Origin of the sequence: Marisediminitalea oceani (assembly GCF_003731635.1) — a bacterium.
Taxonomy (GTDB): domain Bacteria; phylum Pseudomonadota; class Gammaproteobacteria; order Enterobacterales; family Alteromonadaceae; genus Alteromonas; species Alteromonas oceani.
In genome coordinates, this window is record NZ_RCUA01000017.1 from 1 (window position 1) to 57,671 (window position 57,671).

The following is a 57,671-nucleotide window of genomic DNA, read 5'->3' on the forward strand; positions in this document are numbered from 1 at the left end:
AACTCACAGCAAAACAGGTTATTGCATACAGCAAAGCCGACCCAAAAAAATATTCAGATGGTGAAGGTCTATACTTTTGCGTCCGCAAACAAGGCTCGCCTTACTGGATGATCCGCTACACCACAGCCAAAGGAAGACGAGAAGCAACCTTGGGGCAATTTCCTTTAATGTCGTTGGCAGACGCCAGAATTGCCGCCGCATACTTTCGAAAGGAAGTACGTGACGGCATAGATCCTCTTCTAGAAAAACAGAAAATCGAGTTACCTGACATTGAAACCGTGGATCAACTGTTCCATGACTGGTATCGAACCGATCTGAGTAGACGACTAAAGCATCCCATGATTCCGTATCGGGTTTACACCAAAGACATAAGCCCTGTCATTGGCATTAAGTGTATTGCTGAGGTGACCGCACGAGACGTGCGCGAAGTATTAGAGCGTATTCGAGAAAGTAACCGCCCTACCATTGCCAACGATACCTTGATGTACATGAAGCAGCTGTTTCGGCATGCGATAAAGCTCGACTTAACGCTGAACAACCCAGCCGCAGCATTTACCGTAGACGATGCCGGTGGCGTGGAGTCTAGTAAAGACAGGATGCTCAGCAAAGAGGAAATTCACTACGCCTTTAGCGTGTTTCATACCCATATCAATAGCTTTGGCCGCGACAACTACCTCGCTTGCTGCCTGTTTTTGGTGTTGGGTGTACGCAAAAGCGAACTGTGCGAAGCCATGTGGCGTGAAATGGATTTAACCACAGGCGTGTGGGATCTACCCAAAGAACGCAGCAAAACCGGCGTACCCATTAGCATCCCCTTACCGCGCCAAGCCATTGCCTGGTTTAACGAGCTGCAAGTCCGCGCTTGTGGCTCGCCTTATGTTTTCCCAGCCAGACGAGCAAGCCATCGCCCACATATGGGGCCAGATACACTCAACCGTGCCATATCTAAACTCTTTGGTCGCGAGCCTGGGCGCAAAAAGCAGCCTCCCAATAAAATGGGCAAACTTGAACACTTCACCGTACACGATTTGCGCCGCACCTTTCGCAGCCTTGCCGCCTCTTTGGGCATTGCAGGCAACGTAGCCGAACGCTGTCTTAACCATAAGCTAAAAGGTGTTGAGGGTATTTACGACCGCCACGATTACTTTGAAGAGCGCCGAATTGCCCATCAAATCGTGGCTGATGTGGTTGAACCACTGGTGAACTTTGAGCCCGCTTCACAAAACCACACAGGAGGGTGCTAACATGCAGTTTATGATGCGACTTGCCCCCATTACCTTTCCAATCACCATGTTGGCAGGGCTTGGTTGGTGTATTGGCATTGCCTTACTCGAACAACCTCATGGTATAGGCTACGCACTTACTCGGCATTGCCTGATGGTATTCGTGGTACTCGCTCCTTGGCTGATGCTAAAGCTCATGTTCTACGTGATTGTCAGTTTAGGACGCAAACTGGGGCTCATCCCGCCTGCACGCCCAACGCATAGCCTAGGTTATGAAGAATCACTCTATTGGTTCAGAGTATTGGCCTTCTTCGATGGCAAACGCAGCCGCATGCCGAAAAGGCCCATCAGGCGAAACTAACAAGACAGCCAATTGCGCACTTACCGTGGGCAGTTGGGACAATGGGGCAACACTTGATATGCCGAGCTTCAGAGGGTGAATAAGAGGGATGTGAACCGCCCCAAGGAATGGGGCAATTGGGGATGCGGTAAAAACTCCTAACCGCATCAAAAATACCAAACTTGCAAAAGTCCCAATATGGGACTACCATCTGTTTATGAGAATTATCGCACTATCAACCTTAAAAACATTTTGGGAAGACAGCCCAGAATACATTGACGCGAAAGAGCCAACTTTAGCGTGGTATAGGCATGCATTAAACGCTGATTGGGGATCACCGTCGGATGTGAAACAGGACTTTAGAAATGCCAGCATCCTCAAAGATGGGCGTGTCGTGTTTAACATTGCCGGTAATAAATACCGGTTAGTTGTTTGGATCAATTATGCCTACAAGGTGGTTTACATACGGTTTATCGGCAGCCATGCGCAATACGAAAAATTCGTCGGGAACGAATTTTCATGAGCAACGCGAGCCCGAAGGGTGAGGCTCATGGACGAGCCGAATAAAAAATTGATGTGCAAACGATTTGAAGCCAAACGGTAGTAACAAGAGGTAAATATAATGGACATCAGACCTATTAAAACAGATGCCGACTACCGCGCGGCATTAAACGACATCGAAAACCTAATGATGGCGGAGCCTGATACCGTCGAAGGCGAAAAGCTGGACATTTTGGTTACGTTAGTTGAAGCCTACGAAGCAAAGCATTTTCCAATGGATTTGCCAGACCCTGTTGAGGCAATAAAGTTTGAGATGGAGCGCAAAGGCTTAACGGTTAAAGATCTTGAACCCATGATAGGTAAAAGCAATCGTGTTTATGAAATCCTAAACCATAAGCGATCACTCACGCTAAAAATGATTTGGAAACTTCATGAAGGGCTAGGTATTCCAGCAGAGTCGCTCATCAAACCGCCGCAAGTTCGCGCTTCATAGCGCTGCGCATAAAAATTATGTTGTCATGAATGACGCTCGCTACCCAAATATTTCAGCTATTGATAACAGGCTAGCTGAGCTTGAAAACGAAAAGCAGCAGCTTCTCGCATTAAGAGAGGCTTTGCGTAGCGCTCAAAACAAGCGTTCAGTACAGACATTCACGCCAGAACAAAAAGTCGCCCTATTCAGACAACGATTTCGTGGAAGAGGATATCTTCGCCAATAGTTGGCAAAATCAACAGGGGCGCAGTGGCTATTCCGTAGCCTGTGATAATGAATGGGTAAACGGGGTTTGTAACAAGCCCCGCATTAAATGCCAAGACTGTTCACACCGAAAGTTTAGCGAACTAAACGAGCGCATTATTTACAGGCACCTTGCCGGTCATCAAGTGGTGGGGCTGTATCCCTTACTGAAAGATAATACGTGCTATTTGTTGGCAGCCGATTTTGACAAAGGCTGTTGGCAAGAAGAAGTCAAAGCAATGTCTAAAGCGTGCCAAGCGTTTGATATTCCCCACGCGATAGAAATCTCGCGATCTGGCAACGGGGCGCACTTATGGATCTTTTTTGACACCAATATCCCAGCTAACCAAGCTCGGGCACTTGGTTTCGCTTTACTTGATAAAGCCATGGAAATATTTCCAAATCTATCGTTTGACTCCTATGACAGGCTCTTTCCTAACCAAGATGTCCTTCCTGAGGGCGGTTTTGGTAATCTCATTGCGTTACCACTTCAAAAGGAGGCTCGCCTTTCAGGCCGTAGTTGCTTTGTTGACAGTGACCTGAATGCGATTGACGATAAATGGCAGTACCTAGCTGAGCTTAAAACACTCACTCAGGCGAGTATTGATCAACTCATAACAACCATTTCACCCAATACCCTATTACTGTCCGAACAAGGGCTAACAGATAACCGCCCACCTTGGGAAATCACAGCCAAAACCACACCAATAAAATTAGAGTCTTTGCCGAAAACCGTGACCATTACCTTGGCTAACCATATCTACTTTTTGATGAGCGAGTTACCTGGGCCACTACTGGCAGGACTCAAGCGATTAGCGAGTTTTTCTAATCCTGTGTTTTTTAAAACACAAGCGTTGCGCTTTTCAACCCATGGCATTCCGAGGTTTATTTCCTGTGCTCGTATTGAAAACGGTTATCTAGCACTACCGCGTGGCTGTCTCGATGACGCGATTGCTTTGCTACAAGAGCACAATATTTCGCCACTGTTCGACGATAAGCGCGAAACCGGCAAACCATTTTTAAAACTTACCCCCGAGTTCACTTTGCGAAAGAACCAGCGTGACGCAGTGGCCGCAATATCTAAACACGACTTCGGTATTTTGCATGCGCCGACCGCATTTGGAAAAACGGTTACTGCCATCGGCATGATCGTAAAACGCAAAGTAAATACCCTCATACTGGTTCATAGCCGACAACTGCTTGAACAGTGGCAAGAGCGATTACGCACGTTCCTACCCGACGTAAACATTGGCAGTATAGGCGGGGGTAAAAGAAAGCCGAGTGGCATTATCGACATTGCCACCTACCAAAGCTTGGTTAATAAAAAAGACAACTCCATCACGCCTCTCATCCAAGACTACGGCCACATTATTGTTGATGAATGCCACCATCTGTCTGCGCCAAGGTTTGAAATGGTACTCAACGAGGTAAGAGCAAAATATGTATTGGGCCTAACAGCAACGCCAGAGCGACAAGATGGCCATCAGAAGATCATTTTTATGGCGGCAGGGCCCATTCGCTACAAAGTGAAACAAAGCCCTGATGAGCAATTTACTCAAACCGTGATGATTCATCAGCTCTACGATATACCGCCAGCTGAGCTAATAAAAACAGATGAGCGCCCCAAAATAAGCGATGCCTACCGCTGGCTCGTCGATAACCAACAGCGCACTTCAAAAATTGTCTCAGACGCCTCTCAGTGTGTTCAAAATGGGGGACACCCCTTAGTCCTTACTGAGCGTAGAGAGCACGCAGAGTACATATATTTACGACTTACCGAGATGGGTATAAGCACTGTCGTACTCAAAGGCGCCATGAATGCTGCGGAACGCAAGAATGCTGATAATCATCTACAATCGGCTCAAGCCATCGTCGCAACAGGAAAATATGTGGGCGAAGGATTTGACCTACCAAGACTGGATACGTTGTTTTTGGCCATGCCCATCGCATGGAAAGGTACATTGGCTCAATATGCCGGTCGTATTCATCGTGAATCGGAAGGAAAAACACAAGTCACCATTCACGACTATGTGGACTGCGCCCTCCCTATGCTGCAACGCATGTTTAAAAAACGCGAGAAAAGCTACAAGGCAATGGGGTACGCCCTTGAATACTTTGAGGGTAACAGTGACAAGCAACCTTCACTCAAGTTGGAAGACACCTCTCCATCAAATCCCAAGTTAAATTAGCAAGCCGCTCTTCGTTGAACACTTCCTCATACTTTTATACCCATACGCCAAAACCACTATCCGTTTGGCTTTTGGATCGAAACGCCAAACAGGGAAATTAGACCACTTACTGTTTGGCTTCTCGATTGAAATCCAACGCTGCTAAGCCTTGCCGGTACTGGCACAAAGCAAGGTTTGGCACTTTTTGCACCCTAAACCAATCTCGACACCAAAGTACAAACCGTTTGGTTTTTCAAACCCAGAATGCAAACGATCGTTTGGCGTCTCGATTTTTTTGCATTTGGCGAACGCAGCCAAACAGCACCGTATTGGACTATGTATATCAAATAGTTAGCCGCGCACAGGTCATCATAAAAAACCGATTTGACTGGTTAGTTTGATGGCCATTTCTTTCATCTATTTCACCACCGAGTCTGCACCCGACGACTGAAAATAGACGGCAAGACGAACCAACAAGGTGATAAGTGACGTGTTATGGGCAAGTGACAACGATTGGGATAGAGAATGGATACAGCAGGTGGTCGCTTTACTGGTTGGGCATGGCGCGTTTACTCTCTACCCAGCATTAAGCCAGTGCGATAATGCGGCCGAACGCTTAACCCGCTGGTTGACCTATCAGTTACCGCGGGTTAAACAAGCGCACCCAGGCTGCCCGATTCACCAATGGCTAAATAGCATTGGCGCACAAGTGATCGTAGAAAAATGGCAAAGCCCCGAGCAATGGCCAAACCTGTATTGGCTACCTTTACCTGAGGTTGATGGCCACGCGCAAGGCGGGTTGGTTTTGTTACCGGCACATTTTTTACCGGTATATATGAACGGCACAATACAAACCAGAACATTGCAAGCAAACACGCCCGCCAACGCCTGCATCTTTTGGTGCATAACGCCTTTATCTAAAACAGGAAAGCGCGCTACCTTGCACCCCAAACAGCAAAACCGCGCCTTTTGCCTGCCCAGTTCGCCAGAGCAAATGGGCAAATCATGTACGGGGTTATTACTGAGAGGTTTTAGAAAGGAGAGCCAAAAACGAAACAGCAACGTGATCAGCCACCAGATCAACCTAGCGCTGCTGCACCACCTTTGTGGGCCGGAGAATGATGTGTGGATGAAAGCTAATTTTGGTGCCGTAACTGATTACGGTAGCAAAAATTAGAAGCCTTAAAAACGAGTAACCCCTCGCGGGGCGCTGATCTAACGGGTAGCGGGAGGGGTGTTGTTGATGCGATTTTAATATCAAAAGCGCCAAATAGCTCGATATTTTTTGATGTCGATTTTACTTAGCAGTTGTTCGGAATAACCGAACAACTGCCATTTTGATCAATGAGTCACACACCCGCCATCACTCATACCTTTTTAAGTATCAGACTTTTTTAAGCACCTGCTTTTTAAAGGCATTCATGGCGAGCTGATTAAATCGAGCTTCATCTTCGCCTGCCTGTACACTATTACAGTAATCACACATTGAATACTGGCTTTCAATTTGGCCTTGTTGACCCAAATGCTCAACCGTAATCTTTTCAGTATGCAGGATGAGTTGGCCCATCTCGCAAATTGAACAGGTTCGAGTATTCATAACAAATCATCCCCACTGCTTTGACTAACAGCTAGAAAACAGAAATCACTCTGAATAACATGTTGCTACCGACATTCATGTCGGTAGCAATACCCAGCGGCTCACAGCCAAAAAACAAACTCGAACTGTCAAAGTACTGCTCTTAGAATTAACAGAAAAAAGGAACCAGACAAAGTAAAAATAAACTATCTGGAATTTCCTAATAGTTGCGTTATGTATTAACTACGCAGTTATCCAGCTTTGATCTGTTAACACCTGCTCTGCAATCGCAATTTGCCTTGCAGTAAACATTTGTTTGCGTGCATTCCATGAGTGCACCTTTTGTACAAGCGCTTCGGTGCTTTGTACTCGCTCATATTTACTTAACCAATGCACCGTTGCCAAAAGTTCTAAGCCTTGCGGGGACTCAAAACCTTCGACTAGCTGCGACACTTTCTCAAATCGTGTTTGAGTGTCAGGGTGTTGAGTAAGAAATTCCTGCGCATCTTCTATAGCGCCTGGCACCAGCTGTAACTCTTTTTCAGGTGCATCTCCACCATCGGCATAACCAGAGATAAAGTGCCCTTCAATCGCATTGAGCACATGCCGCAAATTTTGTGCATAAGGGCCATAATGCGCTTTTTCGTATTTTAATCTTAATGGCTCACCTGCTTCTTGCATGAAATACAAAAGCTTATGAACTTCAAGTAACGAAACGGTTGGGTCAAGCAAACCTCTTAGATAGCGTTGCATTAGCACAATTATTAAGGCGCTACCAAGTGTCATCTCACATCACCTGGTTAACTGCCGAAAGGAAATACAGGCCGTTCTTGAAGAGTTAGCCACCACACTTTCAACTTTGTAATTACCAATCTGTGCCGTATCAGCATTTGGCTGGTATGTGGTTCTTTTGCGTACATTTCTGGCATTGGTGGTCACGATGGCTTTATCAATTTCAATACCGTTGGCATCTATTTCGTAATGGACTTCTGCCATGCTCAGTAGGTATTTTAAGAACAACTCTGAATTATCCAGTTGCTTCTGATTATCCTTAGGCTTCAGCCTATCGGATTTTAGATCGAATACTAATGCACGTTTTTGTTCGGTATCTTGCCATAAAATAATCAGGTCACAGCCTTGATTCACGCCTACGCCGTTAGTCGATTTTACATAGAGTGAAAGCTGTTTATATTTCTGCTTATCTTTTTTAGGCTGATAATCCAAAGTAAAGGCGAGGGCATTGTCGGGTATATGCTCGATATACAGCGTCGCTACCTTGCTATCTGCCCCATCTTCTTTCAGTTTTAACTGTTTCTTGGCGGTATCGTAATGGATAACCACATCAGGGTTGATGATCTCCTTCATCGCTGCCAGCATGCATCACTCCTTGATACCGTAGTAAATTTTATCGGCCAGCTCGTTGGCATCGGCGATTAAATTATCAAACACTTCCATATTGATGCCGTACTTGTCCACGTCAACGGTATGTATCTGGTGATCATCTTTTAGGCTGTAGGCTTTGATTTTTTCAGGTTTCAGCAGGTCTAAACCGGTCATTTTTGCCGATTTCATAATCTGCTCTTTGTTTTCGACATCAAGGTTAAGCATCACGCGGTTGTTGAGCTCGCGGATCAAATAATCGCTATGGGTTGTCACCAGCACTTTCACGCCAGAGTTCACTAAACGCGCCAATAGCCCAGCCATTTTTCGCTGGTTATCTGGGTGCAGGTTCAGCTCTGGCTCGTCGATGATCAACATGCCGTTTTTCTCGGCTAACGAGTTGATGTAGAGGTCAATTAAAAACAACGACTTAATGGAAGAGGATGCCACATAAACAGGCACAGCAACCTTATCGCGGCCGCGTTCTTTTTTCGGCATATACATCACTTGTTTATCGACCGCTTTGTAAGAGCCGCCCATTAAGTCTTGCAGCGCATCTCGAATCGGTTTGCAGTCGCTCTCTTCACGGATAAAACTCTTACGCTTACACAGATTTTCGTATTCGCGTACCACGTTAATATTGTCGTGGATTGGCTGGGCATAACGCGAACGCATACTGTTTAGCAGATCAATCGGGTTTACCTTATCGCCACTGGTAATGTGCTCGATAATGGCGTTTTTACTGATATCCAGCTCTTTGTAAAACAAGGCAATGCCGGTGCGTTCTGATGTGACTACAAAGGGGCGCGGCAATAAATCCGCAAATAGGCAGTCGGTAATATGATCGCTAATCACATCATCTAAAATTCGGTCCGGTACTCGCCCCCCGCTCTTCGTTTGGAAAGTGACCGATAACACGGTTTCATTTTCGGCCTTGTAAAAGCTTAACTGTTCTGACTGCCCAAAACTCACGGCTTGTTTAAACTCATTAGTAAAGTCAAACACTAGCTGGTCATGGCTAAACTCCGCTTTAGCACCGTTAAAAAAATCTTCCGGTACATTGAAGTAACGTGGCAAGTTTTCAGAAAATTCTGAAGAGGCGTTTTTAAGGTAATCTGCTAATTTCGCTTGATAGTCAGTCAACTCAATCAATAACGTGCCTTCGTCGCGCAGCTGTGCAAGGCGCTCACGGGAGACCGACAAATCAATCCACTGTTTAAAATGACGTAACAAGCCATAGATGGCATAGCTAATATAGGTTTTACCCATATTATTGGGGCCACAAATCACGGTTAAATCGCCCAGTTCAACGGTGCCTTTATCAATACCGCCTAAGTGTGCAAAGTTAAATTTCATGCGCCCTCCTAATTAAGCGGTGTGGTGTTAGGTTCAACATTTAGCTCGCCTCCCCAACGGTGACCTGGCCGTTCATTAGCATGGGGAGTAGCCAGTCGCGGAGCTTTTCCAGTTCTGCATTTTGTTGACTGTTACTAATTATCTTACTGAGAATCGGTGAAAGCTTTGCATCCATAGCCTTGATTAAGTCTTTAGGTGGCAGGCAAATTCGGCTTGTAACAAGGTGATCTTTGGTTATATGCCCCATAGTGGTTTTTCTAAGCTCTGCGACCATTTTGAAATACTCCAAATATTTCAAAACTTCGAAGTAATAGAAAGTTTTTGGATAACTTTCCGATGTAACTTTGAAAATGTGCTGATTTAACGCCCCTGTGCCACCTGCCCACAACTTAACTTCCAAAGTTGCTGACCACGAGAAAAGAATGTCGCCATCATTTACTACCACTTTTTCAGGTACACCTTGATGAACGGATTCCGAACTATCATCGAAGCCAGAGCTAAATTCTCTTATTTTGATTACTTTGTAAGTAGGTTCATCGCCCGTGGGGTAATATTTCTGACAAGCGATACCATTAGTAAACGTAGCAATATCAACTAGCGATGCATCATCCCACCCCTCCGGTATTTCCCGCTTGAGGGTTGGGTTGTAGACCATTTCTCCGCCGGAGGATTTGTAGGGTTTGCCCTGACCTTGTGGCGAGTCGTCGGGGAAGTCGAACTGTACAAACCAGTAGTCGTACAGGGTTTTGGCCATAGCTTCCAGTTCGGCGTTGATGCGGTTATTCACTCGTATTTTTGTATCTATGGCATCTAAAATAGCAACTATTTTTTCCTTAACGTCATCTTCCTTAGGGACGAGAATTGGAAGGTTCCTAAGCGCACCTAACGCTATATATGGTTGTGTTGATCCACTTTTAACAGCATCAAGATGGGCTCTTCCTATTGGTGAGTTGAGATAGTAGTAGAGCCACTTGGCATTAACTTCAGTGCCAGCTTTAAATAAACCAACATTTTTTACGGCATATTCTATTTCTTCATTGCTTTCAATAAAACAGAAACCACAATACGCACCTATCATGCTAATAATGACATCCCACTGATCAACCTTGCTTCTTTTGTTGATCTCATTGAAGTCGTGTTCACTTATTAGATAAGCAGTATCAAAATCAATCACATCACCCTTTATGTGTTTAGAGGTGATAAGTGGTTTTCCACACTCAGCTTGTTTTGGTGAGTCATGTGTGCCATCCGTGACTTTTACACAATACTCATTACCAGGAACATATTTCCAAGCGCTACTTAACATACTTCAACCCCGCCAACTGCTTTTTGATCTCAGTTTCCAACTCACGAGACTGACTAAACAGGCTATCTAAATTGCTGGTAAAGCCCTGCATTTTTTGTGCAAACTGCTCTGGGGTGATATCGACATATTCGATTTTGACATCAAAGTATTGGCCTGCACTTAATGAGTAATTTTTGGCCTCTATGTCGTCATAACTCACCGCAACGGAAAAGTCTTCTACCGCTTCTTTGGCGTTAAATACATCAATAATTTGTTGTTCTTCTTCGGCGGTTAATACGGTTTTTTGGTTTTTGCCGTCTTTGACTTTTTCACCCAAGTTTGAGGCATCTACCAGTACCACATCGCCATCGTTGCTGGCGTCGATAAACAAAATGGATACGTTCGTGCCGGTGGTGGCGAAGATATTGGATGGCATAGAAACCACACCCGCCAGCATTTTGTTTTTTACCAAATGTTCACGGATTTTTTTATCAATACCCGATTGCGCAGTAATAAAGCCAGTAGGCAGCACTACAGCTGCTTTACCACCAGGCTTGAGTGAAGCAATGATGTGTTGCAAGAACAATTGGTAGATTTCCATCTTGTCCTTAGCTTTGGCTTTGATTTTGGGAATACCGGCAAAAAAGCGTTCTTTGTTTTCTTTGCTATCGAGTTCATCCCTAAAGTCGCTGAAATCGAGCTTAAATGGCGGGTTAGAAACAATATAGTCAAAGCGTTTTAGCTCTTTGCCGTCTTTATGGTAGGGGTGTAACACCGTATTACCTTGGATCACATTCGGGATTGAGTGCACCAAGTTATTTAAGATCAGGTTTAAACGCAGCAAGTTTGATGACTTTTGTGAAATATCTTGGGTGTAAATGCTACAGCGGTTTTCACCAATGGCGTGGGCGACGTTCATAAGTAAAGTGCCTGAACCTGCCGATGGATCGTAACAGGCTACATTGCGTACGGTACCTCGCTCAGCTTGTGGTACGAGGATTTCGGCCATAATGCGCGCGACCGCATGAGGGGTAAAATACTCGGCATATTTGCCGCCGGAATTGCTGTTGTAGTCTTTGATTAGGTATTCAAAAATGGTGGCGTAGAAGTCGAATTTTTGGGTGAAGATGCGCTCAAAGCTGAATTCCACCAGCTTATTGATAATGGCGCGGCAGAAGGCATCGCGTTTTGAATCGTCGGCAATGTATTGGCTAAGGCGGTCGAACAGCACTACTTTTGCACCGCCATCGGTTTTTACTGCAAACACATCGTTATTGGTAATGGCAATGTCGATAAGGGTATCGTCAAATAGCTTGGCAAAGTCTGGCGCGTTTTGTTGGCTAAACAGGTAGCTAATAAAGTGCTGCGGTTTTAACCGTGCGGTATCGCCGCCCATTTGCAGTTGCAGCATGTCGAGGTCGTCTTCGCTCATGGCTGCCAGCGCTTCTTCCCACTTATCAGCCTTAGCGATGGTGTCGTCGAGCTTTTTCGCTTCAAAGGCGAACTTGTCGTTTAAAAACTTGTACAAAAAGGTTTGGGTAATGATTTTAAACTCGTTACCGTCGTTACCTAAACCATAGTTGGCACAGATGCTCTTTAAGCTATCAATTAAGGTTTTGGTTTTTTGCTGAAATTCTAATTCAACCATTTTCTATTTATTTCCTAATCAGTTTTACCCGCATTACCACGCTTGGCTGCCGGTATTAAATTCTTTTAAATATTCTGCGACGACGAGGTGGTTAATGTAACGCGAGGCGTCGGCGTTAAGTTTGATTTGCTGTTCTTTCATAAAGCGGCCAATCACCAGCGGCATCATTTGCCGTTCGAAGTAGCTTTCGTTGTCCAGCACTTGGCTGTTGTTGAGCACTTGCTCGTCGGCATCTTGCTTTACACCTGCTAGCGCTTCAAAAATTTTGCGTTCTGATTCGCTAATATCGCTTTGGCTTTGCTGGCGCTCTTGTAAGCGTTTATGAATACGAGTGTACTTGGCATCGCCAAGATACTTTTGCCGAAGTTGGTTGTTTTGGCGGTTCAGCTCTTTAACGCGGTCGTGAATTTTATTCAGTACGTCGATGTTGGCAACCATTTCATCTTGAGTCACTTCGCTTAAGTTTTTCTTCTTAAAAAGGCGCTCTAGCTCTTCTTTTAAGTTGATAAATTGCGGGTCTTGCTGGTCAAAGTTGCTAGCCAGTGCTTCGCGGGTTTGGCGCAGGGTGTTTTTCAGCTTATCGGCCAGTACTAGTTCTTCTTCGCCGATTTTGGTGAATGTGAAAATAACATCTTCTAAAGCCCTATTGAGCAGGTTACCAATATCTGCGCCATCCTGTATTGAGTTGGCAAGGTTCAGCATATCTAATCTATCGCTGGTAACTCGAAATAGCACATTGAGCTTGGCAAAATCCAGCTCATCGAGAAAGTCATACTCGCCCTGCAAGCGGATCAAGTTATACAAGCTGCGTGCATCGGCTAAGGCTTTTTTGAGTGCTAGTACGGTATCGCGGTCTTGTATTTGGCTGATCTGGTTGCAGAACTCTTCCATGTTGTCGGTATCAAAACGGAACAGTACGTCTTTGATATGCTCGATTTCTTGCTTGATCTCTTCCTGAGATTTAAACAGGTGCGAGTAGTGCTCCATCTCATCGCCCAGTTCTGACTGTAATTCGTCGAAATAGGCCTTGTTGGTGGCATCAAACTCTTTACGAATATCAGCAAAATCCACCACATAACCGTAGCGAAAATCTTTGTAGGTTCGGTTAACTCGGGTGAGCGCTTGCAGCAAGTTGTGCTTGCGAATCACCCGGCCAAGGTAGAGCTTTTTTAAGCGTTTGGCGTCAAAGCCAGTGAGTAGCATGTTATAAACAAACAAAAAGTCGATTTTGCCTGCTTTGAAGTCTTCCACCCAGTTTTTGCGCTCTTCTTTGGTGCCGATGTCGTGCAGAATCAGGGCCGCGTTTTTTACCTTTTGCGCTTGTTTGGCAGACTCTGCATAACTGGTTGGCGCAGGCTCAGCGATTTCAAGCACTTCGGTTTTTGAGTTGGATGTTTGCGGCAGAATAGGCGTTTCGGCATAAACGCCATTGAAGATTTCAAACATCTGCTTGGCTTGATCTGAGCTGTCGCAAATAACCATGCCACCAATGGTTGCATCGTTTAATGCGCCACGGCTTTTTTCAAAGTCGTTTACGATGTAAGTCAGCATGGGCTCAACAAAGCTTGGGTGGGCGTAAATCAGTTTGCGATCCACATCGCCCATTTTCACTTCGGCTTCTTCAAGGGCTTTTTGCAGCTCAATTTTGTATTGAGTACTGATCTCTTCACGGATTAATCGCAAGGTGTAACCGTCGGCAATGGACGCGTTGTAGTAGTATTTGTGAATGTAATCACCAAACAAGGCGCGTGAGTTGTAGTCATCTCCCAATAGCGGCGTACCGGTTAAGCCTATTTTTATGGCGTTGCTGTCTGACTGGCTTAGGTTTGCTAAGAAACTGCCTTTAGGGTTATAGCTGCGGTGAACTTCGTCTAAAAAATACACCCGCTGTATCGCGACGTTGTAGTCTTTGGTGCTGACCACATCTGGGTCATCTTTGAACTTTTGAATATTCACTACGGTGATTTCTGGCTTGCCAGAATGGTTATGGATCACCTGTGTGGCTTTAATGTCACGGGTAAAGGCATCCCTTGAGTTGATGGTGTGTACGGTTAAACCACGAGCGGTAAACTCGCGCTGTGCTTGTTGCAGAAGGTCTAGGCGATCAACAATAAAGTAAAACTTTGGAATGACCTGTTGCTTTTGGAAGTAATCGGTTAAAAAGCGCACGTTATAAAACGTTAGGGCAGTTTTACCACTGCCTTGGGTGTGCCAAATGATGCCTTTTTTAACGCCCTCGCTGAGCTTGCGTTCAATGGCTTTGGTGGCAAACAACTGCGGGTAACGCATGATGTGTTTTTGTAGTCCGTCTGACTCGGACACATACGCCAAGGCGTAACGCAAAATAAAGGCTAAGCGCTCACGGCTGAGTAAAGAGGTACAAATGCGGTTGGTTGGGCGCTCGGGTTGCTTGTTGGTCTGGAACTCTGGGTTGCTGCGGATCACTTCCAGATTATTGTCTTTTAAGACTTTTAGCTCGTCATCATCCGATACCGGCTTCAACAGGGCGGTTAAGTTTAAGACTTCTTCTTCGCGGAAATAGTTGAACACCGGCTTATGGTAAGAACTACTGGCATAGAAAGCGCCTTGTACGGGTTCTGGATCGCCGTCGTCGTACTCCATGTTATTGGAGAAAATCATAAACTGAGTGATGTTGGCAAAACGCTTGAACTTAGGGTTTTGAAAGCGTTTGTTGATGCGGTCGCGCTCGGCCAAAATACCTTCGCGGTTATTGGGCTTCTTCACTTCGATAAACACCAACGGCATACCATTGATAAGCAATGTGATATCGGGGCGGAATTCTTCATCGCCGTTTTGACACGTTAGCTCGGTAACAACATGGAAGGTATTGTTATTGAAATTCTCAAAGTCGATCAGCTTGGTATTTGAACGTTCTGACAGGCGCTCAAAGAAGGCTTTGCCTAGGTCTTCGTTATCCAGCAGTAGTTTGACATCTTCCAGCAAACGACCGGCTTCAGCATCTTCAATACCAGGGTTAATTTTGCCGATAGCGGTTTTGAATACGTCAGGGAAGATATTAGTGTCGAGATCCCAGCTTTGCCCTTTAAGTGATAGATATTGGTAGCCTAGGCGCATTAAATGAAGAATTGCAGGGATTTTTACTCGGCTATCTTCATTGAATTTTTTGGTATTGAAGGCCATAACATTCCTTGTAATCGTTTTAATTTGGAACCTGCTCAAGCAAATCGCTTAGAGGGCAGTTAAATAACTCGCACAGCTTATCGAGCGCTTCTAAGTCCACCTTGAGGGCGGTTTCTTTGTACAGTAGCGTGACGGTGGTACGGCTTAGGCCGGTTTCTCGCATCACGTCGCTAATGCGCATTTTTCTCTCGCCCATTAATCGGGCTAGGTGGCAGCGGATCATGCTCTCTCCACGGTGTTTTCTTAACCATAAACTTGGGGGGGTCACTATTGCTTACCCTACCACGATTATGATTATTCTCAAATTATTTGAGTTGAAACCAAATAATTGAGCGAATTTGTTATTCGTTCGGTGCTGGTTGTTGGTACGCTAACGGTTCACGGGAATGCCTCTAACAGTATTGTCTGCATTGGACTTTATACCTCGCCCAGCCCTTAGGTTGACTGGCGGTGCACTGCAAGGCGACAAGCCTACACAGGATTAATCGCCTTTTTAGTCATCCAAGATGCTGCCTTTCACGCAGTACATGCGTGGGCGGGTGTTGTCGGGCAGGCTGACTTTGCGCTGTGGTCGGTTGCCATCGGGGATTAGGTAGCCTGCGGCCATTAGTGCTTTGGCGGCGCGATCTGGGCTTAGGCCTTCGGTAGCTTCACGCCAGCCAGTTGGGTAAAACAGGTAGAGGGTGTGTGGGCCAGAAGTATCAAGCCAACCCGCGCGTTGGCGTACTTGGCTGCTGTAACCGGTTTGTTTGGGCGTAAAGCGGCTTTCGCCATGTTGCTCAATAAAACTGCGCACCTGGCGAATGGCTTGTTGATCTTCATTGGCGGCTACACCACCGCGGGCAAGTATCCATTGGTTAAGCTGGCTTAAACAGGCAGCTTCGACACTTTGAGCTGGCCAATCAAGTACTTTGACTTGAATGGCTAACAGGCCAGCGCTGGCCAGTAAGGCAAATTTTTCGGCGACTCGGCGCACTTGGCCGTCTGACTCGGGAGGTAAACTGGCTAAAAAGCGTTGGCGTACGTTTTGAAAAACGGGTCGCACCTGCGCGCTGTGCTGCGTTAAATACCGTAACCAGTCCAAGGCCAAACTGCCGTAATGTTGGCGACTTTGCTGTTTTAGGTGATCGGCTAAATCGGCGGCGTTCATACCATGACTCTGGTTAAACACGCCCATTTGCGCACCAGCATCGGCACTGAGATCAATCACTCGCACTTGCTGGCCAGCTTTTACGCGCTTGCCGATACTGGCAAGATGGCTTTCAAGCGTCACTTCGCCAGTAGATAAAAACACCAAGCGCCAACGGGCGGGTAAGCGCATTTCACCGTATTTGCCTGCACGGGTTTTACCTTGGCCATTGGCAAGCATGTAAGCGACATCACCTGCCTCTTTTGGGTCAACTTCGCCCATTTCATCGAGCGCCAGCAAGGCATCGTTATGCGCTAATGCTGTACCTTCTAAACCGTTGGCCGTGGCACGCCAACTGTGGCGCAGTTGATTAGGTTCGCCCCACACCGATAATGCCGGATACAGCGCTGCGGTTTTACCAGTACTGCTGGCACCATAGAGGTGTAAACCAAAACCATCCACTCCGCACAAGTGCAACAAAGGCGCGGCCAGCGCAGCGCAGACACCAACAATCAATAGCGGGTTATCCAGACAATAACGGCCAACGTGCTGCCGCCAACTGTCGCTACTACCTTGTTGAATAAAGCCTTCTATCGGGTGCATGGTTTGTAGCACCATGCGCGGGTTGTTGTGTTCGCTTGGGTAAAAGGTGAGGCGCGGATGCACATAAGCGTGGTGATGCCAGCCAATGCAGTTCACGCTAATGGCCTTTTGCGTAGCCAGTTCGCCCATTTGTTGAATAAACAGCGAGAGCAACTGCCGCGCTTTGACACTGTTACTCAGCCGCATGCCTCGGCTAAGTAATATCCGACGGTACTCGCTGCCGTCTCCGGCCAATAGTTCTGCTGGCATGGCCCAGTAGCGATGGCGATTGTCATCGTCTAACCAGTGCAATAAATAGCCGTAGTTGTCCCCTTGCGGATCGCGAGTACGAGCAGCTACTTGCAGCCAAGAACAGATTTTGACAGGGCTATCTTGCCCCGCTGGTTGCATCACCAGCCAGTTTTGCGCGTTATAGGCAAAACCAGCCGGTAATGTTGGCTCGTTGCTAGGCATATCACTGGCAGATAATTGGTTTAATGCTGATGGTTTATCCACGGCCATAAGCAGCACCGATACGGCGGGTTTCAATCCACTGGTCGATATCGCTTTCTAACCAGCCCACGGCACGCGCGCCAATACGAATGGAACGGGGAAATTCACCATTGGCCATCAGGGCATAAATGGTACTGCGGCCAAAGCCTGTTTTTGCCTTTACCTCGGGCAAGCGCAAAATCCGCTGCTGACGCGCTGGGTGTGTTGATGTGGTGGATGATTGTGTAGTTGGGTTCATCGTTTGCTTCCTCACTGATCTGTTAAGTTCAGTTAGGAGTTTGCCAGTACTAAACGGACGCAGTAGGCAGATAAATGCCCAGATCGTGCAGCTTTCTGAGGGTACAAGTAGCTACTTGCCCCAGTTTGTAGATAGTGCCCAAAACAATAAATGCTCTGTGGGCAGGGTTAGTGTGCGCCTAAGTGGCGTGAACTAAGGCTTTGCCCAAACTGCCCCAGATGCCCAAAGGGTAAGTGCCCAAAGCCATCTCAAAAGGGAAAGCCTTGCTCAATTAGAACGCCACAACACTTTTACGCGCATAAAAATGTAAAATATCACACTTTTCTGCGCGTAAAAGTGTAGACTGAGTTATACTACAGGCAGTTAACAGTCTAAATTGGCGGGAAATGACAATGCAGCGCAACTTACTCAACGCCCTAATAGCATGGAAAAGTCAACCTGTGCGCAAGCCATTATTGATCGATGGCGCAAGACAAACAGGTAAAACCTATCTACTGCAAGAGTTGTTTGGGAATACCTTTGCCAACATCCTTCGTATCGACTTCCTTGAAAACCCAGCTTACAAAGAAGCGTTCGATGGCTCGTTGTCACCTGACGAGCTAGTAATGAACATTGAGTTGTTAACCAACCAAGCGTTCAATCCAGACACCGACTTGCTGATATTAGATGAAATTGGCGAATGTGAACGAGCCGTAACTTCGCTGAAGTATTTTGCCGAAAAAGCACCGTCCTATTTTGTCGCAGCCAGCGGTTCAAATATTGGTTTGCTCAACACCTTCCCTGTGGGCAAGGTAGAACAATACAATTTACGACCACTGACCTTCCAAGAATTTATTTACGCATCCAACGAGCAAGCACTGATCAAAGCATTTGATAGTCAAGCAAGCACACCGGCGGTGCACACTAAATTGATGGATAAACTAACCGACTATTTTTTTACCGGTGGTATGCCGGAAGCCGTTTCTGCTTGGTATCAGTTTAAGGATTCAAGCATTCTAGAGCGTGTTGAAAAAGTCACAAAAATTCATGCCGATTTAGTTGAAGGTTATCGCCGCGATTTCGGTAAGTACGCGGGGAAGGTCGATGCCACACTGATTGAATCGGTGTTTAATAGCATTCCAGCCCAGCTATCACTTGTCAGCGATGAGTCAGTTAAACGCTTTAAATTTAAGCATGTGCATGAGCGTAAATCTCGTTATAGCGATTTTGAAACCGCGATCCATTGGCTTAACTGCTGCCGCTTAGCTTTGCCAAACTACCCTATTGAAGGATTACCTAAATCTCCGTTGGCGGCCTATAAAAAAGACAATATGGTTAAACTATTTCTGTTTGATGTGGGCCTGCTCAATCATATGCTGGGCAGCAGTTATAAAGAGATTAAGCAACAAAACTATGAATACAAAGGCTATGTGGCTGAAAACTTTGTGCAACAAGAGCTCACAGCTATTGGCGTTGACCCAAGCTATTCATGGAATGACGCCCGCGCCGAAATCGAATTTATTTTGGCGACCGATGAAGGCGATATCATCCCTGTGGAAGTCAAAAGTGGTAAACGTACAAGAGCAAAATCGTTGGCATCCTACGTTGAAAAATGTACTCCAAATAAAACCTTTAAGTTAACGGGTACACAAGGCTCTTCAGCGTTAGAACAAACCAATATCGTGATGCCTTTGTATTTCACGCAGTATTTACCAAAGAGGTGGTAAAAGCGCGTTGCCTAGCCCCGAAGGTCTACACAAAGTTACCTTAGGGATAACAATTTGTAGACCTGATGCTTACCATTCGACACTCAGTCTTATCTCTCTTGGATACCATAGTATCCATATTGAGCTTATTTCTATTAAAATGGACATCATAATGTCCATTTCAGGCTAAGTGAGCTTTCTGCTGACTCATTACTATCGCGTAGAACCAGTGAAAAAATGGCAAAGCTATGTTGACGGAAATCGTGCTCGATAAAGCCCTTCAAAACTGCTATGTTTTAGCTCTAACAGCAGCATAAAAACGGCACTGTTTTTCCATTGCTAATCACTAAGATTTAGTAAAAGCCATAGGCAAGTGGTGGGCAGTTTGGTGGGCAAACAGGCATTTTTGAACGGTTTCTTTTCGATAACTCGTTGAGTTTGTTAGGTTCTAGGCCGCTACTCAATGAGCAAATTCAAAACATCGAATAGTTTTTTCACCCGTCCAAGAATGTCTTAGAAGCCCTGCTATTTGCTTGTAAATACAGGGCTTTTTTATTTTCCTCGTCCAGATCGGTTTGCAGATGTCCGTTACCAACTACCTGTTTAGTGGTGGGCAGCCATTATTACCCCCTCCATTATTTCAGCAACTATGGAGTAAACATGGGAAAACTCACAGCAAAACAGGTTATTGCATACAGCAAAGCCGACCCAAAAAAATATTCAGACGGTGAAGGGTTATACTTTTGCGTCCGCAAACAGGGCTCGCCTTATTGGATGATCCGCTACACCACAGCCAAAGGAAGACGAGAACCACTCAAAGCGCGAGTGACAGAAGTGCATATTCTGGCCGATCGTGAACACCTTTCTGGTCTGATGGTGAACAGTTTTGCGAGTTTGGGTACCACATGTTTGTGCTACGCAAAGGGGCGTAACGGAACGCCCTGTAAAAGTAGACTTTTGAGACGATTTAACAGCGCTTTCCGGCTATTGTTCACCACAACAAAGCGCTTAAAGCATTGTTCAAACGCCGCTTCATCCGCTTTGAACTGATAGGCCTCAAACAGCTGATGCAAATAGCGTGATGCCGCATCGTAACCACTGGCGCAAGTTCGATCCGCTTGCTCTTGCGCTTGCTGCCAGTAGTGCTCACGCCGATTGTAAACATCCGTCAACGCTTGTTCTTTTTCTGCTTTTTCAATAGCCATTTTCTTTGCGAGTGCTGCGGCTTGCTCTTGCTGTAATTGGCTTTGCGCTTGCTCAATAAAAGGAGAAATTACCTCGGGGGTTAACCAATACTGATAGATTTCGTCTATGTTGGCAGGTTCTTTTCGCGTCAGCGCTAAGGCTTGGTGGCGAGTTAGCTGGCCTTGCTCAAACAGCGCGCGTAATAGCGTGTCTTTCTCAACTTCCGTGAGATTGTTTAGCCACGTATCAAACTGAAACTGGGCTTGTTTGGCTTGATGGCTGGGTTGTGCGTTCAGCACCATGGCGAGTGCCTTAACCAATGCTAAGGGAATATCATACAGCGCTGCAAACGCCTGCTCCTCTTCACTGAGGTGCTCAAAATCGAATTGAATTAACGGCACTCGCTCAACGTCATCATTAAAATCAAACATTTTGAGCCACATAAAGTACACAAGGCGCCAATCCCCTTGCATTAACCCGCTGCGTAACCCAGCTAAATGCTGGAAAAATTGGTCGGCATGCTCATCGTCAAAATATTCGTCATACTCCTCAAGGGAAAAAATCAGTAACTGCCACTCATCGTTTTCGTGAACATGAAGCCCATCACTTGAAAAGCCAAGTAAAGCTTCAGGGAGCGTTCCTGCTGGCAGCTTGATGTAGGCATCGATTGAGCCCCAATCAGCATAGTAAAAACCGATATCAAAGTATCTTAACATCAGCTCAAAAGGCTCCGCCTTTAGGTCACTATAGGTGTAATAGACCTGAAAGGACGTAGCGCTGATCTCGGCACGGCTTGAAATGGCTCTGAGCGCCTGACGTGCTTGAGCATCTAAATACCCATCCAGACGCTCAAATTTATAGTATTGATATTCGCTCACGATGACCTTGTTATGTATTTATTGTGAATTGAAAAGTTTGTTTTACTTTCATTGAAAAAGCGCTGCATTTTCCTGTTTGCGCTGATCCAATGTCTTAGCAATCGCAGACACGGTTGTTTTACTGATCCCTTGCTGCTGTGCCAGATACGTAAATTGGCTGATGGCTTCTGCGACTTCTTCAATGACTTGCCTTGCATCATGCCAATTCGCAAAGCCAGCACTGGTAGCAAGTTTTTGCATCACCTTAAGCGGTGGCGCTTTACCATAACCGCCGAACGCAGTGGCGTGTTCGTTGAATGGATGTGGGCTGTAGGTAACATCGTAAAAAGGGGCAGGATCCCATTGACCGTCATCCGCTTGCAAGAACGCCCAGTTTTTACTGTGGTCGTCTTGATTAGACGACAGCAGGTTAAAAATGGCGCGACGAAATTGCAGCTGTCCGGCGGCTGGTGATTTACACAACTGACGGCTGGCTTTAATCAAATCAATGTAATCTAAACTTGGCGTTCGAAAGTCTGCATCCAGTAGCCCGCAAGCGCTGTGCATATGCAATCGACCTGCACTGCGCTTGCTGCCTAAGTCGGCCTGTTCAGTGACATAATCAAAACGCTTAAGCGCCAACCAAGCAGACGCACCGCTGGTAGGTGGTGCTTCAATAAGTTGCCATTGCGGCGGTTGACACTTAGCAAGTTCTGCCATTTGTAAATAAACCGCCTCACACAAACCTTCTTCATGGCCAAGTGCGAGATTTTTAGAGGTAAACTTCACCAGCCAAGCCTCATCTCCAAGCTGAGCGAAGGTTCGACAATGCTGAGTTTCCCCAGCAGGCATATAAATTTGTGCCTTAGGTCTGGCCCCGCCCGAACTACCTCCGGCGACTAATGCGGCCAACACCTGTTGCGTATGCCCATCTAACTCATCGTGATTATCATCCATATAATCTGACATCGAAGAATCGAACAGCGTTTGTGCTTCTAAGCCTAACGTCGCTAAATCAATATCCGCGTGCGTGGTGGCTGAAAACTCAGACACCGGAGAAAAAGACAATGCTCCCATGCCTTTATCACCGACAAAGGCTAACCTATCCATCGCCGTTAATTGATTAGGCAGGATGCCCTTTTGCCGGAAAATACGATCTTGTAACAACATGCCCCAGCCATCGGGCAAACAATCTCCAAATACGCCATGTACACCTTGGTGTGGCTGCTTAGGTGCGACTTGAACTTGTGTGCTCGACTGCAAGGTAAAAGGAGATAAATTGCCAAACTGCTGCAAATAGCTGTCTGCATACTGGAAAAAAACGCCTTGCCGATTCTGCGCCACGACCCCTACAGCAACCTGCTCACCTGAGCTTAACGTACGAGTTACGGCGAGTTTTTGAATGGGTTTAAAACTCATCTTTTAGCACCTCATCAATACTAGAGGGCATAGTGACCCGTTCTTTGCTAGGTTGTGTGAGCTGATAAAGCCTATCCAATGAATCGAGGGTCTGCCATAGCAACAGCAATTGGCGAAATGAAATTTGCCCGGTCAGCTCAAACTTTTTAATGGTGGCCGCAGGCACACAGCTGCGCTCAGCAAGCGCCGCTCGTGACAGCTTTGCCTGCTTTCGTAACTCACGTAAATAAGCCGCATAGGCTTGGCTTACATCGGTATCATCAAGTAATGTAAATTTCATCCGCAAAGGCCAAATGGATACAGTCATATCCATTATAGCGAAATAAAACAGAAAGTGGACATTATTGTATCCATTATTAAGTGAGGTGTTGAAAAAATCACTCGATAAAGCCCTTCAAAACTGCTATGTTTTAGCTCTAACAGCAGCATAAAAACGGCACTGTTTTTCCGTAGTTTTAGCCAAGAAGCACCACTAAGATTTAGTAAAAGCCATAGGCAAGTGGTGGGCAAATAGGCATTTTTGATCGGTTTCTTTTTGCTTATTTCGATAGTTTCATCCTGGCCGCTTAATTTAGCGGCTTTTTATTATTACCCTTCAATAAATCACCGCTATCAGTGAATATAACTACTTTTACGTAACAACACACATAAGTTCACCGTTATTGGTGATTATATTTGAAATTTCTTATAACCACTCTATAATCACCAGTTATGGTGAACAATTATCAGTAGTCTTAACCTCATGGCCAAGAAAGTAACCGCTTCAGACATGCCAAGTACCGACTTTATCGATAGCGCAGAGATACTTGGGCAATTGATCAAAGCCAAGCGCACAGAACTCGGCATTAAAATAGCCGACTGTGCAGCGCTGTGCGGGATCGGCATTAACACTTTGTCACGCATCGAAAACGGTAATGCGAATTGCACCTTAGCTGCGGTTTTCTCTGTTCTGAATGGGCTGGGTATCAAACTGACATCAAAAGCGCTAACGCCAACAGCGAACTCCTCCTCAGATGAGGAATGGATTTAACCAATGGCGAACACCAATGCATATCAACTGAATGTAAGTTACGGCGATGAAATCATCGGCACAGTGACTCTGGATAGCACCACAAACCTATTAAGACTAAGTTATTCGCCGCAATGGCAACAACATGGATTTGCCATTTCACCACATTTGCAGCTTAACAACCGGCATACACCAGAGGTCGCTTACAACTACCTTGATAACGCCTTACCAGAAGGTGAAGCACGGAAGCTGCTGGCTGAAAAATTGGGTGTTTCAGAAAAAAACGTGTATTCGCAAGTACAGACCATTGGTAGCGATTTAGCCGGAGCGGTGGCTTTTAAACCCGCTCCGGAAACTCAGGTAGATGGGGCTCAACCGGTCTTTAGACCCCTTGAAGAGGCAGAGTTAATCGAAAGGCTCGATAATAAGGAAGAGTTCGGCCTGCTGACATGGGACGACAAGCCACGGCTTAGCGTAGCCGGTGTGCAAGACAAGCTGAATGTTTTTATTGATGACGTCGGGTGCATTGGTTTTGGCGACGGTTCTTTGTGTTCCACCCATATCCTGAAGTTTGAAAAGAAAAACTGCCCCAATCTGGTATTAAATGAGTTCTTCTGTATGAAGCTATCAGAGGCGATTGGATTGCCTACCGCCAATGTGACGTTCAGACGTTTTGGCCCTCATCCAGCCCTTATCGTCAAACGATTTGATCGTAAATATATAGCTGACAAAAAGAAAGTATTCAGGCGTCATGTAATAGATGGCTGCCAGGCCCTCAACTTGTCAAGAGATCACAAGTACGAACGCAACCTTGGTGATGGGCGGGATGTTCAGCACATTCGGGATGGGGCCAGTTTAGAGAAATTGTTTAAATTTAGTCAGGGCATGTCTTCACCCGTTGAAAGCACAAAATGGCTGCTCCAGTGGCAATTATTCAATCTAATGATCAGCAATTACGATAGTCATGGCAAAAATGTCTCGTTGTATTTTGACAAACACAACGCACGATTTACGCCTGCTTATGATTTGGTGAATATCGCCATGTTCCCGCAATTTAAGCATGTCTTAGCAATGGCGATGGGGGATGAATTTGATCCAAACGACATTCACACCTATCAACTGGCTGACTTTGCGGAAACCTGTAATATCGACAAAAGGCTATTGTCGAGAATATTGGTTGAACTTGCAGATAGCGTACTGAACCAACTTTCTGGTTGTACTTTTATCAATGAGCTGAAAGAACAGCCCTCTATTACGGTCGAGGACATACCTTATTTTGAGGCATTACGTGACAACATTTTCGCGAGAACAGAATATTTAAAAGCACAGGCGGAAGACATACCCTCTATAACGGTGTAAACCTGCAATAAACGCTTTAGCCGGTCAACGTTTATCAATAGAAGGGAGCCAAATCAAAGTGTTTACGCAAATAGTTGCACACAACTTGCTGTTTTATTTTTCGTACTAAAATGACTTTCGAGTGAATGAAGAAACAGGTGGTTAGTGTGGTCCAGCTTCCACAAAAAAGCCCCTTCGTCGGGGCTTCGTTAGTGGCAATAACGGTATGCTCGGTGATGGGTTAGAAATGATAACGCGCTGTCAGCGCCACCACTGAATAATCAGCTCCGCCAGTGTAACCGAGGTTAACCGAAGCAGCTTCGGTAACAAAATACCCCGCCTCCACGCAATAAACAAACTCCGTATCAGCGCCATCAGTGTCGAATCGCTCAGCACCGACAGAACCTTTGAGGACAAAGTCGTTGACGTTAAGAATATATCGTGCGGCCGCACTGAAATAGTTTTCATCAGCAGACTCAGAGTAGCTATCGCTTACGGTTTCAAGAATTGGATTTCCGTCGATATCCGTATAACGGATTTCTGCAGTAAAATCGACATCCGCAGTCGCATCTAGGTTACCGTAAGCAACCATTAGGTCGATAGTAGCGCCGTGGCTGACATCCCAGATATAACCAGCACCAAGCTCGTAACGGGTAGTGGTAAGTTCCATATTCGCCCGCTCATCAACCTCGAAACCCGGTTCTGATATGCCGTAGTTTTGATTGGTATCGTCCACAGCTCTCATGTACTGGCCAGCGACAAAAAATTGATCGAATTGTTTGGCAACACTTATCGTAATACCGGCTGGCTTCACTTCATCAATATCGTCGATTTCAAACTGAACATAGCCTGCTTCAGCATAATTAAACTGCGGATTGTTTGCGCTGGTTTGGGCCATAGCCTGATATGAGGTGAGCAATACGGATATCGCCAGAGAGGTTTTTCTTATGTGGTTTTTTCCTTGTAACCATTAAAACGTCAAACTTATCAACCAACTATTAACCGTCGGCCGGTAAAGTTGCGCCGAGCTTAAATGAAAAAGGCGATATTTTCACGTTTAATTTTTGCCTGGATAAAAACGGCTTAAACACTCAATACTGACCATCATGACTCACCCGGTTTGGTTAGTTTTGCCGATGTGCCATACTCCCGGTGTTTACCAAGGAGTACTTCATGAGCCAATACAAAGAAATATTTCTGGCCGCACGCCCCGATGGCAATCCCATTGGCCCGCAGTTGTTCGAGGTCGTGTCAAAAGACATTCCACAGCCTGGCCCGGGCGAGCTGCTGGTTAAGCAAACCCATATGTCGATGGACCCGGCCATGCTGGGCTGGATGATGCCCGATGAAGACAGCTATATCCCGCCGGTAGCCCTTAATACCCGCATGCGCTCGAGCGGATACGGCGAAGTGATTACCTCAAACCACCCGGATTTCTCACCAGGCGATAAAGTAATGGGCATGATGGGCTGGACCGAATATATCCTGAGTGACGGTAAAGGCCTCAACAAACTGCCTGCTGGCGTTGACGGTGAAACCGCGCTGGCGGTATTTGGCTTACCCGGTCTGACCGCCACCCAGGGTTTGTTTAGTATTGGCAAACCACAAGCCGGTGAGACCCTGGTAGTCACCGGCGCGGCAGGCTCGGTTGGCTCCATGGTTGGCCAGCTGGCAAAAGCTGAAGGCCTTAGGGTTATCGGCGTGGTCGGCAGTGACGAAAAGGCAGACTGGATAGTCAACGAGCTTGGCTTTGACGGCGCGGTCAACTATAAAACCGATGATTTAGCCGCTAAGATTAAGGCGCTGACTCCACAGGGTGTTGATGTTTTCTTTGAAAACACCGGCGGCCCGGTGCAACAGCACATTTTTGATCGCATGAATGTACACGGGCGAATAGTGGTTTGCGGTATGATTGCCGACTACACCGCCGCATCGCCAGCGCCGGGGCCTAACTGGATCCCGCTGATTAAGAAACGGATTTTGATTCAGGGTTTTGCCATGCCGGACCATCTGCATGAAACGCCCAGGCTGCTTAGCAAGCTCAGTCCCTACGTGACCGCCGGCAAAATAAAATACCGCACCCATGTACTAGACGGACTGGAAAGCGCCATGAGCGCGCTTAACCTGTTTTTTAGCGGCGCCAATCAAGGCAAGCTGCTTATCAGGCTGTAGCCACGCAACAGGGTGCTGGCCAGTGTTGTCTGCTCAGCGCCCATTGCTCAGCACCATGTCCACATGAGGAATACCATCTTCCAGGTAGTCCTCAGAGTTTCTGACAAAGCCAAACTGCTGATAGACCTTTTCAAGATAAACCTGTGCACCGATCTGAATGTCCTTATCCGGCCACAGCCGCTGACATTCTTCCAACGCTTTGCTGATGAGTTGCTGGCCGTACCTTTTACCTCTGGTGTGCCCCGCTACAGCGACCCGGCCAATACTCACCTGTGGAAAGCTAACGCCAGGCGGCAATAATCTTGCATAGGCCACCAGCTCGCTATTACTGGTACCCAACAGGTGATAAACCCCTTTTATACGGTCTTTATCGTCGAGTTCCGGGTAGGGGCAGTTTTGTTCCACAACAAATACGTCGGTGCGTAATTTGAGTAATTCGTAGAGCTGGTCGGTAGTGAGCTGAGAGAAGGGTAACGAGCACCAGTTAAGCATAAAGACCTCCGCGATAATGCTGGCAGAGATAATTGCCGATCCCCCGAATCATTGCAATCAGTAGTGATGAATAAAGCGATTAATACGCACTGTTTCAAAAGGAAAAATCATACAATTATTTAACATTCAAACGGTAGGACAAGTGCACTTATTAATAATTCGTAATTTATTAATTAAAATCAATAAATAGCTAAATAACTACAAGACACTGTTTTATATAAACTTATATTCTTACTCACCACTTAAAGCCAACCATACCCCGGGAATTATTCGTTAACGGTATGTTGACTGTAGTATTATCATACAATAGTATCACCAACCCAAGAATAACAATAATAAAGAATTGAGATTTCGACCTGATTGAAGTCGATACCTTACAACGCGCCAGGATTTTCACAATTGGACGACATACCTGTGAACTGCGCATTCACATATATTTGGAGATAATACATGTTTAAACGTGCTCAACTTGCCAGCGCCGTTTTATTCGCACTTTCCGCCCAGCCTCTGTATGCCCAGGACACCGACAGCATGCCCAGCGAGGACGAGGTTGAAGTTATTGATGTACGTGGGGTGAAGGCCAGCCTTAATTCCGCGCAAAACATGAAAATGAACGCATCAAACATTTCTGATGTGATTGTCGCACAGGATATTGGCAAGCTACCCGATAACAGCGTGGCGGCAGCCCTGCAACGGGTAACAGGTATTCAGGTAGCCCGTACCAATGGTGAAGTAAACCAGGTACTGATTCGTGGTTTACCCGATATCGTCACCACTATGAGCGGTCGCAATATCTTCACTACAACCGGTCGTTCCATCTCACTGGCAGACATTCCGGCCGATTTGGTCTATTCCGTTGACGTTAAAAAATCTATCAGCGCTGCTGATATCGAAGGGGGCATGGCCGGTAGTATAGATATTCAGTTACGTCGCCCGTTTGATTTCGACGACGGCTTTTCAGCCGCCGGTAACCTACGCTATGAGTACAGCGACGAAGCTGAATCATGGAACCCGGTAGGCAGCATTACCATTAATAACAACTGGGAAAACAGTAATGGCCGCTTTGGAGCCATGCTGAGCGTTTCGCATCAGGACCGCGACTTCCAGGACCAGGTAAACTTTGTAACGGCACCATTTGAACTGCCAGACAGCGTGGTAAACAACCCGAATTCTGCACCGCTAAATGTAGCCGGCGCACCGGCGATAGCGCCTAACGTTATCGGTGGTTATTTCCGCTACGGCGATCGCACGCGTGATTCATTTAACGCGTCATTCCAGTGGGAGCCAAACAGCAACAGCTCATATTACCTGGACGTGTTCGGTGTTAATTACGAGCAAAACAGCCAGCTGAACTTCTGGGTACCACTGCCAAGCTGGGGAGGTTGGGGCGATGGCTATGTGGAGTCGTATAAAGAAGGCTCTAACGTTGCCCAGTCAGTAGTGCGTCCAGATGCACCAGGCACTATCACCAGTAACCAGTCGTTCTTCAACGAATCTGATACATACCAATTTGCCCTGGGCGGTAAATGGTACTTTGATAACGTTACCGTTGAATCAGACCTGGCGTATACCGATACTGAAGCCAACAACCGTGGCTTTATTCTGGATTTAGCGTTCTTTGCTGACACCATTATCTATGACTTCGACAAGAACGGCGCCGGGATTTCTGACGTTCAGATCCTTAACAGCGACGGTCAGCCTTATGATATGACCGATCTGAGCCAGTACAACCTGTGGACTTACTTTGATTCACGTGGTCACCAGGAAGGTGAGGCCATCGACTGGACACTGGATGCCAATATTGCGCTGGACTCCTGGATCCACTCTGTAGATGTTGGTCTTCGCCTGAACGACCGCTCAGCCTTTAACCAGGAGGCCGATACTGGTGGTCGTGGTAACATTTCTGGCCGTGATGTTACACTAACTGAATTCCCGGGCCTGGAAGACTACTCGCCCAGCGGTTACATGAGTGACGTAACCAACCTCAACAACACGCAGTGGTTAACGCCGAATGCCAGCTACCTGCTTAGCAATCGCGCCGATATCCGCGAAGCGATGGGCCATTCTCGTGATGAGCCTGAGTTCCTGCCAGCGCGTTACTACGACAATACAGAAAAGAACTACGCCATTTACGCGCAGGCTAACTTCAGCCGTGAGTTTGGTGACATGATCCTTGATGGTCAGGCCGGTGTTCGTGTTGTTCGTCTGGAATCTGAACTTAACGGTAACCGAATCACCGACGGCGTAGTGGAGCCTGTAACGGTTGATAACAGCAACACAGAAGTACTGCCAGCGGTTAACCTGCGCCTAGAAGTTATTGACAATCTGTTCCTGCGTAGTGCCTATGGTAAAACTATCAGGCGCCCTGACTTTGCCCAGTTAAACCCGAGCACCACCTACTTTGAAACCACCGCTACCGGCTCTATTGGTTACGGTGATGGCGGTAACCCGGACCTGGTTGCGGTTGAATCGCAAAACTACGATTTGGCAGCAGAATGGTACTTCGGTGAGGCCAGCTCACTGACAGCCACGGTATTCTACCGCGATATTGACGGTTACATCATTGTCTCCAACGAAATTGTTAACGTTGACGGTGTGGACTTCTCGATTTCACGGCCACAAAATGCCGGAAGCGGCTCACTGGAAGGTACCGAGTTAGCCTATACCCATTTCTATGAAGGTCTGCCAGGCGTACTTGATGGACTGGGTGTGCAGTTAAGTGCCACGTTCATGGATCACGAAACCGAAAACGCCGCCGGCGTTATGCAGCCACTACCGAATGTGTCTGATGAGTCTTACAACGCGATTCTGATGTATGAGCGTGAGGGACTGAACATGCGTTTAGCGTATAACTGGCGCAGTGAGTGGTACGGTAGCTTTAACGAAGTAGGCGCTCAGCCGGGCAGCTCTGTGGTTCACAAACCAATTAGCACCCTGGACTTCTCGGTTAACTACGATGTAACAGAGAACCTGACCGTGAGCTTCGACGGTACTAACCTGACCGATGACGTAGCGAACGACTACTTCGGTGGCGACTCAGCAGACGACGCACGTTTGTATCCTCGCGATACTTACATTCGTGACCGTACCTTTGCGCTGGGTATCCGCTACAGAATGTAGTCTTAAATCACCCTGTAATTTTTGATAAAACCCCGCTTCTGCGGGGTTTTCTTTTTTGCTGTTCCGCCTCTTTCAACTCTTGTTTTTTCACAACGAACAGCCGCCCATCCCGCCATAGTACGAAAGTACTGTAGCCCGCCACGCTTAATTCAGGTTGACTGTCACAAAATGGCGTCTGTATAAGACCATTGATAAATCTAACAAAAAGTAGTTGCTATGCAGTTAACAATAAAAAACAAACTTCGTGCGCTGGCAATTCTTCCGGTTCTGTTTCTAAGTGTTTTTCTACTGTTTTTAAACAACTATGAAGCGGAATCACTGGTTGAATCGCAACTGAAGGAAACCCGCGAGCAACTACTGGATGTTAAACACCAGGAACTCAGGCACTACATCGACCTGGCCCTCTCATCGGTAAGCGACCTAACGACAGATCCCGCCAACCGTGCAGAGGGGCTGGCTCGTTTACGCCAGCAGCAGTTTGGCGACAACGGCTACTTTTTTGGCTACGACAGTCAGGGCATACGACACCTGCTGGGTAGCAGCGACACCGGCCTGGGAGAGAACTTTTGGGACCTTCAGGATAAAAAATCTCAGTACATTGTGCGCGACCTGGTCGCCACCGGTAAACAAACCAATGGTGGCTATTACGTTTATTATTTCCCCCGTCTGGGCGAGAGTACACCACTACCCAAACTGTCCTATGTTCGCTACATTCCGGCCTGGGATCTTGTCATTGGTGCCGGCTTTTACATTGATGATATCGATAATTACATCAGTACCTTAAGAGAAGAAGCCAGCGAAGCCCGCCAGGACACTTTTATTCTGACCCTGGTGATTACGGTAGCGGTATTACTGATTGCGGTTGGCACCTCGTTTTTAATTTCCCGCGGGATCCTGCAGCGTCTGCTATCGTTGAGTAATTCATTTCACGAACTCACGCAGGGTGATGGTGATCTGACTCAGCGTGTTAACGACGGTGGAAACGACGAAGTCAGCGGACTGGCGCGTAACTTTAACGGCTTTGCCTCACGCATCCACCAGTTAATCAGTCAGGTGGCGTCACAAAGCGAATCCGCCTATCAGTCAACCACTGCCATCAGCAGCGACACCAGGCACGCCGGTGCACAACTGCGTAAGGGCCAGCAAAGCAGCCACACCGTGTCGGGCTTTGTTGGCGATCTGGTGACCTCAGCCAGAGAAATTGCGACCAACGCCACACAAACCGCTAGTGCAGCAAGCCAGGTGAAAAGCCACTGCGATGAAGCCAATCGCTCTATTAATGAAACCGTCCAGGTGATGAGTGGCCTGGAGTCTGAAATATCCGTATCTGCCGAGCAAATCGCCACGCTGCAAAAAGACGTAGTGGAAATCGGTAAAGTACTGGCGGTGATTAACGGTATAGCCGACCAGACCAACCTGCTGGCCTTAAATGCGGCGATTGAAGCGGCCCGCGCTGGCGAGCAGGGCCGGGGCTTTGCGGTGGTAGCCGACGAAGTACGCGAACTGGCACAACGAACCCAGGGCAGCACCGAAGTCATTAGTCACACCATCACGCGCCTTGAGCAATCGGCGGCCAATGCGGTCGAAACGATGACTGTAAGCAGCGCTAAAAGTGTTCAGGCCAGTCAGGTGACCCAACAATCTCAACAAGCGCTTAGCCAGGTGAATACCGCGCTGGCGACCATTAACGCTATGAGTGATTCAACTGCGGCAGAAACAGAGAGTCAGGTAGCGTTAGGCGATCAGTTACAGCATCATGTGCGAGAACTGGTCGCGACACTGCAGAATATTGTTGAGCGTGCTGAGGTGAGTCAGCAGACCGCTGATAAGCTGGCCGAACAGATGCAGTCGTTACGCCACCTCATGGCTCAATTTGTTATTTAACCTACTCTTCGAAACGCGGTGCAAATATAATTTTGCCCGGCACGATGTCCAGTTTTAAAGGGACGTTACTGAGCCAGGCCAGACCGCCTTTGGCGTTATCCACCTTATAAACCGGTTGGGTAGCCAGATAACTGTTAAACAATCCCATGTAGCGGTCTGCCAGCGGAGTCAGATTGCCTTTAAAACCCGCCGCATCAATTTCACTGCGGGTCAGTGTAAGCGAGCGTACATACAGGGCTTTTTCCTGCTGGTTGTAATACGGCTCACCTTCCAATCCCAGTTTGACCTTAGCCGGGTAACGCAATCCAAACACTGACACACTGGCAATGGCGTCTGCCTGCAGCGCAACCACCGAACGATTATCCGGTCCTACAACCACTTTCAGCGATGACACACTCAGCATAACCGGTATGCCCGCGACGGAGGTTTTCTGACTTAGCTGGTCAAGGTGTGCTAACAAACCTTGCTCAATATCATGCTCAGTGACTGTATAGGAGGCAATGGAAGAAAGAGTGCTGCAGGCGCAGATTAGGCCAAACAGCGTAGCAAGAATAAAGCTTCTTAATAACATGCAGGGTACCGGATGAGTTTCAACCCGGTTAATCCTACACCAAAACAACGAAACAAAGCGCTTTTTATGGTTAAAGGCCCGCGCGCTGGCGGGCCTTTTCCTTCTATCAGTCAATTCTCCGGACTACAGGGTAAATAGCACCTTCACCGAATCATTAACCGCTGCCGCATCGACAAAACCAATCGCATTATCCGAGCCACTGACTGTGGTCAGTACTTCGGCATCGTTGCCGAGCTCTTTCGGTGGTCGTCCGCCACCAGTAAACGCCAGTTTTGCCCAGTAAGCTTTATACTGCGACGCGTTACGCGACAACACTTTGTCGATAAACTCATCCGCGGCGGCGCCTTTTTGCATAAAGGGGGTCAGAGACTTATCTTTACCAAGAAAAATCTGCGCCACCTGATCTTTATCCACAGCACCCGAATAACCAGGATTAACCACCACAGCCACTTCGGCCTTAGCGCCACCAGCAACAATCACCATAGCTAACAATGCCAGTTTCAGGGGTATACGTTTAATCAAATAAATCATCATACTTCCCCTTAAAACACAGTAACGATGGCGGCTTGCAAGGCGCCGGATTTATCACCACCAAAGAGTTCCGTGTGGGTGTATTCAAACTTCATAGCTGCCGAGGAGTGAAAGTCCCAGCGCAGGCCAACCGAATAAAATGGCAGTGAGTATTCGCGGGTCGCCAGGACCGCTTCAGTTTGCGCATACAAAGCATCAAGCCCCGGATCAACACCCAGTGGCACCTGGTTAATGGCGTCACGGTAAGGCTTGCTAACGTCCTCGCCCACGGTGGCGTGGACCATAAAGTTATCGAAGCGTTTGCCCACAGAAACCATCCAGGGCTCGTAGTCGCCAATCAGTGTTTTATCCAGTGATGAGGGAATATACTCGGCCACAAATAACCAGTCCTGATTATCAAAAATGACACCGAACTCCAGGCCTTCAGACTTATCCTCATTGACATCCAGCTCACTGCCGACTTCAGGAAACGGCGTCATTTGCCAGGCCGCCACCAGCGGTTCCAGCCCCAGTTCACCACTAAAGTCAAACTGCAGGTAACTACTGCGGAAAGTCCACCAGCCATAGTTAACACTGGCGACCACACTGAATATATTCTCCATCTGATAGTCGTTACCCTGGGATTCAAAATCCTCGGAGCCGTAATACAGGCGCAAATTGACCATCGCATCGCCAACCGTCAGATCGTGAATAGAGGCAATACCATCAATGGAGTCGAACGGTGCCTTGTAAACTTCTCCGGGAGGCGCTATCCAGTGATAGGCATAAGACACATCCAGATAGTCAGAGTAGAGATACATGGGTATCCGCTGCCGCCCGGCCTGAATTCGCCAGGACGGACTGACCTCATAGGATAAAAATGCCCAGGTAAACTCTGGCTCCCAGTCGTCTCTCCCCCGTGCCCGTATCTGTACCGTCGCACTTAAATCGTCGGTTAGGTCTGAGTAGGCCTGTAAGGCGAAGAATGAGCCGGTTTTAAAATCGACATTGTCATCATAGCCTCTCACTTCTACGTCGCTGTCGGTTGCGACACCGCCAACCACGCTGGCAAATCCACTAAAATTGATATCAGCGCTAACACTAAAAGGCAAGGTTGCCAGCGCCGTAGCCGCTGCAATAATTGGTTTATTCATAGTTTTTTCCGGATTAATAGTAACTCAGTAAGCCGCGTGCCGGCGGCGCTTCGTTTTTATCTGCCCCCGTTATCCCCGGGGTTTAAAGTGGCTTAAACCTCGTCAGACCCTAAACTGTCTGGCGATACTTTCGAGGTTTTTAGCTAGTCCAGCCAGTTCCGTGCTGGCTGAGGCGAGTCGGTCTGAATTCTGAGAGGTTTCATCCGTGCGGGCATATATCTCATCCACAAAACCAACGATTTGCCGTGCAACTGCCTGCTGATCGTCCGTCGAGCTGGCAATCTGGCCATTCATGGCACTAATTCGGCTAATGGTGTCGGCAATGACTACCAGACTGTCACCGGCCTTGTTAGCCTCGGTCACGCTACCTTCAGCCTGCGACGTGCCGCTGGACATCACCGAAACAGCCTGATGGGCAGCGGTTTGTAAACGTTCGATAGTTTGTTGAATTTGTTCTGTTGATTGTTGAGTTCTGGAGGCCAGGGTACGCACTTCATCGGCCACAACTGCAAAGCCGCGGCCCTGCTCACCGGCCCGCGCCGCCTCGATGGCCGCATTAAGTGCCAGTAAGTTTGTTTGCTCGGCAATGCCTTTAATAACATCGAGCACCACGCCTACCTGATTAGAGTCATTTTCGAGCTTTCTGATCACTTCGGCCGTTTCTTCCACATTCTGGGCTAAAGCCTGAATATTGGTGACCGTACTGTTTACCACCTGCTGACCGTTATTAGACGCCGATGAAGCCTCGTCTGCCGCTCTGGCTGCTTCTGCGGCGCTCTCGGCTACGGCAATCACCGAGTGATTCATGTTATCAACAGCCTGCTTGGCATGGACGGCCGCACCCTGTTGCTGACTAATGTTTTGATTAGTCGTGTCGGTGAGCTGATTCAGGTTCTGAGCAAGATCAGACAGGGGCAGGGTAGTATCAACAATGTCTTTAACCACCCTTTGGAGTTTTTCCATAAAGCGGTTGAAGTATTTAACCAAATCGCCCACTTCATCCTGCGCGTTAGTCTGAATACGAATGGTCAGATCGCCGTCTTCCTCAGCAATGTCGCGCAAGGATTTCACCACCCGGGTTAAATTGCCGGTAATGGTTTTAGTAACCGGGATAGCCGTACCAAATAACACCAGCGTGGTTAACACACCCATTAAAAGCCCCAGCCAAAACAGGAAATCCTGAGCGTTGTTGTATTGCTCAAAGGCTTTTTCAAAAGTTTGCTGCCGGCTACTTTTAAATCCGTTGAGCTGATTTATCGCCTCATCGTAGCGGCTATTCATGGTTTCAAGCTGGCCACCAAGGGTGGCAAAGTCGGCAGTATTGTCCAGGATGGAACTGGTCAGCGATAACGCCATTTCGCTGTAGGCATTAAAGGTATTAAGAATCGTATTAATATCGCCGGATAATTCCGGTGCAATCCGGCTTATGGAGGTCAGATCGGCTCTCACCACGTCGGCTTTCTGTCTGGCGGTATCTACCGCATCAATATCACCGGTAGTTACCGAAGAGGCCAGAATGTCGCGGACCTTTTCCATGTTGGTTAACGCTGAGGTACTTAATTGCAGGGCGGGAAAGTCAACGTTCTGGGCGGTCTCAAGCTCGCTGGCATTTTGTGCAGAAACAACGCTGTTAATAATCACAAAAATAGCAAAACTGAGGGTGCCAATAATCGGTATAAGGAGAATTTTTTGCCCGACAGTCAGCCGCAAAAGTAAGTTCATCAACGCTATTGCTCCAGAGAAGTAGATACAACAAGACGGCCTTAAACGCCGCACCTATACCATGAAAAGTAGTCGACAACCCCTTATTTGCAAGTAAGCAGCACGGCGTTTATATTGAAAACAGCGTCTTAGTGATCTTGCTCAAAAAGGTCATGATCGGGAGCAAAACCACAACAAAGGAGACATTATGCGTTGGTTAATTTGTTTAATCGGGCTGGTTTGCCATTCAGCATTAGCCACAGAGAAGGAAGCTGTTGATAATGTAATCAGCAACTTACATAAGTTTGCTGCACAAGCTAACTATGCCAGTTATTTTGCGCAGTATGACGAGGAAGCCATATTTATTGGCACCGATGCGTCTGAAACCTGGACGTTGGAAGAATTTAAGAACTATGCGAAACCGGTTTTTGATCGGGGTTCTGGCTGGACTTATAAATCCAGGGAGCGTCATATTTACTTTTCACCCAACAAGGATGTCGCCTGGTTTGATGAGCTGTTAGATAACGCTTCACTGGGATTGACCCGGGGGACCGGCGTGCTGGTTAAAACCGAGGCAGGCTGGAAAGTCACTCAGTATCATTTAACCATTCCAATTCCCAATGACATTGCCGACAGCGTGGCCGAGCAAATCAAAGCTTATAATGGGATGCACTGAGCAAGACCCGCCATTCAGGCGGGTCAAATGACTCACGATTAATTAGTAATAGGCTGGATAGACAGCTCAACACGACGGTTTAGCTGACGATTCGCGGCAGAGGTATTAGGCACCTTAGGCTGAAACTCCCCCATACCAACAGTAGTGATACGCTGACTGTTTACATTGTACGATACCAGCAGGTTTTTAACGGCATTGGCGCGACGCTCCGATAACGCCTGATTGTAATCCTCAGCGCCTGTATCGTCAGTATGGCCCTCGATCATCAATACCGTTTTCTCGAACTTATTAATAACCAGCGCCACGTCATTGAGCACCGGATTAAAATTAGGACTTATTGCCGATGAGTCGGTCGCGAAGGTGATATCGCCCGGCATGATAAGGCGCAGTGTGTCACCCTCACGAACGATATCCACACCAGTATCAGCCAGCTCTTCGCGCAACGCTTCTTCCTGTTTATCCATGTAGTTACCGATGGCACCGCCGGCAATGGCACCTACCACTGCGCCCCAGGCGTAACGTTTTTTATCATGGTCGCCAGTGGCTTTACCTAATAATGCACCAGCCACCGCACCAATAGCGGCTCCTCGCTGGGTGTTGTTGCTGTTAGCACAACCGGTTAAAGAGATAGCAGCAGAAACGGCACACACTAATAATAGCTTTTTCATAATTTCCTCAGATAACTTACACATACAACGTGACGGGAGCAAATCCTGTTCCAACAATAGCCTCAGATTAATGAACGTCAGATGAATCTGCCGCACAGGTATAGATATCAGGGGGTTGCGAAGGTTTAGGGGTGAGTGGAAGAGAACTAATGCGGCAGTAATTTCAACGACTGCTCAATACTAGAATTGCAATGTTTACACATTCAGCTGTTTCTAAATTGCAACACCGGCGTTTAAACCATAACTGACTCTTTAAAGAAGCGATTAATATCAATATTGTATTGCGCCGGGGTGACGGCCTTTACAATTTTGATTTGCAAGTCTTTACTGAGATCGACGTCTTTGGGCGTTATGTAGTGCCCGCCGCTAATGGAATAGAAAGTTTTAACTACCGGTCGCAGGGGCTGCTGCTCATTTTGATGCATTACCATCGCCACCCGTTGATTGGATAACTCAACCAGTGACCCCAGTGGATAGATGCGCATGCATTTAATAAATTGCTGCAATAGGGTGGCATCCAACTTGGTTTCGCTATCTTTCATCAGTATTTGCAGGGCTTTCTGGCTCGGCATACCGGCTTTGTAACAGCGATCGGCCGTTAATGCGTCGTACATGTCGGTGATGGCCAGTATACGACCGTTGTAGGAGATGTCCTCGCCACTCAGGCGATAGGGGTATCCCAGGCCGTCGAGTCGCTCGTGGTGCTCACTGACAACTTTTATCAGGCCGGTATCTAATTTCATGGCAGACAAGAACTCAACCCCATACTCAACGTGTTTTTTCATCACGTCCATTTCATCTTCGGTTAACCGGCCGGGTTTATGCAGAATTTCATCAGGGATTTTGATTTTGCCCAGATCGTGCAGCAGCCCGCTGTAGGCTGCCGCTTCGATTTCAGGCTGAGACATTCCCAGGGAGCGGGCAAAATGCGCAGATAAAATGCCAACGTTCAGGGAGTGCTCGAGTAAGTAGGTGTCTTTCTCACGGATCCGGGAAAGTAATAACAACGCATCCGGGTTTCTATCCAGTGAGCCCACCAGCGCCCGGGCAAATTCTGCCGGCACAAAATCGTCAAAGGGTGTGCCTTCCTGAACGGCATCATACAGGCTTTTCTGCAGGACAATTCCTTGCTGGTACAAGCTTTCCGCTTTAACCAACTCCGCTGCAAGCGGGACACGGGTATCCAGCTCAGGTTGTCTTTGTTCGCTGGCTTTTGGTTTTTCGGCATGCGAAGACAGGTCGGTATCAATAATTAACCGCTTGATGCCTTTGCGCTTTAACTGGTCAATAATAGCCTGACTGGTTACTCGGCCACGGGTTTTTATTTGCACCGTTCCGGCTTTTTGTTCAGCAATCTGCAGCACGTACATGCCGACTTCCAGCTGTTCAATTGCTATTGTTAACGATGCCATAAGTTCCTTGCTCAGAGAGAAGACATTAAAATGCTAACTGATGCAGCAGTACATCCAGCCCCGGCTCCCAGCCATACAGCTTGAGATTTACCCGATTATTCTGCACCAGTACCTGTTCATCTGCCAGCAGCTCACATTGGGTAAGTGCCTGTGGCGTGCCGGCCGGAAAAGCAATCTGCCCGTTGCTGCGTAATACACGGTGCCAGGGTAGTGTAAGAGAGGCGGGTACATTGCGCAAACAATACCCCACATAGCGGGCACGCCCGGGAAGTCCGGCTAAATCGGCGATTTTTCCATAAGACGCCACACTTCCCTTCGGAATGAACCCTACAGTGTGCCAAATGCGCTCCGCTGGGGTAAGCTTACGGCTATCTGTACCAGTCGACTCCTGTTTAGTCATGCGCAAACAATGCCCTAATTGTGGTTACCCTGCACAAACCTGCCTCTGCCATGCAGTTCAACCGGTTACTAATAATACCGAAGTAATCATCCTGCAACATCCCAAAGAATCGCTGCATGCTAAAAACACGGTGCGGCTGCTTAGCCTGGCACTGGCAAACATCACCGTTGTGACAGGCAAACTGGCGGGCGACTTTACTGAGATTGAGCAGTACCTGGCGGCCAATCCGGCACCAACTGCGGTGTTTTATCCTGCTGATCATAGTACCGAGTTATCCCCGGAAGCTGAAAATGCTTCTGCTCCTATCAAACGGGCGATCTTTATTGATGCCAGTTGGAAGCAGGCCTACGGTATCTGGCAGAACAACACCTGGCTAAATCGGTATCCGTTTTATAAATTGCCACTGCACCAGAGTGGTCAGTATTCAATTCGTAGTTCAGATCTCGAATACAGCTTTTCAACGTTGGAGGCAGTGGCCTATACCCTGGAGTCTGTCGAACAGCTCGACCCGTCACCACTACTAAGCTTACTCAATACCTTTACCAGCCAATGGCAGCGTTTCCTCCCGCGGCGGGATTAATGCCGATCAATTAGCCTTTCTTCTGCATTGGCATGTAGCCGCGGTGCTCTTCCACCATGGACAACCAACGGCGGATAGCCGGATACTCGTCAAGCATAATACCCGCCTCATGAGACACATGGGTATAAGCGTACAACGATATATCAGCCAGGCTCATCTGGTCGCCAATCAGGAAAACCGTTTGCATCAACTGCTGCTCCATTACCGCTAAGGCTTTATGGCCGGCCTGTTGCTTTAGCTCATATTCTTGCTGGCGCTCAGCAGGAAGACCAAGGTATACGTTGATAAAGCGCGCTACTGCAATGGCAGGCTCATGACTGTATTGTTCAAAGAACTGCCACTGCAGCATTTTAGCCAGTTCAAATTCGGTGGAGGGAATAAACGCGCTACCCGCGGCCAGATAATTCAGAATAGCGTTCGACTCGCTCAGGCATCGGCCATCACTGAGTTCGAGCAACGGGATCTTACCTACCGGATTAAGCTGTTTAAACGCATCGGTTTGCGTTTCACCGTTTAAAATATCAACTTCTTTCCATTCGCACTGCTTGCCCAATAATCCTAACAGCAACTGAATTTTGTAACAGTTGCCCGAGCGGCTGTCACCATACACTTTCATTTTAACGACTTCCCTAAATTAACCACCAGATGAGCACTAAAAAGCAGCAAGGTAGACCGGTCGACATAATAAAAACTTTCGTATTTACAAGACCATCTTTTGGCCAGCAACGATGTTGTCTTAAGTCTTCGAGCTGCTGATTAAGTTGGTACAGCACATCTCCCGAATTTGCTCCGGGGTTATCACTGCCCTTCATAATCAGACTGGCAAGCTGCCCTTCTATTTGCTGAATACTCTGGTTGCGATGCTTACGCATCAAATAAACTGTTTTGAATACTGGCAGAAACAGCAGAACGATCATAAATGCCGTCGTCGCTGACAGGATTAAACCATCTATAAATGGCACCGATTTGCCGATCCAGAACACAGGTATCAACAGCAACATAAACAGCGAAAATATCACATTGCTGACACCCAGGTCACAAATGGGCTTGCAGTAGCAAAAGTGCTGGTGGATATTCGGCAGCACCAGGCGATTATAAAGATAACGCGTAAATGACGCTGATTGCATCAGGAACAAAAACAGGAAAAACCAGAAAGGCACGGCGATAACATTAAGCAGCAGTACTGAGAATGGCTGACTAAAGGCCAGAAGATCTTCGCTGATCAGATACACCAGGGTAATTGCGATAGACAGCGTTGCAGCCAGAATAACATGGCGTATCAGCTTTTTTTCCAGCGTTTTCATGTGCTGGCGGTATTGCGACAGTTGATTGGTCTGAACCAGAAAATCGGCAATCCGTTTACCGGACCGCCGGTGCAATATCCGTAATGCCAGCCATAAATAACCGATGATCAGCGGCATACCCAGCGCCGCGTTAAAATCACGCTGGGAGCGTTCGTCTATTATGCTGCGGTAATCCAACGACCCGGCCAGGTAACAGGCGGTAAAACAGGCTAAGACAAACAGAAGCGGCAACATCCAGACATGCAGCACTGCGTTTTTGTTATTTTTCATCTGCCTTCTAACTAAATAATGTATTGCGTTGCAAATTCATGCGACGCAATACATTACCTTATGCAGCACTGTGATGGTAGCTTTTATGAAAGCGTTTACTTATCGCTCCACACTGCAAATTCATTGCCGCTCGGCTCGGTAAAATGAAAGCGTCTGCCACCGGGAAAATCAAATATCGGTTTTATAATAGCGCCGCCATTAGCCTCTATACGCTGCTGAGTTGTAGCTAAGTCCGGACTGTAAAATACCAGTAATGCCGCACCATTAGCAGTGACGGAGGCAAGTTCCGACTGATACAACCCGCCGACGATGCCTTTGTCATGAAACTCCACATAAACCGGGCCGTAATCAGTGAAGGTCCAGTTAAATACCGACGCAAAGAATGTTTTAGTAGCGGGCAAATCCCGGCAGGGCAGCTCCACATAATTAATCAGGGTGTCTTTGCTCATGATTTCTCTCCGGTAGCCGCTGCAAAAACCTCTTCGCCGGTCATGTTGGTAGTGTGCTCAGCAAAGTGATAATAGTGCGGTTTACTATCGATAAAAATCTGATGGGACAGCACCATGTCCTGCTGTTCAGCAAACAGCCCAACGGGCACATAGCGTGCGTGACCGTCTTTTAGTTTATAAAAGAGATGAGTACCACAATGCTGGCAGAAAACCCGCTCAGCCCACTCTGAGGAGTCGTAATGGCCAACATTTTGGCCAGTTACAGTAACCTGCTCTGACTCGATAGCCAAAAAGGGGCCGCCTGACCACTTTCGGCAGGTACTACAATGACAAGCGCCTATTTCCAGGGACTTAGGTACAACGGTTAAGCTGGTGTCGCCGCACAGGCAACGGGTGGTTAATGGCTCGGGGTTACTCATTTAATCATCTCCTTGCTGAATGAGTTTTACTCTCGGTACTTTATTCAACACCATTCAACACCCGGCTTTTGCCATGATGACAATCTTTGAATAATCTTAAAATACGCCAGACAACTGTATACCTATACAGCTATTGTTTCAATTCAGGTTTTACATTTATTCCAGGTATAAAAAAACCCGGACAATGTCCGGGCTTTTCAGATAATGCTTATAACGATTTACTTGCGCAGTTTTTGAATCAATCGTAACTGGGCAATTGCTTCGGCTAGCTCTAATGCAGCTTCGGCGTAATCAAAATCAGCACCTGGATTGGCGATGTGCTCTTCGGCACGTCGTTTAGCTTCTTCAGCAGCTTGTTCATCCAAGTCTTCTGCTCTTACTGCCGTATCGGCCAGAACAGTTACACTGCCAGGTTGTACTTCAAGTACACCACCAGCAACATAAATAACTTCTTCTTCACCGTGCTGTTTAACCAAACGCACCATGCCAGGCTTAATTGCAGTGATCAGAGGCGCGTGGCCAGGGTAGATACCCAGTTCACCTTCGCTTCCTGTCACCTGCATTGTTTCAACGAGACCAGAAAAGATAGACTTCTCTGCGCTTACTACATCCAGATGAACTGTCATTGCCATAATAACCTCCTGATAGGTACGTAAAGCCTTGCCTGAATAAGACCGGCTGCTTAGCAGAGCCGGTCAGTTTCAAACAGGCTTATTTTTTGGCTTTTTCCAGCGCTTCGTCGATAGAACCAACCATGTAGAAGGCTTGCTCTGGCAGGTGGTCATACTCACCTTCCAGGATACCTTTAAAGCCACTGATGGTGTCTTTCAGAGAAACGTATTTACCTGGAGAACCAGTGAATACTTCTGCTACGAAGAACGGCTGAGACAGGAAACGCTGAATTTTACGAGCGCGTGTTACAACCAGTTTATCTTCGTCAGACAGTTCGTCCATACCCAGAATCGCGATGATATCTTTCAGCTCTTTATAGCGCTGTAGTACCGTTTGAACGCCACGAGCAGTCTCGTAGTGTTCCTGACCGATTACCAGTGGATCCAGCTGACGTGAAGTTGAATCCAGTGGGTCTACCGCAGGGTAGATACCTAAAGACGCGATATCACGAGACAGTACTACCGTTGCATCCAAGTGAGCAAAGGTGGTAGCTGGTGACGGGTCAGTCAAGTCATCGGCTGGTACGTATACCGCCTGGATAGACGTGATTGAACCAGTCTTGGTAGAGGCGATACGCTCCTGCAGAACACCCATCTCTTCAGCCAGTGTAGGCTGATAACCTACCGCTGAAGGCATACGGCCTAACAGTGCTGATACCTCGGTACCGGCCAGTGTATAACGGTAGATGTTATCTACGAAGAACAGTACGTCGCGACCTTCGTCACGGAACTTCTCTGCCATCGTCAGACCCGTCAGAGCAACACGTAAACGGTTACCTGGTGGTTCATTCATCTGACCGTATACCAGTGATACTTTGTCCAGAACGTTTGAATCGTTCATTTCGTGATAGAAGTCGTTACCCTCACGAGTACGCTCACCAACACCGGCGAATACTGAGTAGCCGCTGTGCTCGATAGCGATGTTACGGATAAGTTCCATCATGTTTACGGTTTTACCAACACCCGCACCACCGAACAGACCAACTTTACCACCCTTAGCGAATGGGCAAACCAGGTCGATTACCTTGATACCAGTTTCAAGCAGTTCTACCGCGCTTGATTGTTCTTCGTAGCTAGGCGCTGCACGGTGAATAGACATACGCTCTTCTTCACCAATTGGGCCTGCTTCGTCGATTGGGTTACCCAGTACGTCCATGATACGACCCAGCGTTTTAACACCTACTGGTACGTTAATTGGCGCACCAGAGTTTTCAACTACCAGACCACGACGCAGACCGTCAGTAGAACCCAGAGCGATACCACGAACGACACCGCCACCTAATTGTTGTTGCACTTCCAGGGTTAACCCAGACAAGTCACCTTCGGTAACTTTAAGCGCGTCATATACCTTTGGAACCGCATCCTGTGGAAACTCAATGTCCACAACGGCGCCAATGACTTGGACGACCTTACCTTGACTCATAATTTGTCCTCATTAACTTTTATAAACCTTTGCCTACACCGCTGCGGCACCGCCAACAATCTCACTGATTTCTTGTGTGATTGCGGCCTGACGCGCTTTGTTGTATACCAATTGAAGATCATCGATCAGGTTGCCTGCGTTATCGGTTGCGGCTTTCATTGCAACCATTCGGGCAGCTTGCTCCGACGCGGCATTTTCAACTACGCCCTGATATACCTGAGATTCAATGTAACGAACCATTAATGCTTCCAAAATAGGTTTTGGATCCGGCTCGTAAATGTAATCCCAGCGATGTTTTAACGTTTCGTCTTCTGACTTTGGCAAAGGCAGTAACTGATTGCTCACAGGCTGCTGTGTCATTGTGTTCACGAAGTCATTGTAAACCAGGAATACTTTATCCAGCTTACCTTCGTCGAATGCTTTAAGCATTACGCGAACAACACCCACAATATCGCTTACCGATGGTGCATCCCCTAAACCAGACTCTGCAGCAAGTACGTTGCCGCCGAACCGATTAAAGAATGCGCAAGCTTTTGAACCCAGCGCAGCAAAATCGACCTCTACATCCTTAGCACGCCACTCTTTAACCTGTTGCGATACTAATTTGAACTCGTTGGTGTTCAAGCCACCACACAAGCCACGATCCGTAGAAATAACGATATAACCAACGCGCTTGACTTCACGCTCTTCCAGATAAGGATGACGATATTCAAGGTTACCGTTAGCAATGTGACCAATCACTTTAAGCATGCTTTGTGCGTATGGACGTCCATGAGACATACGTTCCTGCGCCTTTTTCATTTTAGACGCAGCAACCATTTCCATCGCACTGGTAATCTTCTGAGTATTCTTGATACTCCCAATCTTACCTTTTATCTCTTTACCGCTGGCCATGACTATCTCTCCGATTACTCAACGTAGTGCTGGTGGTTTTCACCACCAGCCATTGATTACCAAGTTTGTGTCGCTTTAAATTTAGTTAAAGCGTCATTCAACTGAGACTCAATGTCATCGTTGTAGTTACCTGTTTCATTGATAGTCTTCATCAGATCAGCGTATTCGCTGTTCATGAATGAATGTAAGGCCGCTTCGAAATCGAGGATCTTGTTCAGTTCCACGTCTTTCAGATAACCTTTTTCTACCGCAAACAGGGAAACACCAGTATCCGCCACTGACAGTGGAGTGTACTGTTTCTGTTTCATTAGTTCGGTAACGCGCTCACCGTGCTCAAGCTGGGCACGAGTCGCTTCGTCAAGGTCAGATGCAAACTGCGAGAATGCCGCCAGTTCGCGATACTGAGCCAGGGCTAAACGGATACCACCGCCCAGCTTTTTAACGATTTTAGTCTGCGCAGCACCACCAACACGAGATACCGAGATACCAGCGTTAACCGCCGGACGGATACCTGCGTTGAACAGGTCAGTTTCTAAGAAGATCTGACCGTCAGTAATCGAGATTACGTTAGTTGGTACGAATGCAGATACGTCACCCGCTTGCGTTTCGATAATTGGCAGTGCCGTTAATGAACCGGTCTGGCCTTTAACTTCGCCGTTAGTGAAACGCTCAACATACTGCTCGTTAACACGTGCAGCACGCTCAAGTAAGCGTGAGTGAAGATAGAATACGTCACCTGGGTATGCTTCACGACCAGGAGGACGTTTAAGCAGCAGTGAAATTTGACGGTAAGCAACAGCTTGCTTAGACAAATCATCATATACGATAAGGGCGTCTTCACCGCGGTCACGGAAGTATTCACCCATAGTACAACCAGAGTATGGCGCCAGGTATTGCAGGGCAGCAGACTCAGAAGCAGACGCGGCAACAACAATGGTGTGAGCCAGTGCGCCGTGCTCTTCCAGCTTGCGTACTACGTTAGCGATAGTAGAGGCTTTTTGACCAACCGCTACGTATACACATTTAACGCCAGTACCTTTCTGGTTGATGATGGCATCGATTGCCATCGCTGTTTTACCAGTCTGACGGTCACCGATGATTAGCTCACGCTGACCACGACCGATTGGAATCATAGAGTCAACAGACTTGTAACCAGTTTGTACTGGTTGATCAACTGACTGACGCTCGATTACGCCCGGTGCGATTTTTTCAACTGGCTCGAAAGTATCAGTGTCGATAGACCCTTTACCATCAATCGGCTCACCCAGGGTGTTTACAACACGCCCCAGCAGTGAACGACCAACAGGTACTTCAAGGATACGACCAGTAGACTGGACTTTTTGTCCTTCTTGCAGGTCCGAGTAAGGACCCATAACAACTGCACCAACTGAATCTCGTTCAAGGTTTAGTGCAATCGCGTAACGACCACCAGGAAGCTCAATCATTTCACCCTGCATTACATCGGCCAGGCCGTGAATGCGGATGATACCGTCGGTTACTGCGACGATAGTACCTTCATTGCGTGCTTCACTGGTTACATCAAACTGAGCAATTCTTTTCTTGATCAGTTCGGCAATTTCAGTGGAATTAAGTTGCATGCTCTTATCCCCGTTATGCTTGCAACGCGTCTGCGAGACGGTTCAATTTAGATTTCACGGAACCATCGATGACTGTATCACCAGCTTTAACAACTAAGCCGGCTACCAGGGCAGGATCCACGTTACAAATAAGCTTCACTTTACGTGCCAAACGTTTTTCCAGCGATGTGCTGAGTTCAGATTGCTGTGCTTCGGTGAGCTCAGCTGCAGAGGTAACAGATACTTCTACTTCTTTTTCATAATCTGCTTTAAGTAAATCAAACAAAGCAGAAATCTCAGGCAGCGCAGTTAAACGTTTATTCTCAGCCAGTACTTTTACTAAGTTCTGACCATGTTCATCGAGCGAGTCACCACAGACATTAATGTACAGGTCTGCCAGTTTGTCTGCCGCCATCGCACCAGTCGATAACTGATGAATCGTTTCGTTTTTCGAAACCTCAGCGGCAAAATTCAGCATTTCCTGCCATTTGGCAATGGCACTTTGCTCAACAGCAAAATCGAAAGCGGCTTTCGCATAGGGACGAGCTACGGTTGTCAATTCAGACATGGCTCATCTCCTATCTCAAAGCTCGGCGACAAGTTTTTCAACAATGTCGCTTTGCGCGCTGGCGTCGATTTCACGTTCAAGGATCTGCTGTGCGCCGGCAATAGCTAATGCTGCTACCTGCTTACGCAGTTCCTCTTTGGCACGATTGCGTTCAGCTTCAATTTCGGCATAACCTTGCGAGATAATTTTTTCACGCTCAGCATGGCCGCGCTGCGTTTCTTCATCAACAAGTTGATTTCCACGCTTCTTAGCCTGCTCGATAATTTCAGCTGCTTGTGCTTTCGCTTCTTTAAGTTGCTCAGAGACTTTCGCCTGAGCAAGCTCGAGGTCTTTCTCAGCGCGATCAGAAGCAGCTAAACCATCGGCTATCTTCTTCTGACGCTCTTCAATCGCAGCCATTAATGGTGGCCATACGTAGCTTTTGCAGAACCACACAAAAACGACGAATGCGATTAATTGACCAATTAGAGTGGCGTTAATATTCACAACCGCTCCTCCTCATAAATGTTCGCTAATAGACTTGAGTTAATAAAAATTAAGCACCAACAGCGAACAAGAGGTATAAAGCGATACCAACACCGATCATTGCGATCGCATCGATAAGGCCCGCTACAACAAACATCTTAACTTGCAGTTGAGGTGCCAGCTCTGGTTGGCGTGCAGCAGATTCAAGGAATTTACCACCCAGCAGACCAAAACCAATAGCAGTCCCAAGGGCACCCATACCGATCAGTAGTGCAACAGCGATGTATAACATGTACGTCTCCGATTATATTTAAAGTTAAAGTTAAAAGTTAAAGTTAAAACACGTTTCAATGTGGTTGCCGCGAACTTCCAGGTTACTCGCGACAACCGCTTGTTAGTTTCTAGTGATCTTCGCTCGCCAGACTCAGGTAAACGATGGTCAGCATCATGAAAATGAAGGCTTGCAGAGGCAGAACCAGGATGTGGAACACGGCCCAGGCAAAGTGCAACGGCAGCTGGAAGTAGCCGATAGTTGCGATCAGGATGAAGATAAGCTCACTGGCGTACAGGTTACCGAACAAACGTAGCGCAAGTGACAGCGGACGTGCCAGCAGGGTAACGGTTTCCAGAATAAAGTTAACTGGAATAAACGCCGGGTGATTAAATGGCTGCATGGTCAGTTCCTTGATGAAACCGCCTACACCTTTAATTTTAATCGAGTAGAAGATAATCAGTACAAACACACCCAGGGCTAACGCGAAGGTCAGGTTAAGGTCTGTGGTCGGTACTGCTTTGTTGTATACGTGATGGGCATCCACACCAAAGAAGGTTTCGCCAATCAGGCCAGAAATCATTGGAATGACGTCTACCGGCACTAAATCCATCAGGTTCATCAGTAGCACCCACACAAAGATGGTCAGTGCTAACGGCGCAATCAGATCACTCTTACCGTGGAAAGTACTCTTTACGTTGTCATCGACGAACTCGATAACTAATTCCACGAATGCCTGCCATTTGGTAGGAACGCCTGTGGTTGCTTTTTTGGCCGCCGAGCGGAATAAAAACAAAAACAGTAAACCTAAACCAATAGACCATGCCAGCGTATCGATATGCCAGGTCCAAAATCCAGCATCGGCACATTGCGCGTTAAACGCGATGCCGTTTTCGGTGCTGCACATGGAGGCATTGGTCAAGTGGTGCTTGATATATTCTGAGGTAGTGTATTCAGATGCCATTGTTCAACCTAAAAAAATTAAAGTTTAAAATGCTTTACTGGTTTCGTCTCTACGACCTTCGCCTTAGTTTATTTACGACTAAGGGCGATACGTTTATTTTTTATTGTTAGTACTATCGTTGACGAAACAACGCCAGCCAGTAGCTGACAGTTGCTATTGCAAATCCGGCAAATACCGGCAGCGGTTCTAACTTTAAACCTGCAAAGGCAATAGCAAACAAAATTACTGTTGCAGCCAGTTTTAACTTTGAGCCCTGGCTGAAACTTTTCGTGACCAGTCTTAACTGACTCGCCCCGGCATATCTGAACGCAAACAATGCGAAAATCTGATTGGGTAAGATACTGATGATAGTCCCCGCTGCAAAAGCTAAGGCTTTATCAACGGTACTCAACAACCCTGTTATGAGAATGAAAATCAGCGCACATATAATCTGAAAAAGCGCCGCTTTTTTGGCCACTGATTTTCCTTTGTCGGCCAAGTTTTTTGTCACATGTATTCTCTGGTTGTGAAACCCAACAAAAAGCGACAGAAGTATACTGTTTTAGCGGTAGAATTCAACCGTTATGGATTTTTTGTATGTTATTGTGAAAATTTTCTGAGTCTATAACAGAAGGTCAGACGAGTTAGCCGCAAAAATCGCCTTAAAAAGGCTATTTTATCCGCGACAAAATACCGTCGAGCTGGTCTAAATCATTAAAGTTTATCACCAGCTTACCTTTCCCTTTCGCGTTATGGTCAATCGACACTTTAGCACCCAGGTTATCCGACAACTTATTCACCAGACTTTTCACATCCGGGTCAATTTCTTTGGGGGGTTTGGGTTCTGCAGGTTCAAGAATTTTACGCACCAGTTTTTCGGTATCACGAACGGTGAGCGCCTTGCCAGAAACAATTTGCGCGGCATCAGACTGAGATTCACCTTCCAGCGCCAGTAAAGCACGGGCGTGACCCATTTCTATATCACCGTGTTCAACCAGTAACTTTACATCGTCGTTAAGATTATTGAGGCGTAACAGATTAGTAATGGTCGTACGTGACTTACCTACCGCCTCGGCCACTTCCTGGTGAGTCAATTCAAACTCGTTCATTAAGCGGTCCAGAGCCTGGGCTTCTTCCATGGCATTAAGGTCTTCACGCTGAATATTTTCGATCAGCGCAATGGCCACGGCAGCTTCGTCGGGAACGTCCTTAATCAGGCAGGGAACTACATCCAGTTGCGCAAGCTGCGCGGCTCGCCACCGGCGTTCACCGGCAATGATTTCATATTTGTCAGTACTTACTAACCGCACAACAATTGGTTGGATAACACCTTGCGATCGGATAGAGGAGGCCAGTTCTTCCAGCGCCTCCGGCGACATATCTTTACGGGGTTGATATTTGCCAGGCTGCAAAAATTCGATAGGCAGTTTTCTCAATTCACTGTTTTGTGAAGTTACGGCTTCGCCATCTTCGCTGCGTGAGGCTGACTGACTGGTAGCTAGCAATGCATCCAGCCCGCGTCCTAATCCTCTTCTTTTTGCTGACATAATATCCTCAATGCCTGAATGTTCTTTTTCTTAACTAGCCTTGGCAGGCATTTCTGACGTTTTATCCCGGCGTCGCAAAATTTCTCCGGCCAGCGCCAGGTAGGCTTTGGCGCCAGTCGATGATTTATCGTAATACATGGCTGGCGCGCCAAAACTTGGGGCTTCAGCAAGACGTACATTGCGAGGGATCACGGTACGGTATACCTGCTCGCCAAAATGCCGTTTGAGTTGTTCAGACACATCATTGGCCAGGCGATTACGCGGATCATACATGGTCCGCAGCACACCTTCTATTTTTAATTCCGGATTCACCACCGAAGCCAGTTTCTGAATCGTGTCCATCAACGCCGTGAGTCCCTCCAGTGCATAATATTCGCACTGCATGGGCACTAAAATTGAATCAGCGGCTGCCAGCGCGTTAACCGTAAGCAGGTTTAGTGACGGCGGGCAGTCGATAAAAATAAAATCGTAGTAATCGCGAACCGACTGCAGGGCATTGCGCAAACGCACTTCGCGGGCAAACTGTTCCATGAGTTTAATTTCGGCCGCGGTAACGTCGCCATTGGCGGCAATTAAATCGTATTTACCCGAGGTACTTTTAACGATGACTTCGTCAACCGGCTTGTCTTCAATCAGCATTTCATAGCTGGTTGCATCAACCTCGTACTTATCCACGCCGCTACCCATGGTAGCGTTACCCTGTGGATCCAGGTCAATCAGTAACACTTTGCGTTTTGTGGCAGCCATTGACGCAGATACGTTTACTGCCGTAGTGGTTTTACCCACACCGCCCTTTTGATTTGCGATTGCAATTACTTTAGCCACGTTTGATCCCAACTATGATTTTTGAACCGTCAGCAGGTGACGTTCGCCTTCCAGCCCCGGTACGAATAGCTCTACAGATGATTCCAGAGTAAAGGTAGCCGGAATGGCAGCGATTTCGTCGGTCGGATACTGGCCTTTCAGTGCCAGAAACTTCCCTTGAGTATCTACCAGATGCTCACACCAGTGCAACATATCTTTCAGCGAGGCAAATGCCCGACTGAGTACTGCATCATAGTACTGCGCAGGCACATGTTCCTCAACCCGGCTTTGGATGGGCTCGATATTGACCAGTTTCATCTCGTATGCACATTGCTTCATAAAGCGCACCCGTTTCCCCAGGCTATCGAGTAACGTGAAGTGTTTATCCGGGCAGGCAATGGCCAGTGGAATACCTGGTAAACCGGGGCCGGTACCCACATCGATGTAGCGCTGGTCGGTTAAAAACGGCGCCACAGCCAGTGAATCCAGGATGTGCTTTACCATCATCTGTTCGGGATCACGAACCGACGTCAGGTTAAACGCCTTGTTCCACTTGTGGATACGTTCAACATAGTCGAGCAACAAATTTTGCTGTTCTTCAGACAGCACCAATGACATCGCATCGATGCCGTCGCGTAAAATGATACTTAGTTTTTGTCGGTCAAAACTCATTTAGGCAGACTGCTTCTCGTGTTTACGTAACATGCCGTGTTTTTTCAGGTAAACCAACAGCAGCGAAATGGCGGCCGGCGTAATTCCTGAAATCCGTGCTGCCTTGCCAATGGTTTCCGGGCGGGCATCGGTAAGCTTAGCCACTACCTCATTGGACAGCCCGGATATTTTACTGTAATCAAAGTCTGCTGGTAACAGGGTATTTTCATGACGCTGTGTTTTCGCGATCTCGTCGAGCTGACGAGCGATGTAACCGGCGTACTTGATCTGGATCTCCACCTGCTCGGCGGCAATGGGATCGGCAAGGCCCGGCCCCAGCGATTCAATACTCATCAGTGACGAATAGGTCATTTCCGGACGACGGATTAGCTCTTCCAGTGAATGTTCGCGGCTCACCGGGTTTTTAAGCAACGTGTTTAGCTCAGCAACCGCGGCGTGTTCAGGATGGATCCAATGACCACGCAAACGCTGTTGTTCCTGTTCAACCGCTTCCATTTTGGCATTAAAGGCCTGCCAGCGAGCATCATCCACCAGCCCGATGTCGCGGCCTGCAGCGGTAAGACGCATATCGGCGTTATCTTCACGCAGCAGCAGGCGGTATTCAGCCCGGCTGGTAAACATGCGGTACGGTTCTTTAGTGCCCATCGTTGCCAGATCGTCAATCAGTACGCCCATGTAGGCCTGATCGCGACGCAGGATCAGCGGATCTTTTTGCTGTACCTGTAAGGCCGCGTTGGCACCGGCAATAAGACCCTGGGCACCGGCTTCTTCGTAGCCGGTAGTACCGTTAATCTGGCCGGCAAAGAACAAACCCTCAATGTACTTGGTTTCAAGGGTTTGTTTGAGGTCGCGGGGATCAAAGAAATCATACTCAATGGCATAACCCGGACGAATGATATGCGCGTTTTCAAAGCCTTTGATGGAATGGATCAGCGCCTGCTGAATATCAAAGGGCAGGCTGGTCGAGATCCCGTTAGGATACACCTCAACGCTGTTCAGCCCTTCAGGCTCAACAAAGATCTGATGTGAATTCTTATCGGCAAAACGGGTAATTTTATCTTCGATGCTGGGGCAATAACGCGGCCCAACGCCTTCGATTACGCCGGTAAACATTGGTGAGCGATCCAGTCCGCCACGAATAATCTCGTGGGTTTGCTCGTTAGTATGAGTGATGTAACACGGGATCTGCTGCGGATGCATTTCACGGTTACCCATAAACGAGAACACCGGTGCCGGCGTGTCGCCAGGCTGAGCCTGCATTACATCAAAGTTCAGACTGCGGATATCCAGTCGTGCCGGGGTACCGGTTTTAAGACGATCGACTCTGAACGGCAGCGCTCGTAGCCGTTCGGCCAGGGCAATCGACGGTGGATCGCCGGCACGACCGCCACGATAATTCTCCAGACCAATGTGAATGGTACCGCCCAGGAATGTACCAACGGTTAACACCACGGTTTTCGCCCGGAATTTCAGGCCCATCTGGGTTACCACACCACAGACGCGATCGTTCTCGACGATCAGATCATCACAGCTTTGTTGGAACAGCGTGAGGTTTGGCTGGTTTTCCACGATGTTGCGGATCGCCTGACGATATAAGCTTCGGTCAGCCTGGGCGCGGGTTGCACGCACAGCAGGGCCTTTGCTGGAGTTAAGCGTTCTGAACTGGATCCCGCCTTGATCGATAGCCAGTGCCATGGCACCACCAAAGGCATCGATTTCTTTTACCAGATGGCCTTTACCAATACCACCGATCGCAGGGTTACACGACATCTGCCCGATGGTTTCGACATTATGGGTAAGTAATAGGGTACGCACGCCCATACGGGCAGCAGCAAGTGCAGCTTCGGTACCGGCGTGACCGCCGCCAACTACGATGACATCGTAATCCTGCTGATAAAACATAGTTACCTCACTAATTACCTAACTGGACGAAGTGTTAACCAGTGGAGAAAAAAGGGCGCGTATTTTAGCTGAGTTCTTGGCTAATGAAAATGGTTAAATTTTCTACATTTTGCTGGTAAAGCTAAAAAGCGGGTCGTGTTATTAAAGTATAGGATCTATTTAGATCTTTTATATTTATTCTTATTAGGGATCGCCGGATCTGTGTGTAAGTCATTTTTCCTTATTTAAAACATGATATTACGCGATCAATAAGATCTGGAAGACCCCGATCACAACCCTACTGGGATCCTGTGTATAAGGCACTGTTTTATCCACATGCCAGCACTGACCGGATCTTATCACAATTCAGATCAAAGCTTGTACACAGCTACTTCTCAGAGGTTATGCACAGCAGTGATCTAGCTTTGATCTAACTGGGGATAACTTGTTTAATAGATCCAGGATCCGATCGGCCTGTAAGGCGTATTATGCGGCTTATAGCGGTGTTTTACTGTGGAAAAGAGTTATTCAGATCTTAACGGTTTTGGATCCGTGGATCACGTTTTCGATCCGGTCATTTTATTTGGTAATGTTTATAAAAATAAAATAAAGCAGGCTATGGAGGAAAAATATTTATTGTCAGCACGACGTTTAAAGCCATTAAATGGATGTTTTTAAGCGTAAATCTTAGACGCTGGCTATAAAAAAACGCCGTATAAACGGCGCTTCTCATTGATTTGTAGGGACGCTAACGAACCTGATTAGGTTGATAGCGAGGTGCAGAGGTGACCTGATCTTCTTCGTCGAGAGTGAGGCCTTTACGCCGGCTCGGGCCGGAAAACCTGACCTTGTAGGTATCGTATTCTTTGATCGATTCAAAGCAGTAGCGGCCCAGTGCCTGTTCCAGATCGCCAAGGTTGTGGTTGGTGATCAGAATACAGTTTTTCTTGTTGACCAGGCGCTGACGGAGCAGATTACCCAGCCAGCTTTGCGAGTTTTTCTTTAATACAGTTTCGTTAACGCAAACTTCGTCGAGGATCAGCATGTCCACATCCAGCAGTTCCTGATGGGCGGCACGAAACTTTTGCCCGGCGTTGTCCTGAGAACCAAAGTCATAGGCAGAATGACGCATCTCCAGCAGTGTGGATAGCTGGCGATACAACACGGTAACTTCATACTGATCGATAAGCTGGTGCGCAATGGCACCAGCTATGTGCGACTTACCGCGTCCGTAGTCACCGTAGAAAATCATCATATGGGAGCCCGCTTCACGCCAGGCTTTGTCTTCGTGTGCGGCGATAAAAGACTGGGCAATGCTGACCGCTTCAACCACGTCATCACTGTCTTCAATTAAGTTGGCAAAGGTCCAGCGAGGGTTGAGGTCTGAGCGACCATGCAGCATTTCGATGCGCTGCTTTTTGGATTGTTGCTGGAGCTGGGCTATTTCCTGATTGGCCTGGGTTTCGTATTGCTTTCGCAGGGTCTTGTAATCGATATATTCAGATTCATTTGGCACCGCTTTACCCAGCGTTCTGGCCAGTGAGTTAAGTTTATCTTTAAATGAATCCATGATTAATTTTTACCTGATTTATTGGCGTATTTAGCAACTAGCTGTCTGGCATTATCATCTGCTTCGATGCCCGGTTCAACGGTGACAACCTGATTACCCACTTTTTTTGTGGCCTGATAGCCTTTGGCGGTGCGGCGGTTCTTCAACGCGTAGGTGAACTTCTGCGTCCACTGATAGCTGCTGAACACCGCTTCCGGACGGCCCAACCAATAGGCCACAAACTCACCAATGTCCTGTTCATCAAAGCTTTTATCAATTAGACCAATCAGCGCTGCAATATCATCAAATACCTGTTGTTCTGGTTGCCAGTCGCGATGCATGGCGTAGTGTTGCTGATGAAAGGGCTGATAGCCCTGGGTATTGCTGATAAGGGGTAACAGAATGCGTTTGCCATTAAGCGACATATCCAGGCTCAGCGATTCAGGTAATGTCACCAGTCCGGCCTGAGTGAGTTCTTCCAGCAAGGTATTAATCTCACGGCCGCGAGTCACCGGTTCCCGTTGCGGGTCGCTGTTCATCAAAGCCAGTAGCTCTTTGTACTGCAGCGGGTTAGATAACAATGTGTCCTGATTGGCTTTGGGACGTAGTGCCAGACAATACAGTACCCTTGCCGCATTGCTCAGCGGCGAGGTAAGGGCATTTAATTCGGCCTGGGTAAACATTTAGTCCAGCGTGTCGAGAATGGGTTCCAGCCACTCTACGGCGCGATCTTCCGGAATGGGGTGGTGCAGCACGTCAATGTGTAACGGATCGGCCATGAGCTTGGCACCGCCCTTATTCATTAGGGTTTCCATGGCAATGGCGCCGTGGCAATAGGTATCGTAGCTGCTGTCGCCCAGACCCACCACAAAGTACTCAATATCGCTGAGATCTTCGTCTTCTAACTGGGCTGCAAAAGGCTGAATATTGTCGGGTAAATCGCCGGCACCATGGGTTGATGTGCAGATAAACCAGGTGGAATCTGCTTCGATATCGTCCATATCTGGCTGTGTGAGTATAGTAACTTTATATCCACGGGCACGAAGGGCCTCAGCAATGGCATCAGCAACATATTCGCTGGCCCCCAGTACAGAACCTACTATCAGTGTAAAGTGACGATCCATATTACTCCGGATAAACCTTGTGGCAGTTATGCTTAAAGTGGCGGCATTATACCAATAATAACCGCCAGGGAATATGTTTAGTCGGGGTAGGTTGCCGGCTGCTGGTTACTTGCCGATACAGAAGGAGGAAAAGATACGACCGAGCAGATCGTCGGAGGTAAATTCGCCGG

The 57,671-nt window shown here is 47.4% G+C and carries 56 protein-coding genes and 2 pseudogenes (1 of these 58 running past the window's edge); 15 read left to right on the plus strand and 43 right to left on the minus strand.

Annotated elements, in window-relative coordinates:
- From D9T21_RS06060 to D9T21_RS06085, 6 genes and pseudogenes are all read left to right on the plus strand, one after another.
- A partial coding sequence (locus tag D9T21_RS06060) for a tyrosine-type recombinase/integrase (RefSeq protein WP_164464589.1) occupies positions 1–1,244 on the plus strand: 1,244 nt, incomplete at its 5' end.
- Between the two features lies 1 nt (position 1,245).
- A complete protein-coding gene (locus D9T21_RS06065) occupies positions 1,246–1,584 on the plus strand; it encodes a hypothetical protein (RefSeq protein WP_001160163.1) in 339 nt (112 codons plus the stop codon).
- 196 nt (positions 1,585–1,780) lie between these two features.
- Positions 1,781–2,086 carry a type II toxin-antitoxin system HigB family toxin gene (locus D9T21_RS06070; protein ID WP_076922908.1) on the plus strand — a complete coding sequence of 102 codons (306 nt, stop codon included), beginning with the start codon at positions 1,781–1,783 and terminating at the stop codon, positions 2,084–2,086.
- 99 nt (positions 2,087–2,185) lie between these two features.
- Positions 2,186–2,557, plus strand: coding sequence for a helix-turn-helix domain-containing protein (locus D9T21_RS06075; RefSeq protein ID WP_000354815.1), 372 nt, complete (start codon positions 2,186–2,188; stop codon positions 2,555–2,557).
- Between the two features lie 25 nt (positions 2,558–2,582).
- Positions 2,583–4,989, plus strand: a pseudogene (locus D9T21_RS06080) (TOTE conflict system archaeo-eukaryotic primase domain-containing protein).
- Positions 4,990–5,458: 469 nt separating this feature from the next.
- Positions 5,459–6,145: a hypothetical protein gene (locus tag D9T21_RS06085; RefSeq protein ID WP_123324183.1), complete on the plus strand. Its 687-nt coding sequence runs from the start codon at positions 5,459–5,461 to the stop codon at positions 6,143–6,145.
- A 207-nt stretch (positions 6,146–6,352) separates the two neighbouring features.
- Here D9T21_RS06085 and D9T21_RS06090 read toward each other — a convergent pair whose 3' ends face one another.
- The 10 genes from D9T21_RS06090 to D9T21_RS06135 form a co-directional block, all read right to left on the minus strand.
- Complete coding sequence (locus D9T21_RS06090) at positions 6,353–6,565, minus strand: hypothetical protein (protein WP_206427239.1); 213 nt, start codon at positions 6,563–6,565, stop codon at positions 6,353–6,355.
- A gap of 222 nt (positions 6,566–6,787) precedes the next feature.
- The gene (locus D9T21_RS06095; RefSeq protein WP_020744576.1) at positions 6,788–7,330 is read right to left on the minus strand and encodes an appr-1-p processing domain-containing protein; all 543 of its coding nucleotides are present in this window, start codon (positions 7,328–7,330) and stop codon (positions 6,788–6,790) included.
- A gap of 6 nt (positions 7,331–7,336) precedes the next feature.
- The gene (locus D9T21_RS06100) at positions 7,337–7,921 is read right to left on the minus strand and encodes a hypothetical protein (protein ID WP_123324184.1); all 585 of its coding nucleotides are present in this window, start codon (positions 7,919–7,921) and stop codon (positions 7,337–7,339) included.
- Positions 7,922–7,924: 3 nt separating this feature from the next.
- Positions 7,925–9,280, minus strand: a complete 1,356-nt coding sequence (locus tag D9T21_RS06105) for an AAA family ATPase (protein ID WP_123324185.1) — start codon at positions 9,278–9,280, stop codon at positions 7,925–7,927.
- Between the two features lie 40 nt (positions 9,281–9,320).
- Complete coding sequence (locus D9T21_RS06110) at positions 9,321–10,586, minus strand: restriction endonuclease subunit S (RefSeq protein ID WP_123324186.1); 1,266 nt, start codon at positions 10,584–10,586, stop codon at positions 9,321–9,323.
- Complete coding sequence (locus tag D9T21_RS06115; RefSeq protein ID WP_123324187.1) at positions 10,576–12,213, minus strand: HsdM family class I SAM-dependent methyltransferase; 1,638 nt, start codon at positions 12,211–12,213, stop codon at positions 10,576–10,578. The genes D9T21_RS06110 and D9T21_RS06115 overlap by 11 nt, the downstream gene beginning before the upstream one ends.
- Positions 12,214–12,246: 33 nt before the next feature.
- Positions 12,247–15,375, minus strand: a complete 3,129-nt coding sequence (locus D9T21_RS06120) for a type I restriction endonuclease subunit R (protein WP_123324188.1) — start codon at positions 15,373–15,375, stop codon at positions 12,247–12,249.
- Positions 15,376–15,394: 19 nt separating this feature from the next.
- Positions 15,395–15,598, minus strand: coding sequence for a helix-turn-helix domain-containing protein (locus D9T21_RS06125; protein WP_033539344.1), 204 nt, complete (start codon positions 15,596–15,598; stop codon positions 15,395–15,397).
- A gap of 270 nt (positions 15,599–15,868) precedes the next feature.
- Positions 15,869–17,608, minus strand: a complete 1,740-nt coding sequence (locus D9T21_RS06130) for a DUF927 domain-containing protein (protein ID WP_123324189.1) — start codon at positions 17,606–17,608, stop codon at positions 15,869–15,871.
- Positions 17,595–17,837 (minus strand): helix-turn-helix transcriptional regulator, encoded by a 243-nt coding sequence (locus tag D9T21_RS06135; protein WP_007146785.1) that lies wholly within the window; start codon positions 17,835–17,837, stop codon positions 17,595–17,597. Before D9T21_RS06135 ends, D9T21_RS06130 begins: the two co-directional genes overlap by 14 nt.
- A 392-nt stretch (positions 17,838–18,229) precedes the next feature.
- Here D9T21_RS06135 and D9T21_RS06140 point away from each other — a divergent pair, with 392 nt between their 5' ends.
- Together D9T21_RS06140 and D9T21_RS22930 are read left to right on the plus strand one after the other, a co-directional pair.
- Positions 18,230–19,543, plus strand: a complete 1,314-nt coding sequence (locus D9T21_RS06140; RefSeq protein WP_036188612.1) for an ATP-binding protein — start codon at positions 18,230–18,232, stop codon at positions 19,541–19,543.
- Positions 19,544–20,182: 639 nt separating this feature from the next.
- Positions 20,183–20,320, plus strand: a pseudogene (locus D9T21_RS22930) (Arm DNA-binding domain-containing protein); the annotation flags it as partial.
- 116 nt (positions 20,321–20,436) lie between these two features.
- On the opposite strand, the gene D9T21_RS06150 reads toward D9T21_RS22930, so the two are convergent.
- The 3 genes from D9T21_RS06150 to D9T21_RS06160 are packed head-to-tail and all read right to left on the minus strand — an operon-like array spanning position 20,437 to position 23,263.
- On the minus strand, positions 20,437–21,585 hold the full coding sequence (locus tag D9T21_RS06150) for a hypothetical protein (RefSeq protein WP_123324190.1): 1,149 nt from the start codon (positions 21,583–21,585) through the stop codon (positions 20,437–20,439).
- A 48-nt stretch (positions 21,586–21,633) separates the two neighbouring features.
- Entirely contained in the window at positions 21,634–22,983 is a 1,350-nt protein-coding gene (locus D9T21_RS06155) for a type II toxin-antitoxin system HipA family toxin (RefSeq protein WP_123324191.1), read from the minus strand.
- On the minus strand, positions 22,973–23,263 hold the full coding sequence (locus tag D9T21_RS06160; protein ID WP_123324192.1) for a helix-turn-helix domain-containing protein: 291 nt from the start codon (positions 23,261–23,263) through the stop codon (positions 22,973–22,975). Before D9T21_RS06160 ends, D9T21_RS06155 begins: the two co-directional genes overlap by 11 nt.
- 462 nt (positions 23,264–23,725) lie before the next feature.
- Here D9T21_RS06160 and D9T21_RS06165 point away from each other — a divergent pair, with 462 nt between their 5' ends.
- Positions 23,726–24,013, plus strand: coding sequence for a helix-turn-helix domain-containing protein (locus D9T21_RS06165; RefSeq protein ID WP_123324193.1), 288 nt, complete (start codon positions 23,726–23,728; stop codon positions 24,011–24,013).
- Between the two features lie 3 nt (positions 24,014–24,016).
- On the plus strand, positions 24,017–25,351 hold the full coding sequence (locus D9T21_RS06170) for a HipA domain-containing protein (RefSeq protein ID WP_123324194.1): 1,335 nt from the start codon (positions 24,017–24,019) through the stop codon (positions 25,349–25,351).
- Between the two features lie 220 nt (positions 25,352–25,571).
- Here D9T21_RS06170 and D9T21_RS06175 read toward each other — a convergent pair whose 3' ends face one another.
- On the minus strand, positions 25,572–26,228 hold the full coding sequence (locus tag D9T21_RS06175) for a hypothetical protein (RefSeq protein WP_123324195.1): 657 nt from the start codon (positions 26,226–26,228) through the stop codon (positions 25,572–25,574).
- Positions 26,229–26,503: 275 nt separating this feature from the next.
- On the opposite strand from D9T21_RS06175, the gene D9T21_RS06180 reads away from it, so the two are divergent.
- Positions 26,504–27,502, plus strand: a complete 999-nt coding sequence (locus tag D9T21_RS06180; protein WP_123324196.1) for an NADP-dependent oxidoreductase — start codon at positions 26,504–26,506, stop codon at positions 27,500–27,502.
- A 33-nt stretch (positions 27,503–27,535) separates the two neighbouring features.
- Here D9T21_RS06180 and D9T21_RS06185 read toward each other — a convergent pair whose 3' ends face one another.
- Entirely contained in the window at positions 27,536–27,994 is a 459-nt protein-coding gene (locus tag D9T21_RS06185) for a GNAT family N-acetyltransferase (protein WP_123324197.1), read from the minus strand.
- A 450-nt stretch (positions 27,995–28,444) separates the two neighbouring features.
- Between D9T21_RS06185 and D9T21_RS06190 the strand changes: the two genes are divergently transcribed.
- Positions 28,445–31,114, plus strand: a complete 2,670-nt coding sequence (locus tag D9T21_RS06190) for a TonB-dependent receptor (RefSeq protein WP_123324198.1) — start codon at positions 28,445–28,447, stop codon at positions 31,112–31,114.
- Between the two features lie 216 nt (positions 31,115–31,330).
- Positions 31,331–32,998, plus strand: coding sequence for a methyl-accepting chemotaxis protein (locus D9T21_RS06195; RefSeq protein WP_123324199.1), 1,668 nt, complete (start codon positions 31,331–31,333; stop codon positions 32,996–32,998).
- A 1-nt stretch (position 32,999) separates the two neighbouring features.
- Here D9T21_RS06195 and D9T21_RS06200 read toward each other — a convergent pair whose 3' ends face one another.
- The 4 genes from D9T21_RS06200 to D9T21_RS06215 all read right to left on the minus strand — a co-directional run bounded on the left by D9T21_RS06200 (position 33,000) and on the right by D9T21_RS06215 (position 36,955).
- Positions 33,000–33,569, minus strand: a complete 570-nt coding sequence (locus D9T21_RS06200) for a YceB family lipoprotein (RefSeq protein ID WP_123324200.1) — start codon at positions 33,567–33,569, stop codon at positions 33,000–33,002.
- Between the two features lie 123 nt (positions 33,570–33,692).
- The gene (locus D9T21_RS06205) at positions 33,693–34,103 is read right to left on the minus strand and encodes a phosphate ABC transporter substrate-binding protein (RefSeq protein WP_241155646.1); all 411 of its coding nucleotides are present in this window, start codon (positions 34,101–34,103) and stop codon (positions 33,693–33,695) included.
- A gap of 8 nt (positions 34,104–34,111) precedes the next feature.
- On the minus strand, positions 34,112–35,233 hold the full coding sequence (locus tag D9T21_RS06210) for a hypothetical protein (protein ID WP_123324201.1): 1,122 nt from the start codon (positions 35,231–35,233) through the stop codon (positions 34,112–34,114).
- Positions 35,234–35,335: 102 nt separating this feature from the next.
- A complete protein-coding gene (locus D9T21_RS06215) occupies positions 35,336–36,955 on the minus strand; it encodes a methyl-accepting chemotaxis protein (protein WP_123324202.1) in 1,620 nt (539 codons plus the stop codon).
- A gap of 187 nt (positions 36,956–37,142) precedes the next feature.
- Here D9T21_RS06215 and D9T21_RS06220 point away from each other — a divergent pair, with 187 nt between their 5' ends.
- Complete coding sequence (locus tag D9T21_RS06220) at positions 37,143–37,610, plus strand: nuclear transport factor 2 family protein (RefSeq protein WP_123324203.1); 468 nt, start codon at positions 37,143–37,145, stop codon at positions 37,608–37,610.
- Positions 37,611–37,648: 38 nt separating this feature from the next.
- On the opposite strand, the gene D9T21_RS06225 is transcribed toward D9T21_RS06220, so the two are convergent.
- From D9T21_RS06225 to D9T21_RS06235, 3 genes are all read right to left on the minus strand, one after another.
- Entirely contained in the window at positions 37,649–38,278 is a 630-nt protein-coding gene (locus D9T21_RS06225) for a YiaD family glycine zipper/OmpA-like lipoprotein (RefSeq protein WP_123324224.1), read from the minus strand.
- Between the two features lie 233 nt (positions 38,279–38,511).
- A complete protein-coding gene (locus D9T21_RS06230; protein WP_123324204.1) occupies positions 38,512–39,690 on the minus strand; it encodes a cyclic di-GMP phosphodiesterase in 1,179 nt (392 codons plus the stop codon).
- Positions 39,691–39,715: 25 nt separating this feature from the next.
- Positions 39,716–40,090, minus strand: coding sequence for an MGMT family protein (locus D9T21_RS06235; protein ID WP_123324225.1), 375 nt, complete (start codon positions 40,088–40,090; stop codon positions 39,716–39,718).
- On the opposite strand from D9T21_RS06235, the gene D9T21_RS06240 reads away from it, so the two are divergent.
- Positions 40,089–40,670: a tRNA-uridine aminocarboxypropyltransferase gene (locus D9T21_RS06240; RefSeq protein ID WP_164464590.1), complete on the plus strand. Its 582-nt coding sequence runs from the start codon at positions 40,089–40,091 to the stop codon at positions 40,668–40,670. The genes D9T21_RS06235 and D9T21_RS06240 overlap by 2 nt on opposite strands.
- Before the next feature lie 10 nt (positions 40,671–40,680).
- Here D9T21_RS06240 and D9T21_RS06245 read toward each other — a convergent pair whose 3' ends face one another.
- The 21 genes from D9T21_RS06245 to mnmE all read right to left on the minus strand — a co-directional run.
- Entirely contained in the window at positions 40,681–41,286 is a 606-nt protein-coding gene (locus D9T21_RS06245; RefSeq protein ID WP_123324206.1) for a glutathione S-transferase family protein, read from the minus strand.
- Positions 41,287–41,299: 13 nt separating this feature from the next.
- On the minus strand, positions 41,300–42,244 hold the full coding sequence (locus tag D9T21_RS06250; protein ID WP_123324207.1) for a DUF3307 domain-containing protein: 945 nt from the start codon (positions 42,242–42,244) through the stop codon (positions 41,300–41,302).
- Between the two features lie 95 nt (positions 42,245–42,339).
- Positions 42,340–42,693, minus strand: a complete 354-nt coding sequence (locus tag D9T21_RS06255; protein ID WP_123324208.1) for a VOC family protein — start codon at positions 42,691–42,693, stop codon at positions 42,340–42,342.
- Positions 42,690–43,112 (minus strand): GFA family protein, encoded by a 423-nt coding sequence (locus tag D9T21_RS06260; protein ID WP_123324209.1) that lies wholly within the window; start codon positions 43,110–43,112, stop codon positions 42,690–42,692. The genes D9T21_RS06255 and D9T21_RS06260 overlap by 4 nt, the downstream gene beginning before the upstream one ends.
- Before the next feature lie 218 nt (positions 43,113–43,330).
- On the minus strand, positions 43,331–43,744 hold the full coding sequence (locus D9T21_RS06265; RefSeq protein ID WP_105935421.1) for a F0F1 ATP synthase subunit epsilon: 414 nt from the start codon (positions 43,742–43,744) through the stop codon (positions 43,331–43,333).
- 79 nt (positions 43,745–43,823) lie between these two features.
- Positions 43,824–45,206 (minus strand): F0F1 ATP synthase subunit beta, encoded by a 1,383-nt coding sequence (atpD, locus tag D9T21_RS06270; protein WP_123324210.1) that lies wholly within the window; start codon positions 45,204–45,206, stop codon positions 43,824–43,826.
- Positions 45,207–45,239: 33 nt separating this feature from the next.
- Complete coding sequence (gene atpG, locus D9T21_RS06275) at positions 45,240–46,100, minus strand: F0F1 ATP synthase subunit gamma (RefSeq protein ID WP_123324211.1); 861 nt, start codon at positions 46,098–46,100, stop codon at positions 45,240–45,242.
- A 56-nt stretch (positions 46,101–46,156) separates the two neighbouring features.
- Positions 46,157–47,698, minus strand: coding sequence for a F0F1 ATP synthase subunit alpha (gene atpA, locus D9T21_RS06280; RefSeq protein ID WP_123324212.1), 1,542 nt, complete (start codon positions 47,696–47,698; stop codon positions 46,157–46,159).
- A gap of 13 nt (positions 47,699–47,711) precedes the next feature.
- Positions 47,712–48,245, minus strand: coding sequence for a F0F1 ATP synthase subunit delta (atpH, locus tag D9T21_RS06285; protein WP_123324213.1), 534 nt, complete (start codon positions 48,243–48,245; stop codon positions 47,712–47,714).
- Between the two features lie 15 nt (positions 48,246–48,260).
- Positions 48,261–48,731: a F0F1 ATP synthase subunit B gene (gene atpF / locus D9T21_RS06290; RefSeq protein ID WP_105935426.1), complete on the minus strand. Its 471-nt coding sequence runs from the start codon at positions 48,729–48,731 to the stop codon at positions 48,261–48,263.
- 49 nt (positions 48,732–48,780) lie between these two features.
- A complete protein-coding gene (atpE, locus tag D9T21_RS06295; protein ID WP_070177268.1) occupies positions 48,781–49,002 on the minus strand; it encodes a F0F1 ATP synthase subunit C in 222 nt (73 codons plus the stop codon).
- A gap of 109 nt (positions 49,003–49,111) precedes the next feature.
- Positions 49,112–49,945 (minus strand): F0F1 ATP synthase subunit A, encoded by an 834-nt coding sequence (atpB, locus tag D9T21_RS06300; protein ID WP_123324214.1) that lies wholly within the window; start codon positions 49,943–49,945, stop codon positions 49,112–49,114.
- Between the two features lie 112 nt (positions 49,946–50,057).
- On the minus strand, positions 50,058–50,402 hold the full coding sequence (locus tag D9T21_RS06305; RefSeq protein WP_241155647.1) for an ATP synthase subunit I: 345 nt from the start codon (positions 50,400–50,402) through the stop codon (positions 50,058–50,060).
- Between the two features lie 193 nt (positions 50,403–50,595).
- On the minus strand, positions 50,596–51,471 hold the full coding sequence (locus tag D9T21_RS06310; RefSeq protein WP_123324216.1) for a ParB/RepB/Spo0J family partition protein: 876 nt from the start codon (positions 51,469–51,471) through the stop codon (positions 50,596–50,598).
- 30 nt (positions 51,472–51,501) lie between these two features.
- Positions 51,502–52,296, minus strand: coding sequence for a ParA family protein (locus D9T21_RS06315; RefSeq protein WP_105935469.1), 795 nt, complete (start codon positions 52,294–52,296; stop codon positions 51,502–51,504).
- A gap of 12 nt (positions 52,297–52,308) precedes the next feature.
- Complete coding sequence (gene rsmG / locus D9T21_RS06320) at positions 52,309–52,947, minus strand: 16S rRNA (guanine(527)-N(7))-methyltransferase RsmG (protein WP_123324217.1); 639 nt, start codon at positions 52,945–52,947, stop codon at positions 52,309–52,311.
- Positions 52,948–54,849, minus strand: a complete 1,902-nt coding sequence (gene mnmG / locus D9T21_RS06325) for a tRNA uridine-5-carboxymethylaminomethyl(34) synthesis enzyme MnmG (protein ID WP_123324218.1) — start codon at positions 54,847–54,849, stop codon at positions 52,948–52,950.
- A gap of 727 nt (positions 54,850–55,576) precedes the next feature.
- Positions 55,577–56,398 carry an ATP-binding protein gene (locus D9T21_RS06330; protein ID WP_123324219.1) on the minus strand — a complete coding sequence of 274 codons (822 nt, stop codon included), beginning with the start codon at positions 56,396–56,398 and terminating at the stop codon, positions 55,577–55,579.
- Positions 56,399–56,400: 2 nt separating this feature from the next.
- Complete coding sequence (locus tag D9T21_RS06335) at positions 56,401–57,060, minus strand: DnaT-like ssDNA-binding domain-containing protein (RefSeq protein WP_164464591.1); 660 nt, start codon at positions 57,058–57,060, stop codon at positions 56,401–56,403.
- Complete coding sequence (mioC, locus tag D9T21_RS06340) at positions 57,061–57,501, minus strand: FMN-binding protein MioC (protein ID WP_164464592.1); 441 nt, start codon at positions 57,499–57,501, stop codon at positions 57,061–57,063.
- 105 nt (positions 57,502–57,606) lie between these two features.
- Positions 57,607–57,671 carry the end of a tRNA uridine-5-carboxymethylaminomethyl(34) synthesis GTPase MnmE gene (gene mnmE, locus D9T21_RS06345; RefSeq protein WP_123324226.1) on the minus strand. Its footprint extends 1,312 nt past the window's final position, so the window shows 65 of its 1,377 coding nt (coding positions 1,313–1,377); its start codon lies off the right edge, out of view — the gene reads right to left on this strand; the stop codon is at positions 57,607–57,609.

What these genes read in the sequence shown, in the direction of transcription:
- D9T21_RS06065 (WP_001160163.1), top strand. Translation starts at nt 1,246, where the DNA reads ATGCAGTTTATGATGCGACTTGCCCCCATTACCTTTCCAATCACCATG.
- D9T21_RS06070 (WP_076922908.1), top strand. Translation starts at nt 1,781, where the DNA reads ATGAGAATTATCGCACTATCAACCTTAAAAACATTTTGGGAAGACAGC.
- D9T21_RS06075 (WP_000354815.1), top strand. Translation starts at nt 2,186, where the DNA reads ATGGACATCAGACCTATTAAAACAGATGCCGACTACCGCGCGGCATTA.
- D9T21_RS06090 (WP_206427239.1), bottom strand. Translation starts at nt 6,565, where the DNA reads ATGAATACTCGAACCTGTTCAATTTGCGAGATGGGCCAACTCATCCTG.
- D9T21_RS06095 (WP_020744576.1), bottom strand. Translation starts at nt 7,330, where the DNA reads ATGACACTTGGTAGCGCCTTAATAATTGTGCTAATGCAACGCTATCTA.
- D9T21_RS06100 (WP_123324184.1), bottom strand. Translation starts at nt 7,921, where the DNA reads ATGCTGGCAGCGATGAAGGAGATCATCAACCCTGATGTGGTTATCCAT.
- D9T21_RS06105 (WP_123324185.1), bottom strand. Translation starts at nt 9,280, where the DNA reads ATGAAATTTAACTTTGCACACTTAGGCGGTATTGATAAAGGCACCGTT.
- D9T21_RS06110 (WP_123324186.1), bottom strand. Translation starts at nt 10,586, where the DNA reads ATGTTAAGTAGCGCTTGGAAATATGTTCCTGGTAATGAGTATTGTGTA.
- D9T21_RS06115 (WP_123324187.1), bottom strand. Translation starts at nt 12,213, where the DNA reads ATGGTTGAATTAGAATTTCAGCAAAAAACCAAAACCTTAATTGATAGC.
- D9T21_RS06120 (WP_123324188.1), bottom strand. Translation starts at nt 15,375, where the DNA reads ATGGCCTTCAATACCAAAAAATTCAATGAAGATAGCCGAGTAAAAATC.
- D9T21_RS06125 (WP_033539344.1), bottom strand. Translation starts at nt 15,598, where the DNA reads ATGATCCGCTGCCACCTAGCCCGATTAATGGGCGAGAGAAAAATGCGC.
- D9T21_RS06130 (WP_123324189.1), bottom strand. Translation starts at nt 17,608, where the DNA reads ATGGCCGTGGATAAACCATCAGCATTAAACCAATTATCTGCCAGTGAT.
- D9T21_RS06135 (WP_007146785.1), bottom strand. Translation starts at nt 17,837, where the DNA reads ATGAACCCAACTACACAATCATCCACCACATCAACACACCCAGCGCGT.
- D9T21_RS06140 (WP_036188612.1), top strand. Translation starts at nt 18,230, where the DNA reads ATGCAGCGCAACTTACTCAACGCCCTAATAGCATGGAAAAGTCAACCT.
- D9T21_RS06155 (WP_123324191.1), bottom strand. Translation starts at nt 22,983, where the DNA reads ATGAGTTTTAAACCCATTCAAAAACTCGCCGTAACTCGTACGTTAAGC.
- D9T21_RS06160 (WP_123324192.1), bottom strand. Translation starts at nt 23,263, where the DNA reads ATGAAATTTACATTACTTGATGATACCGATGTAAGCCAAGCCTATGCG.
- D9T21_RS06165 (WP_123324193.1), top strand. Translation starts at nt 23,726, where the DNA reads ATGGCCAAGAAAGTAACCGCTTCAGACATGCCAAGTACCGACTTTATC.
- D9T21_RS06170 (WP_123324194.1), top strand. Translation starts at nt 24,017, where the DNA reads ATGGCGAACACCAATGCATATCAACTGAATGTAAGTTACGGCGATGAA.
- D9T21_RS06175 (WP_123324195.1), bottom strand. Translation starts at nt 26,228, where the DNA reads ATGGCCCAAACCAGCGCAAACAATCCGCAGTTTAATTATGCTGAAGCA.
- D9T21_RS06180 (WP_123324196.1), top strand. Translation starts at nt 26,504, where the DNA reads ATGAGCCAATACAAAGAAATATTTCTGGCCGCACGCCCCGATGGCAAT.
- D9T21_RS06185 (WP_123324197.1), bottom strand. Translation starts at nt 27,994, where the DNA reads ATGCTTAACTGGTGCTCGTTACCCTTCTCTCAGCTCACTACCGACCAG.
- D9T21_RS06190 (WP_123324198.1), top strand. Translation starts at nt 28,445, where the DNA reads ATGTTTAAACGTGCTCAACTTGCCAGCGCCGTTTTATTCGCACTTTCC.
- D9T21_RS06195 (WP_123324199.1), top strand. Translation starts at nt 31,331, where the DNA reads ATGCAGTTAACAATAAAAAACAAACTTCGTGCGCTGGCAATTCTTCCG.
- D9T21_RS06200 (WP_123324200.1), bottom strand. Translation starts at nt 33,569, where the DNA reads ATGTTATTAAGAAGCTTTATTCTTGCTACGCTGTTTGGCCTAATCTGC.
- D9T21_RS06205 (WP_241155646.1), bottom strand. Translation starts at nt 34,103, where the DNA reads ATGATGATTTATTTGATTAAACGTATACCCCTGAAACTGGCATTGTTA.
- D9T21_RS06210 (WP_123324201.1), bottom strand. Translation starts at nt 35,233, where the DNA reads ATGAATAAACCAATTATTGCAGCGGCTACGGCGCTGGCAACCTTGCCT.
- D9T21_RS06215 (WP_123324202.1), bottom strand. Translation starts at nt 36,955, where the DNA reads ATGAACTTACTTTTGCGGCTGACTGTCGGGCAAAAAATTCTCCTTATA.
- D9T21_RS06220 (WP_123324203.1), top strand. Translation starts at nt 37,143, where the DNA reads ATGCGTTGGTTAATTTGTTTAATCGGGCTGGTTTGCCATTCAGCATTA.
- D9T21_RS06225 (WP_123324224.1), bottom strand. Translation starts at nt 38,278, where the DNA reads ATGAAAAAGCTATTATTAGTGTGTGCCGTTTCTGCTGCTATCTCTTTA.
- D9T21_RS06230 (WP_123324204.1), bottom strand. Translation starts at nt 39,690, where the DNA reads ATGGCATCGTTAACAATAGCAATTGAACAGCTGGAAGTCGGCATGTAC.
- D9T21_RS06240 (WP_164464590.1), top strand. Translation starts at nt 40,089, where the DNA reads ATGCGCAAACAATGCCCTAATTGTGGTTACCCTGCACAAACCTGCCTC.
- D9T21_RS06235 (WP_123324225.1), bottom strand. Translation starts at nt 40,090, where the DNA reads ATGACTAAACAGGAGTCGACTGGTACAGATAGCCGTAAGCTTACCCCA.
- D9T21_RS06245 (WP_123324206.1), bottom strand. Translation starts at nt 41,286, where the DNA reads ATGAAAGTGTATGGTGACAGCCGCTCGGGCAACTGTTACAAAATTCAG.
- D9T21_RS06250 (WP_123324207.1), bottom strand. Translation starts at nt 42,244, where the DNA reads ATGAAAAATAACAAAAACGCAGTGCTGCATGTCTGGATGTTGCCGCTT.
- D9T21_RS06255 (WP_123324208.1), bottom strand. Translation starts at nt 42,693, where the DNA reads ATGAGCAAAGACACCCTGATTAATTATGTGGAGCTGCCCTGCCGGGAT.
- D9T21_RS06260 (WP_123324209.1), bottom strand. Translation starts at nt 43,112, where the DNA reads ATGAGTAACCCCGAGCCATTAACCACCCGTTGCCTGTGCGGCGACACC.
- D9T21_RS06265 (WP_105935421.1), bottom strand. Translation starts at nt 43,744, where the DNA reads ATGGCAATGACAGTTCATCTGGATGTAGTAAGCGCAGAGAAGTCTATC.
- atpD (WP_123324210.1), bottom strand. Translation starts at nt 45,206, where the DNA reads ATGAGTCAAGGTAAGGTCGTCCAAGTCATTGGCGCCGTTGTGGACATT.
- atpG (WP_123324211.1), bottom strand. Translation starts at nt 46,100, where the DNA reads ATGGCCAGCGGTAAAGAGATAAAAGGTAAGATTGGGAGTATCAAGAAT.
- atpA (WP_123324212.1), bottom strand. Translation starts at nt 47,698, where the DNA reads ATGCAACTTAATTCCACTGAAATTGCCGAACTGATCAAGAAAAGAATT.
- atpH (WP_123324213.1), bottom strand. Translation starts at nt 48,245, where the DNA reads ATGTCTGAATTGACAACCGTAGCTCGTCCCTATGCGAAAGCCGCTTTC.
- atpE (WP_070177268.1), bottom strand. Translation starts at nt 49,002, where the DNA reads ATGTTATACATCGCTGTTGCACTACTGATCGGTATGGGTGCCCTTGGG.
- atpB (WP_123324214.1), bottom strand. Translation starts at nt 49,945, where the DNA reads ATGGCATCTGAATACACTACCTCAGAATATATCAAGCACCACTTGACC.
- D9T21_RS06310 (WP_123324216.1), bottom strand. Translation starts at nt 51,471, where the DNA reads ATGTCAGCAAAAAGAAGAGGATTAGGACGCGGGCTGGATGCATTGCTA.
- rsmG (WP_123324217.1), bottom strand. Translation starts at nt 52,947, where the DNA reads ATGAGTTTTGACCGACAAAAACTAAGTATCATTTTACGCGACGGCATC.
- mnmG (WP_123324218.1), bottom strand. Translation starts at nt 54,849, where the DNA reads ATGTTTTATCAGCAGGATTACGATGTCATCGTAGTTGGCGGCGGTCAC.
- D9T21_RS06330 (WP_123324219.1), bottom strand. Translation starts at nt 56,398, where the DNA reads ATGGATTCATTTAAAGATAAACTTAACTCACTGGCCAGAACGCTGGGT.
- D9T21_RS06335 (WP_164464591.1), bottom strand. Translation starts at nt 57,060, where the DNA reads ATGTTTACCCAGGCCGAATTAAATGCCCTTACCTCGCCGCTGAGCAAT.
- mioC (WP_164464592.1), bottom strand. Translation starts at nt 57,501, where the DNA reads ATGGATCGTCACTTTACACTGATAGTAGGTTCTGTACTGGGGGCCAGC.